Consider the following 57,671-nt stretch of genomic DNA (forward strand, 5'->3'; position numbering starts at 1 on the left):
TCTGGTAAGTTACTCTTATTTTGTGCATACCAGCTTTTTAATCTTTCTTCACGTTCTTCTTTCCGTACATGTTTATGTATTTGCAAATCACAATAATACTGGCAAAGTTCAACCAAAAATGGCTTGATCGTTTCATAGTTTGCTACATTACTCAAAACAGATTGACATGTTTGCATAAGTTCAGCCAAATAACCACCGTCATCTTGATCATCACGAAGTCTATAATAAGATTTCGGGAGCTCACCGACACTTAATGCATCCATCATTGATTCATGCAAAGCAGTAAAATCTTTCGGATCTAGCGATGTACTTCTATCACATAAATTATCCAAATAATCGCTGATTGTTTGGTATGCAACGATAAATTTTATGGCTGACTCCCTTTTTTCAAGAGCCGTTAATGCCATAATTGATCCACCTTCACAGTGAAATGTTTTATGCTCAATACTAGCTAATGCCTGTTCTTTTAATTCTTGATTCGGAATTTCTTCCGCCCGTTTTTTCCAATAAGCAAGTTCCGCATGTACTGAAGGCATAATATTTCTGTACACTTGGTTCATTAAGGAAAATGGCTGTGAAGGCAAACTCATCTGAACATCACCTCATTCTCTAGTCGATACATACCCCAACATTCGAAGTCTCATCTCCGCAAAGTTTTTAGCATAATTAAAAATAATTTCTCTTTCTGGTTCGTTAAAAATTTCATGGTAACAATCTGTCCACTCTTTATAGAGCTTTTCGGAATTGTTTAGGCGATTAAACCATATTCTAACATCAAGCTTATTTACAATTTTATCATCTCCGCCCTGCATAACCAATAACGGTACATCAGGAAAATCTGAAATATGCGTAATTGCCGCTTTCATTGCTTTTATTAATTCCCTATACCATCGTACAGATACTTTCGTTACATACAAGCTATCATTCATCGCACGCATCTTTTCATCTTCATTCCTGGTCACTAAATCAATACTTAATGAGCTGTTCACTTTTAACTCAGGTGCAATCCAGTTCAATCCTACTGATAAAGCATTAATTGGTGGTGGTGGATACTCCATGAGCCCTAAGCAAGGCGAGGATAATATAACACCATCAATATGCACATCCACACTTTGTAAAAGCCTAATTACGGTTAGCCCCCCCATACTATGTCCTAATATAAATATAGGTAAGGCATACGTATTTGCTTCTTCTAGCCATAATTTTGTTTCTTCTATATATTCGTTAAAGGAGTCAATATGTCCTCTATGTGAACGCGTCGTTAGTCCTTGACCAGGCAAATCGCCTACAATCACATGAAATCCATTTATTCTCCACATTTCAATCAACCATCCATATCGCCCTTGATGCTCCATCGCTCCATGCACAATTACGATTACTGCTTTAGCAGTTTCGATTGCTTCCCATTTCCTCATGTTACACCTCCTCAACATACTTTATTCTACCCAGTTTACATATATTGAGTGCCATTTTTAATTGGTAATGCGTATAATCACAATTATATTGCTTTTTCAGCTAAAATATAAGGATCAATCATCATAAGGAGATGAAATCGATTATGGCTATATATCCATTCAATGGAAAAACACCTAATATAGATGCTTCAGCATATATTGCGGATTATGCTACAATAACAGGAGATGTCACAATTGGTAAAAATTCAAGTGTCTGGTTTAACTGTGTGATTCGCGGTGATGTTGCATCCACAGTAATCGGTGAGAAAGTAAATATCCAAGATAATTCAGTACTGCATCAAAGCCCGAATAAGCCATTAATTATAGAAGATGGCGCTACGATCGGCCATCAAGTCATTCTACATAGTAGTATCATTAGAAAAAAAGCGCTCATTGGTATGGGTTCCATTATTTTAGATGGTGCGGAAATTGGTGAAGGAGCTTTTATTGGTGCAGGAAGTCTTGTCCCACAAGGTAAAAAAATCCCAGCCAATACACTTGCTTTTGGGCGGCCCGCCAAAGTAGTTCGGGAATTAAACGAAATGGATATAAAAGATATGGAAAGAATTGCGAGGGAATATGTAGAAAAAGCTCATTATTATAAATCTATCCAGCAAAAATAGATCTTGTTCACAGAGTATTCATCATAAGTACTGGAAATCATTGGACACCTTACCGATAATAAGATTATAGGTATTAATCTTATTGTGAAGGTGATGTGACATGAAGGCATTGCTTTTTATCCTTATAGCTTTTGTTTTAGTTTTGCTAACTGTTCTTTTTATTAAAAATAAGCAAAATTCGCTAATTTCAACATTGTTTTCTTTTACGATCCTCACTGTATTTGGATTTGCAGCTATTTTTTGGGGAATACGTGAAACAGATAACATCAAAACAATAGAAATTGCGAGAGCTTCAGCAATAAAAGGAAAAGAACCATCAATCATACAAATAGAGGAAAAGGTCTTAATTGACGCACCTGTTATTGAGCAATTTCCAGAATTGCCGCGCGGCTGTGAGGTAACATCACTTGCAATGCTACTTGAAAGTGCAGGCATAAAGACAGATAAAATGAAGCTAGCAGAAGAAGTGCGAAAAGATCCGGCTAAACGCAGTTTCAAAAATGGACAAATCCACTTTGGTAATCCAAATAAAGGTTTTGTTGGTAATATGTATACATTTAACGAACCTGGTCTAGGTGTCTATCATGAACCAATTATGGAGCTGGCGGAAAAGTATTTACCGGGGAAAATCGTAAATTTATCTAATCAATCCTTTGATGAATTGAAAATTCCACTATCAGATGCTCGCCCAGTTTGGGTCATTATCAATTCTCAGTATAAAGAACTTGATGACTCCTATTTTCAAACATGGCACACGAAAGAAGGTAAAATACGGATTACAATGAAAGAGCATTCCGTGTTAATAACCGGCTATGATAAAGACTATGTATATTTTAACGACCCATTAACAGGACTAAAAAATAAAAAAGCACCCATTAAAGATTTTGAAAAATCTTGGGTGCAAATGGGAAGCCATGCGCTTACCTATTCTCTCGATTAGGGAATCATCTACGGGCATGCCCAAGGAAACTAGTCCCTGGGATCAAAATCACCGTAGCAAAAGTCCACACTAGGATTACCATTGTTAATCCGCCCTTGCTTAAATTAGTGAGCGGCGGCTTTTTTGAATTCACTTTGAAAATCATATTGCTCTTCCACATAAACGGCATGCCAAATCATAAACACAAGCGCCGTCCAAATTTTACGACTATGATCCATTTTTCCTTGACAATGATCTTCAAGCAATTTAAGAACATATCTCTTGTTTAAAATATGGTCTGTTCCGCTATTTTTAATTATTTCTTTTACCCAATCATGCATTTCGTCCTTTAACCAGTGACGAATCGGGACTGGGAAGCCCAGCTTTTTCCTATCAAGTACATGGTCAGGAACAATTCCTTTTGCAGCTTTCCTGAGCACATTCTTGGTTGTTCCGTCCGCTATTTTTAAGCTTGTCGGAATCTTAGACGCAATATTGAACACTTCTTTATCGAGGAATGGCACTCTCAGTTCAAGGGAATGAGCCATAGTTACTCTATCGGCTTTTAATAAAATATCGCCGCGCATCCAAGTATGGATATCGATATATTGCATCCTATCAACAGGATCATAACCAATCGTGTCTGCATATAACTGCTTCGTAATATCGCGGTAGTCAATCCCTTCATTATATCGAGTTAACAACTTGCGTTTCTCCTCTTCAGAGAACATTTTTGCATTTCCAATATACCTTTCTTCCATTGGCGTGATACCACGTTCAATAAAGCTTTTTCCTCTCACACCTTCTGGAAGTGCTTTAGCGAGTCCTCTTAACAGTGATTTTCCGACTGCAGGGATCTTGTTAAATACTTCGAGTGATTGTGGTTCTCGATAAATATTATACCCCCCGAATAGTTCATCTGCACCTTCACCTGATAGAACAACCGTTACATGCTTCCTGGCTTCACGTGCAACAAAATAAAGTGGCACACATGCGGGATCTGCAAGTGGATCATCCATATACCACATAATTTTTGGTAATTCCTTCATATATTCTTCCGGAGTAATCACATAACTAATATTTTCAAGGCCTAGCTTATCAGCCGTTTCCTTGGCAACATCTATTTCACTAAACCCATTACGTTCAAAACCAACCGAAAATGTTTTAATATTCGGGTGATATTCTTTGGCAATCGACGCAATAATAGACGAGTCAATGCCACCTGAAAGAAATGAACCAACAGGAACATCACTTCGCATATGAAGATTGACTGAATCATATAAGACATCTTTTATTTCTTTAACAAACTCATCTTCTGATTTTTGAATTGGTTGAAAAGATGCTTTCCAGTAACACACTTTTTTCATCGGTTCACCAATTTTTTTTGTAAAATAATGACCTGGCTCTAACTTTTTTATCCCGATTGTCATCGTGTCAGGTTCTGGTACGAATTGATATGTCATATAGTGCTGTAAGGCATCATAATTAATATCTTGTTCTTCCGTCGCGAGTAAAATGCTTTTCTTTTCAGATGCAAATAATGTTCGTCCCGCTTCTTCTTTATAAAAGAACGGCTTAATTCCAAATTGATCACGCGCGCCAAAAAGCTCTTGTTTTTCTTTATCCCAGATCATAAAAGCAAACATGCCACGCAATTTATCAACTACTTTTTCTTTTACTTGACTGTATAAAGCAATGATTACTTCCGTGTCTGATGCTGTTTGAAATGCCGTTCCGGATTTCACAAGTTCTTCACGGAGTTCAACAAAGTTGTAAATCTCGCCATTAAATATGATCCAATATCTCTCATTTTCAAAAGCTAAAGGCTGTTGACCACTTTCAATATCAATAATACTTAAGCGTCGAAAACCGAACTGAATATGTTCATCTTCAAAATACCCTTCATCATCTGGACCTCTGTGGGTAATTAAATCATTCATTTGTTTAAATAATTCTTGATCAGGAGCTTTAATTTCCAAAGCTTGATCATGGATACAACCAATAAAACCGCACATATACATGCCACCTACTCTATTTAAATTCAAGTGTGAGTTCAAAAAGGAGGATAAAAAGGGCCGAGAAGTTCTAGGAAGTGTAGCCTTCGAGCATCACAACACTTGCACAGGATGTGCTGACTTCTGTGTTGCTCACAGGACGTGAGCGATCTTAACAGAAGTTCCTTTCCCATAAGTGAGGAGCGAAGAAGCTGACAACGAAATTCGATAGCAATTTTTACCGGACTTTTTGAACATCCTATTCAAGCGCAATGTTTAGATAATCAATGCGTCGCATACTTGTTAATACTAACACTTTTCACTTCATTTAGCAGTATTAATTGTGAATATGCTGTGGAAAAAAGTTTTCTAAAAATTTCAATAGTGACAAAAAAAACAGAGCTGCATTTTCACGCAGCTCTATTATAAATGGAATTATTTATTTTGAGCCGATACTTTGATTGCTTCTGCTTTGTCTGTTTTTTCCCAAGGTAAATCTATATCAGTACGACCGAAATGTCCATAGGCAGCTGTTTGCTTATAAATTGGTCGACGAAGGTCTAGCATCCGGATAATCCCTACTGGACGAAGATCAAAGTTTTCCCTAATGGCCTGAACAAACACATCTTCCGATACTTTTCCTGTTCCAAATGTATCAACAGAAATGGATACTGGTTGCGCCACACCGATTGCATATGCAAGTTGTACTTCACATTTATCAGCAAGGCCAGATGCAACAATATTTTTAGCTACATAACGCGCTGCATATGCTGCTGATCTATCCACTTTTGTTGGATCTTTTCCAGAAAAAGCTCCCCCACCATGGCGAGCGTAGCCCCCATAAGTATCAACGATAATTTTCCGCCCAGTCAAGCCTGCGTCTCCCTGCGGCCCACCAATGACAAAACGACCTGTTGGATTAATAAAATATTTCGTTTCGTCATCAAGTAATTCAGCAGGAACAACAGGCGTAATTACATGATCTTTTATATCTTGCTGAATTTGCTCCAAGCTAATATCAGGATGATGCTGAGTCGATAATACAATCGTATCAACTCTAACTGGCTTATCATTTTTATCATACTCAACAGTTACTTGCGTTTTTCCATCTGGACGTAAATATGATAGTATACTTTCTTTTCTAACTTGAGCCAATCTGAATGCAAGTTTATGTGCAAGCGAAATTGGTAAAGGCATTAATTCTTCCGTTTCATTACAAGCATAACCAAACATTAGCCCTTGGTCACCAGCACCAATCTCCTCTATTTCTTCTTCGGACATCGCTCTTTCACGCGCTTCAAGTGCTGTGTTTACTCCTGCTGCAATATCTGGAGATTGTTCATCAATTGATGTAAGTACAGCACAAGTTTCTGCATCAAATCCATATTTTGCACGATCATAGCCAATTTCCTTAATCGTATCGCGGACAATTTTAGGTATATCGACATACGTACTTGTTGTAATTTCTCCTGCTACAAGGACTAAGCCAGTTGTAACAGATGTTTCACAGGCAACGCGAGCATTCGCGTCCTTTGCCAATATCGAATCTAATATAGAATCAGAGATTTGGTCACAAATCTTATCCGGGTGCCCCTCTGTTACAGATTCTGACGTAAATAAACGGCGATTATGTGTCATCGGTCATCCTCCTATACACTAATATCTTTCCTATTTTAATAATACTCATTTCCTAAAATGATGTTATTCATTCAGGCAATAAATAAAAGGCAACGGTGTCTATTTATAAAAAAATAAAAACCTTTCCTATTAAATCTGTGAGGAAAGGTTTTATTACATGTGCCGAGCCTTTCACTCTTATCGTTCAAGGCTTTCGCCTTGCAACAGGTTAGCACCTTTCTTACTGGAATTGCTTCCTTTTGTAAGTAGGTTGCTGGGTTTCACAGGGCCTGCCCCTCCACCATCTCAGGATAAGAGTATCCATTCATTACAAAATCATAGCGTACTTAGTTATGGCATGTCAACAAATAAAACTTTTATTATACCGGCTTTACATTAATTAACGGAATGCAATGATACAAGTTGATATGTTATCAACGTATTCTCATTTTCCCATTCTATTTTCTGAATAATTGCTGTTGCACGATTTTCACTTTTTAACGAATACCGCACTTCCATTGGAATATCAATTGGATACAGTCTATAACCTGACTTTTCAAGCGTAAAGAGGTTTTCTTCTTGCCTTTTCTCCTTACCTTTCGTAACGATCAGTGTGTTTAACTCTAACGGCATGCCCATTGAATTCCCTCCTTAATTTTGGCCCACACGACGTGGATCACAACGGCGTTGCCACACCACGTGGCGCCCTTAGCTGTTGTTCCTTTATTGTGTCTTAGCTAACGACCCGATGTACACGATGCCACCGGCACCACACAGTACGTGGCAATCATAGGGCGGCCAGCACTATTACCTAAGTGCCTATTGTTCCTAATTATACATGACTTTCCTGTTGTTTCATCCATGTGCATAAATCGGTTACGATTTTCCGATTAATTACTGGTGGAAAATAATGTGTATAGGTATCAAAGTACCATGTATTTACCTTTTTTTCGAGCGACTGTAATCTTTTTTCGAGTCGCCAAGCATGTTCTATGGATACATTATCGTCTAACTCTCCATGAATGATAAGGACTGGAGCTTGCATTTTTTCTAGTTCATATAGAGGTGTCCTGTACTCAAATGCTTGAGCTGCAGTTTGAGGAGAACCTCCTATCACCCGCTTCATCATTCTCCTCATATCTTTACGCTCCATATATGTAAGTGCTACATCAGATACCCCGCCCCATGTAACAATCGATGCTGCATCGTTATGTTTTAATCCGGTAAATAAAGCCATCACACCACCGCGGGAAAAGCCAAATATATGAATACGATTTTCCTTTACAGCTGGATGGCTTTTTAATATTTCGTAGCCTGTGAATGCATCCTCACGATCTGCCCCTGCAAAGTCTTCATTTCCTTCTCCACCACGATTCCCACGATAATAAGGTGCAAACACAACAAATCCCTCTGAAGCAAATTGAGCAATCCTCGCTGGCCTAACCATCCCTATACTTTTAATCCCCCCTCTTAAATATAAAAATCCTTCGTATAAGCCCTGTTTCTTTGGCTTAGCTAATAGTCCTTTTACCTTAAGCCCTGAAGAAAAATATGTCACGATCCATAAATGAATCGTTGGATTCGGTGAAGGAAACGCTTGTACATCTAAGATTAATTTTTTGTTTTTCACGAAGCTCCCACCTCCATTATTGGATATTTGTTTTTATTTTATCTAGCTTCACCACTTATCGATTAGTATACTTCCCGCGTCTCATTTCAATAAGTCGAGAACGAAGGCCCACTTGACGTGGGTTACTTCGGCGTTGCCACCGGATGTGGTATTAATAGCCGATGATCCTCGCAAGGCGCTTACGCTTTTCTTTTGAGGTTATCACATATTGCTGCGCCTATCATACGATATGTTAGCCTTTAATTATCTTTTGCCATCCATGGCACACATAAGGAGGAAACCCAATATGAAGAAATGGTTCAAAACTAGCATCTTTTTACTTATTGCTGCTTGTACTGTACTCGCTATTACTGCCTGTTCAGCAAAAACTAGCTTACAAAAGGTGAGAGTCGCAGAAGTAACTCGTTCTATATTCTATGCTCCCCAATATGTTGCAGTTGAAAAAGGTTTTTTTAAAGATGAAGGCCTTAATGTCGAAATAAAAACAGCTTGGGGTGGCGATAAAACGATGACAACCTTATTATCTGATGGGGCTGATATCGCGCTTGTTGGTTCAGAAACTTCTATTTATGTGTACGCTCAAGGTTCTACAGATCCTGTCATCAATTTTGCCCAATTAACACAAACGGATGGAACATTCCTAGTTTCGCGGGAAAAAGCAGATAATTTTGACTGGGAGCAATTAAAAGATTCTACTTTTCTGGGACAGCGTAAAGGTGGAATGCCACAAATGGTTGGTGAATTTGTTTTGAAAAAACACGGCATCAACCCACATGAGGATCTAGAATTAATCCAAAATATTGATTTCGCAAATATCGCCAACGCATTCGCTTCAGGTACAGGTGACTACGTTCAGTTATTTGAACCGACTGCATCTGTCTTTGAAAAAGAAGGAAAAGGCTATATCGTCGCATCATTCGGAGAGGAATCTGGTCATGTACCATATACAACCTTTATGGCCAAAACAAGCTATCTCGATAAAAATGAAGCGACTGTGGAGAAGTTCGTTCGTGCCCTGTATAAAGCACAACAATGGGTGGAAGAAAACTCTGCAAAAGATATCGCTAAGCTTGTCCAACCTTATTTCGAAGACTCAGATGTAGAAACATTGACTGTTGTTGTGGATCGCTATAAAAGCCAAGGATCCTTTGCGAAAGATATGAAACTTACTGAAGATGGCTGGAATAATCTTCAAACAATTATGGATGAAGCCGGAGAACTACCTGTAAATGTAGATTACGAAAAATTAGTTAATACAAAAATTGTTGATAAAGTAATTAATAAAAAATAGAGTATAATGCTGGTGTCCTTGTTATCGCTGCCTCGCATCGACTAAAACCACACACATGGCAAAGTAGATGTCATGCACCGGTACTTACGAAACGAAATTGCGAATCGCCATAAGACTTTGGAACTAGACACAAATTCACTGAAACAATAATGGAAGGGAGAGCCGAAACAATGAGTTTTATACATGTAGATAATATCGGCCACCATTACTTTTCTCCATCTACGGTCACACATGCATTAGAAAATGTTTCTTTTTCCATCAACAAAGGAGAATTCATTTCACTGCTTGGTCCAAGTGGCTGTGGAAAAACAACAATGCTTTCCATATTGGCCGGTTTGATTAACCCGACAACAGGAAAGGTAACGATGGATCCATTTACTCCAGACTCCGAAATGAATGCCATCGGCTATATGCTGCAGCAGGATTATTTATTCCCGTGGAAAACGATCGAAGAAAATATTTTCCTTGGTCTGGAACTAAATGGGCAATTGACTACTAAAACAAAACAAGCAGCGTTAGCATTTCTACAGGAAGTTGGTTTGTCTGGTGTCGAGGAACAGTTTCCACGTCAGTTATCAGGAGGAATGAGACAGCGTGCAGCTTTAGCAAGAACAATGGCTGTTAATCCTAAACTTCTCCTATTAGATGAACCTTTCTCTGCGCTAGATTATCAAACAAAACTAAAATTGGAAGACCTTGTGTTTCAAACATTGAAAGAATACGGGAAGACAGCGGTACTTGTAACCCATGATATTGGAGAAGCTATTTCAATGAGCGATCGGATCCTACTTTTCTCATCAAAACCAGGTCGACTTTATAAAATATTTACAATGCCAGACGAACTACGATTACTAAAGCCTTTTGATGTTCGCAGCAAAGAGGCTTACAATCATTTATTTCAAACGATTTGGAAGGAGCTGGAGTCACTTGAATAAAAAAGTAAATCTTGGACTCCTTCACACACAATATAAGCAAAGATTAGCGATAGAGAAAAAATGGGTGTTTTTTTATCAATTACTTATTTTTATTGTATTTTTCTCTTTTTGGGAAGTTGCGAGCCGATTCCATTGGATTGATCCGCTCATTTTCAGTTCTCCATCAAAGATCGTCAACCTATTCATAGAAAAGATAGCAGATGCTTCACTTTTCACACATTTGGGTGTTACTGTTTTTGAAACGGTACTTGGATTTATTATTGGAACGGTTCTCGGTACACTACTTGCTGCAACACTCTGGTGGTCCCCTTTTCTTTCTAAAATCCTTGATCCATATCTCGTTATTTTAAATGCAATGCCTAAAATTGCCCTTGGTCCTATTTTAATTGTTGGTCTCGGTCCGGGATTTACATCGATCATTGCAATGGGTGCGATTATCTCTGTCATCATCACGACAATCGTTGTTTATACTGCTTTTCGCAATGTGGATGAAAATTACTTGAAGGTACTGCATACATTCGGAGCTACTAGAAAGCAAATGTTTAAAGAAGCCATACTACCCGCTTCCTTTCCGACAATCATCTCAACATTAAAAGTCAATGTTGGGTTATCTTGGGTTGGTGTAATCGTTGGTGAATTCCTCGTTTCCGCTAAAGGTCTAGGCTACATGATTATTTATGGATTTCAAGTATTTAACTTCACACTCGTTATGCTTTCTTTACTCCTGATTGCCATTTTTGCCACCTTAATGTACCAAGCCGTTGAATGGCTAGAAAAAAAGATAATGAAAGACGTTGATTGAAAAAATGGCTGTCCAATACGACAGCCATTTATTGCAGTATGTATTTTATAGATCCGACTTCAAAAAAATTGAGTTACCATGTCTAGCGACACCAAGACGTGGCATACCTATCCCTATGTTCTTTTGGCCATAAACCGAGAGATAGTGCAGCACAATTCTTTACTCACAGTTTGCTCAGTAAATGTAGGACTTACATTTTGTTTACAATAGACCTAATTCGATTATTTTAGCAATTGCAGCTGGAACAATTTCATCTTTCATAATGAAACTATATTCTGGACTATTTACCTTAGAAATAATATTACCTTCCACTAAAACTGGTCCCGAGGTTTCCAGATAACCTTCTTTTTTCTGTAATGCTGTCATTTCTGCAAAATAGATTGCCTTGACAAAATGGCCAAGGTGTTTATCTTCAACTAAATATTCCCCTATATACACAAGTGTTTTTATGATTCCACCTGTTTCTTCACTGACCTCCCTTCGTGCGGCTTCCTCAATTGTCTCACCTACCTCTCTCTTTCCCCCTGGAAATTCTAATCCTCTCTGAGCATGATTCGTTAATAGCCATTTTTCTCGGTATCGCGAAATAACAAATACATGACGTGCATCCATAGGGAAAGATGATCGTTTAAAGGCAAGAAATACTTTATTATTATTCACATCATAAAATTCTCTCATCTTATTATTCCTTTTATTTTTTATTTACAGCTCCTATTTATTATACATCTTACACCATATACTTTTGTATCTATTTACCTATTCAGCATGTAGATATAGTGCCTTCGACATATTTCTAGCTTTTTTCGAAACCTTTGGCTACGTAAGTCCGTACATATAGTCATAATAGATTTGCTACTAACTTTAAGAGGAGATGAAATACATAATGAACAAATTATTATCACTTTGCTTGATAACAGTTTTAACTGTATTCCTTGCAGCCTGCAGCCAAACTGCGGAGCCTATTGATAAAAAAGACAAAAATAAAATAACAAACGAACAAAAGGAACCAAAACAAACAGCGATGGAAAGTGAGCTTACACTACAGGATGTCTTTGAAAAGTCTTTAGAGGCTAATAAAGAGCTGAATAGTTTTTCTTCTAAAATGAACATGAAACAACAAATGGAAGTGGATGGAGAAAAATTTGACATTAATATGAATGCGGACATGAAGTTTATTATGGATCCTGTCACTCTATATCAAAAAATGACCACTTCTATGGACATGGGCGAAAGTAATGGCAAGCAAAATGTAGAAATGGAAGCATATTTAACAACAGACGGCTTCTACTTATTTGAACCTACTGAGGCGAAGTGGCTTAAATTACCTGTTGAAATGACAGAGCAATTATTACAGTTGCAAAATGAGCAAACAAATTGAAAACATTTGTAGATGATTTTGACTTTAAACAGAATGAATCACAATTTATTTTACATTTAAATGCAAATGGAGAGAAATTTAATTCCTTTTTCAAAGAAACCGCAATAAATTCTATGCCACCTGAGATGCAAAACCCTGAGTTATTAGAAGGTATGAACATCAAAAAGGTAGAATATGAAATTTTTATTGATAAAGAAACATTTTTTACAACAAAAATGAATATTAAGATGGAGACTGTACTTGATATGGAAGGTCAAAAAATGAATATGATGCAAAATATTTCATCCGATTTTGCAGATTTCAATAAAATAGATAGCATAAAAGTACCACAAGACGCACTTGATAATGCTGAAGAAATCGATATGGGTGAATTAGAAGGAGAATAAGGTAAGAATACGTTTAAAAACATTGCTTCAGCTATAAAGCTTGAAGCAATGTTTTTTATATTTCAATTCCGCCTGGGCGGAATTGCGTCCAGATTTTATCGAGCTCGCTCGATAAACTTCCTCTAAAAATCTGTGACATCCGCCGGAGGCTTTCACTTCATTCAGCCGGAATTTGCACTCCCACTGAATTAGGTAAATCGCATTCATTCCGCCACTTTTAGAAGTGGGGGACTTCTGCTGAATGAAGTTATAATATCAAATGTAGGATAATTGTTAGCCATTAACCTATTACAATACTGAGCGACCAGTAATTTAGGCGGCAAAAGATTAGAAAAACTCCAAGACTTCTAGACAGCATAAAAGCCGAATTCAGGCTTTTTCTTATTCTATTTTATCATTTGTTAATATTCCCATACTTTCAATATGCCCCTTTGCTTCTTCGTCACCCAACTGATAAATCATCTCATATACATGAAGTAAATTATTATCATGTATATCATTTGTTGGGTCATTATGGTACTCACGAAACGGAATATGTGCTCGCAAAAAATCCGCTGAACTATTATTAGCATTTGCATCAAAAATTGCTCTTAATTTCCTAATTTCCTCATCGGTTGCTTCTATTTTAAATTGCCAAGGAGACGCAGTTGGTATACTCATAATTTCTCCCGGACCAACAGCAATATAATAAACAGTTTTATTCAATTCAAACCCACCTTTTTAATAAATATTACATTCATATGCATATTTTGCTGCACTTTCACTTATTTTATTCTTAAGGGACTTTTGCAAATAACGGATTGATCTTAGAATTTACGGGTATAGATAAAATAAAAGTTGCTTGAAAGGTGTTAATATGGGATGATAATTTTATAATAAAAGAGGTGAAACATTATGAGGCTTGTCGACGAATTATTCGCTATGTACCGGGATAAGCTGACGGGTGACGAAGAAGACCTAGACATGATAACATTTGCTGTTTTAGAGCATTACAATCGTAAAGAACTATTAGGTTTGGTAAATGAAATGGATGACTTTGAACTTCAATATTTCATTCGTTTATATTTGCTGGAAACGCTCAAAGGGAAATTTGAACAATCAGACAGTGATAATCATTTTTCATCATCCCAGCATCTACACTAAAGCAATATACATAGAATAAAGCAGCCAGAATCTTGGCTGCTTTTTATTATGACAATTTTATTATATATGCGCTGAATTCTTAGTTATTTTCCTAAATATGCTTTTAGCATCCAATTATGCTTCTCTAAGCCTTGATGAACGGCAAGTAACATATCACCAGTCGTATCATCACCAGATTTTTCGGAAAGCTGTATACCTTCTTTTAACTCTTCAATTAAAACGGTAAAGTCATCGACAACAGATTGTACCATTTCATCTGCATTTTCTGCTCCTTTTGCTTCTTGTACACTTGCAAGTTCAAGTGAGCCTGATAATGTAGCAACTGGTTTTCCTTCAAGAGCAAGAAGCCTTTCAGCTAACTCATCAATATGCACTCCTGCCTCATTATATAGCTCTTCAAACTTTTCATGTAGTACAAAGAAATGATGCCCAGTAACATACCAATGGAAATGGTGGAACTTCGTATAGAGCACCGTCCAATTTGCCACCTGTTTATTTACAATTTCCACCAATTTTTCTTGTTCATTTACAGCCATTTTATCATTCCTCCTAAGGATATATTACCCGGTATGTCCTTAGTCTAAACAAATCTGATTCTGGGATTTTTCTCTTTTATGCTACAATAGAAATAGGCAATTCCAGTTTCATTATATTTGCTATAACTGCCCTAATACAATGGTGTAACAAGAAACTTTGGAAAGAAGCGATATAGATGATAGCAAAAATACTTACAAAATTGATTCGCTTATATCAAGTCGTTATCTCCCCGCTGATGCCCCCATCGTGCCGATTTTACCCAACCTGCTCTCATTACGGTATGGAAGCAATTCAAAAGTTTGGGGCTATTCGCGGTGGTTGGCTTACTGTCAAACGTATCGTAAAGTGCCATCCTTTCCATCCAGGCGGATTTGATCCAGTGCCAGATATTACTAAAATAAAATATAAAAAAAGCTAATTACTAGTTACTCTTTATTCAATACGGAGAAGTTTTTACTAAAGCATTGCATACTGTTTAATTTTCCAGTATAAGCTTGACTTCACTACAGATGCTATATATGTATCATCTAAAACCAATAAGGAGAGTGATACGTATGGCTGAAGATGTTTTATGTGAAGTGGAAAACTGTCACTTCTGGAAAAAAGGAAATCAATGTTCAGCTGACCGAATTTATGTTGTAAGCCGGACCGGGAAAATCGCGGAAACCGAGCATGAGACCGATTGTCAAACATTCGAAGCAAAGTGAACTCGTTTCAGCAAGCTGAAATTTCGTGGAATCCCACCTACGTTCGCTTAGAGACGGGAGTCTTAAACCTTAAAAAAAGATCGGGATAAAAAGGCAATAGGTAGTGCGTGCGCTGCCTATTGCTTTTTAGGAATATACTTTAGTAAGCGGTGGCGCATTACTTTATTTGTCCCATTGCGTGGCAAGCATTTTATTTGGATAACCCGCTTCGGTATCTTATATGCAGCTAGTTTTTTCCGGCAATAATTTTGAACATCTGCTTCCAGCAACTCATAATCAGAAACAATAAAGGCATACGGAACCTTCCCCCATTTTGGATCATCGACACCGATAACTCCAGCCTCTTTAATCTCATTCCTATCCATAAGAACCGCCTCTATTTCCGCTGGATAAATATTCTCTCCGCCTGAAATAATTAAATCGGACCTTCTATCTAATACATATAAAAAACCTTCCTGGTCTAAATAACCGATGTCACCTGTACGAAACCACCCTTCATGAAAGGATTGATCATTCGTTTCTTTTCGATTTAAATAACCGTAAGTAACATTAGGGCCTTTTACAATAATATCCCCTGGGGTTCCAGGATTGGCTTCCTTCCCAGTGTCAAGAGTAATTTTTACTTGTGCCGGAAACAAAGGTTTGCCTGCTGAACCAAGCTTTAATAAACTATCTTCCGGAGATAAGGTGACAATTTGAGATGCTGTTTCTGTCATTCCGTAGGTTTGAAATATTGGTATACCATTATTTTTGCATATTTCAAGCAGTTGTAGCCTTGCCGCACCTCCACCCAATAGCATGCAGCGAAAGTTTCGATGATACTCTGCATCATCATTTACAGCTAGCATACGAGTTAGCATTGCAGATACTACAGACATAATCGTTATTTTTCCCGATTGTAGTAATGTATTTGCTTCCTGTTCATTAAATTGCTCCATCAAATAAACTGGCATCCCATAAATAACGCTCTTCATTATTATCGAAAAACCACTAATATGGAATAAAGGAACAGCACAAAGCCATGAATCATCTGCATGTAAACCAAGATTTAAAGCAGACCCCGTTGCACTCCACCAATGATTTCCGTACGTTTGTAAAACCCCTTTTGGCTTACCCGTCGTCCCAGACGTATACATGATCGAACAAACATCATCCAGTTGAAATTCATCTTTAATGGTGAATTCCACAGCATTGCGCTGATTTATATCGTAAAGAGAATATGTTGAAATCCTTTTACATTCATCTTGAATATGATCAACTAATATTTCGTAATCCGAATGAAAAACCAACATTTTTGTAGCACTATCTTTTAATTGAAAAATTATTTCCGCACTTGTAAGTCGGTTATTCAGAAATACAATTTCCGCTCCTAATTGCTGTAAAGCATGGATAGCCCACACCGTTTCCGGATTATTCTTCATTAAGATTCCAATTCTCATTCCTGCAGTAATAGATAAAGAAGCAAACTTTCCAGCAAACAAACATACATTTGCTTGCATTTCAGCAAAAGACCATTTTTTTTCATCATAAACAAGACCAGTCCTATTTGGAGTCAAATATGCTCGCTGCATTAACCAATTTGGAATAGATTGTCCCATCAGTAAATCACCTTCTTTTTAAAAATATGAAAAGCCCGATGGTATTAGCCATCAAGCTCATATGTTTTTTTAGTAACTTTCGATTACAGGCAATTCATCTGTTAAGGGAATCTAGGGAATTGTCCAAAATCCGGTTTACGTTTTTCTTTAAATGCGTCTCTACCTTCTTTTGCCTCATCGGAAGTATAATAAAGAAGTGTTGCATCTCCAGCAAGTTGCTGTAAGCCAGCGAGGCCATCTGTATCAGCATTGAATGCTGCTTTCAAGAAGCGTAAAGCAGTAGGACTTTTCTCCAGCATTTCATCACACCATTTTATTGTTTCTTCTTCTAATTGCTCAAGGGGTACGACTGTGTTAACTAATCCCATATCAAGTGCTTCTTGCGCGTTATATTGGCGGCATAAGAACCAAATTTCTTTTGCTTTCTTATGACCGATAATACGTGCTAAATAGCCTGAACCGTACCCAGCGTCGAAACTACCTACGTTCGGTCCTGTTTGTCCGAAAACAGCGTTGTCTGCTGCAATTGTTAAATCACAAACCACATGGAGCACATGGCCTCCACCAATGGCATAGCCTGATACCATTGCCACTACAGGCTTAGGAATCACGCGAATAAGTCTTTGTAAGTCAAGAACATTCAAACGAGGGATATTGTCTTCTCCGACATAGCCACCGTGTCCTCTAACTGACTGATCTCCACCAGAACAGAAAGCAAGATCTCCAGCTCCCGCAAGTACAATAACGCCTACCTGTGAATCATCTCTCGCATAAGCAAATGCATCAATAAGTTCCATCACTGTTTTTGGACGAAACGCATTTCTCACCTCTGGTCTGTTTATCGTTATTTTCGCAATCCCATTATATGTTTCATACAGAATATCTTCATATTCTTTTACCGTTTTCCATTCAACTGCCATCTTTATTCCTCCCATATGTATATTCTGATAAAGTGAAACACCTAAGGGTTTTGTCTTCCCATTTTTTGATGAGTGAACCAATCGAGTCTAAACGCCAGTATGCTTATCTAATATTCCTCGGTTTTACTGCTCGTTAATCTCCGATAAAAACCCCTCTACTATTGTACCAAACATTTCAGGCTCTTCCACATGAATTGCATGCCCTACACCTTTTACTACAACCAATTTTGCATTTGAAAGCTTTAATTGCATCTCTTTAGCAATCTTACAAAACTTTTCATCCTGTTCACCACAAACTAACTTAATCGGCATATGTAGGTCATTTAACCTTTCCCACCAAGAAGGTTGCGAACCAGTTCCCATTCCCTTTAAACTGTTGACAAGACCATGGACAGTATTCGCTAATCTTTGCTGCCTAATATGTTCTTGTATGTCATGAGGTAGTTGTTGCTGCGAAGAAAACAAAGGTATCTTTTCCCAAAAATTAACAAACACCTCCATTCCTTCATCAATTATTCGTTTGGCTAATAATGTATCACTTTGTTTACGCTTTTCTCTCTCTTCATGCGTTTTAAGGCCTGGTGAGCTACTTTCTAGTATTAAACTTTTCACCTTTTGCGGATAAAGCATCGCAAAGCTAAGTGCTAGTCGCCCTCCCATAGAGTAGCCAAGTATATGTGCCTGATCTATTTTTAGTTCTTTCATCATGCTCTTTATATCGTGTGCCACATGCTCTATTTCATATCTATTGATATCAATTGGTGAATCTGTTTGTCCATGTCCAATAATATCAATCGAAATGATACTATACTTTCTTTTTATTTGAACAGCCAGGTTATTCCAGGTAGTTATATCCCCTGTAAAACCGTGTAACAGTATTAGCGGTGGTCCACTACCAATAACTTCGACATTGTATTTTAATTCATCGACAGTTATAATCATTTTTCATCACTTTGTAAGTATTTGTTTATTTCCTGGGAAACTTGTCCCCAAATTTGGCGATGACTGTTAGTATTCTCCGCGCGATCAGTTGGAACTTCAATCACATTCAAACCTTTATCGATCCCTGTATCTAAAATCGCCACGCGAAAAGATTCCCAATCATTTATCTTTGTATATTGACCATGATATAACTTGACCGCATGCTCAAAATTTAACCCAGTCGGTGTTCCAAATAAGACATCAAAATGCTTTGGCTCTCCCGCTTGTGGTAAATAGGAAAAAATCCCCCCACCATCATTGTTTAATAAAATAATATTTATATTTAGTTTGTATAATTTCGCTGCCAATAATCCATTCATATCATGAAAAAAAGATAAATCGCCGATTACGAGAAATAGTGGATGCGAGTATAAGGATGAACCAAGCGCTGTTGAAACGACTCCATCTATACCATTTGCGCCTCGATTAGCCATCACACGAATATTTTTATTATTTGTGTAAAAAAAAGTATCCATATCCCTAATTGGCATACTATTGCCGACAAATATTGTACTATTTTCTGGAATCCATCTAGATAGCTCCATGATAGCTTTACCTTCGTCAAGCTTTATTTCCTGATTTAACTTAACATCAATGACATTTTTTACAATCTGATTCATTTCTAGCCACTTCGAAAACCACTCTGACTTTTCTTTTTTCATAACAACATCAGAAATTCTTTTACATAAAGTTACTTCATCACAATAAATCATTTCATTTCCAATATGATACGGATCACGCCAACCACGTTCACCATCAACAACTATTTGCTTCACATCTTCATTTTTTTGTAAATATTTGGAAAGTGACTTTGAAACCGGAAGATTACCGAAACGAATAATTAGTTCCGGGCGAAGATCTGAGTGTGCTCGTTCCGACCTTAGTATCGCATCATAGCTATCAATTACTTGTGCATTTGATATAGAATCACTTCGTAATTGGGATAATGGATCAGCTATAATTGGAAATCCAAGAACTTCACTTAATTTAGTTACAGCATTGTTAAAATCGGGCTGGTCAATAGGTCCACAGACGATGAGCCCCTTCTCATATCCCAGCCATTCACCCGCAAGTTCGTGATAGACACACTCCGATAATATTAGCTCGCCTGATTGGATTTCCTTTTGATTAATAACTTCCTTTTTAGGATCAAAAGGGGATGGTTGCAGTTGTGGTAAAAGTGGCTCACGCAATGGAAAATTCAAATGCACGGGGCCTGAAGGCAATCCTTGTGCTTCTGTAACAGCACGGACTGCTGCTGTTTTTGCATAGTTTTCCATTGAACTTCCAAATTCAGGAATTGCCATTTCTGCAAACCAGCGAACATGGCTACCATATAGATGGATTTGGTCAATAGCTTGAGGTGCTCCTACATCACGTAATTCATGTGGCCTATCTGCTGTTAATACTATTAATGGCACACGTGATAAATTAGCCTCAACTATTGCCGGATAATAATTCGCTGCTGCAGTACCTGACGTGCAAAGTAGGGCTACAGGATTTCTAGAAGCTTTAGCTATTCCAAGTGCAAAAAAACCTGCTGACCGTTCATCAATATTCACGTAAATATTAATATTTGGGTGTTCCGCAAATAATAATGCCAGTGGTGTTGAACGTGAACCTGGGCTAATTACTACATCTTTTATTCCGGATTGTTCAAGACCTTCTACAAATGATGCCAAATAGCTAGTTAGTGCTTCTCGATCATTCATACCGTTTTACCTCCTGTAGCCCGTAGCATTGGACGAAATTTTATCCTTGTTTCAATTAATTCATCTTCAGGTTTAGAGTCATACACTAATCCACAACCAGCAAATAAATGAGCCTCTTCTTCTTGGAAAAGCCCAGAACGGATAGCGACAATAAACTCACCATTGTCCCGGTAATCGAACCAACCAATTGGTGCAGCATAGAACCCTCTATCCATGCCTTCTTTATTTCGAATTATTTCCATCGCATCTGTAGTTGGGACACCACCAAGTGCAGGTGTAGGGTGAAGCTCTTCAACAATATCAAGAATGGAATTTCCAGATCTCATCTTTCCAACAACGGGGGTATATAAATGCTGTATATCGGGCGTTTTCATTATTTTAGGCATACTTGGAATATTAATCTCATTACAATATGGTCTTAAAGCATCTTCTATCATCGAAACGACAAGTTGATGTTCAAAAAGATTCTTATGGTCATGTAATAGCAGTTTTTCAAGCCGCTTATCTTCTTGTGGATCAGTGCTTCTTTCAATAGAGCCAGCAAGACTTGTTGATAATACTTCACTTCCTGTCTTCTTCACTAATCTTTCAGGGGAAGCACCTAAAAAACAACTTTTTTCAGCATTAAGTGCGAAAATAAAACTATTAGGTTGCTGTGCTACTAGTTGTTGTAAAACAAATGGTATATTAGCATGCTCCGAAAACTCAAGTCGCATTTTTCGAGCCAAAACAACTTTTTGAAGACTTGTTTGTTTTAAAGCATCTACGATATCTCCAACTGTCTCCACCCATTCATTTGTACCTAACTCTTGTTTTTTTACAATTGACGCTGGCTTTGATGGATGGGCAACAGCATTTTCCAATAGCTCATCAATAAATAATTTAGATGCTTCTATCGTTGTACATGCTTCGTCCGATGTACAATAATTATTGACGGTTATATAAAATAAACCATCTACTTCCGTCAACATATATTTAGGCAAATAAAACAAAGATTGACCATATGATTCCCACACTTTATCCTTTGTACTTTTTGGATCAAAAGAAAAACCGCCAAACAGTAATGGACCAGTTCCGGATATATCAAATGGATTTTCAATCACTGCTTCTTCGCAAAGTTCATTCCATTTTTGTTCCATGTAATTAAATCTATTCATACTATTTTTTGTTTTGACAACATGTGCTGCACCAAGTCCAACAAGACAAAAGTCTTCATCCGGACTTTTCCAAAAAAAAGCTTTTCCCTTAAATAAATGCTGATTACCTTGGTAAAATAAGATAGGATCACATGTATTTATTTTTTGTGTATAACTGAATAGCTTTGTTTTGCTTTTATGGTTAACTTGCTGTAAAACTGTATCAATGTTTGATTGCAATAATATTTTAGACAAAATAATCTCTCCTAAAGCGCCAATCTTTTCATTTATATTACCTCTTTATTATATATGAAGTAGCACACTAAATGTAGCATTCATACTTAACATCTAAATTTCGTTAGTTATAGTAAGATAATGTGGAAATAGATTGACACTACCTCAATCATTACCTACAATTTAATAGGTGAGCATTTATATATTTTCACTTTATTATTATAAGGGAGCGACATCTTAATGAATCTTCAAACACAAACAGCTGTTCCTTCAGATAAAGGATGGCGGATTTGGTGGCAGTTGACCAGGCCACATACACTTACTGCCGCTTTTGTTCCAGTTCTGCTTGGTACTGCTTTAGCAATAAATGATAATGCGATTCACTTCTTACTATTTACAGCAATGTTAGTTGCTAGCCTACTCATCCAAGCTGCAACAAATATGTTCAATGAGTACTTTGATTATGCACGAGGACTCGACAATGAAAACTCGGTAGGAATCGGGGGTGCTATTGTTAGAAATGGAGTCAAGCCCAAAACCGTCTTGGGTATTGGGTTGGCATTCTTTGGATTAGCTTTACTACTCGGTATATATATATCCGCAAGCAGTAGCTGGTGGATAGCAGTGGTTGGAGCCGTCTCTATGGCTATAGGATATTTTTACACCGGGGGGCCGAGACCTATTGCTTATACTCCGTTTGGAGAATTAACATCAGGTTTTTTCATGGGAGTTGTTATTATCCAAATATCCTTTTTTATTCAGACAGGATATATTTCGAAGGAAAGTATGCTTGTATCGATCCCCGTATCGATACTAATCGGAACCATTATGTTGGCGAATAACATCCGTGACTTAGATGGAGATAAAGTAAACGGTCGAAAAACACTTGCTATTTTATTTGGAAGAAAAAACGCGATTAAATTTTTAGCAAGTTTGTTTATCTTATCTTATTCTTGGATTGTGCTTCTAATTTTTGTTACTGATGCATCCTCTTGGCTTTTAATTACTTTTATTAGTATCCCTAAAGCATATAATGCAGTTAAAGGATTTGTGGGTAAAACTGCACCGATAGAGATGATGCCTGCGATGAAAGCAACAGCGCAAACCAATACCATTTTCGGCTTTCTTATGTCTATCGGGATATTTATCAGTTACCTATAATAAATCGAGACGAACTTCAATATTTAGCTACAGAAAAAATGTTCCAGCAAACATACTGAAGTCTTTTTAAAAAGCACTTGTCCATTTTATGGCAATGCTTTTTTTTATTGAACAGCTTTTGATATGTTTAACATCATGAAAGAGTAGGAAAACAGTAAATAACAAACCCTATTTTCGACCATACTATAACGATTACTAAACAAAGGAAGTGGTGGGTGTGATAACAGACAAACAGTTAGAACAGTTAAAACAGGAGCTTATCATACAACAAGAGCAAATGAAAATAACAGAAGAACAAACAACGATAGAAGAAAATAATGTAAGAGAAAGTACCGGTGAATTATCTCTTTATGATAATCATCCCGGGGACATGGGTACTGAATTATTCGAAAGGGAAAAAGATCTTGCCCTCTCCATTCACGCGGAAAACGAATTAGATAAGGTAAATATCGCCTTACAAGCAATGGAAGAAGGAACCTATGGGAAATGTACAGAATGCGGTATGGAAATACCTTTCGAAAGACTTGAAGTCATCCCCTATACAACAAGGTGCGTCGAACATTCTGAGGAACAAATATTGCCTGGTGACCGGCCAGTGGAAGAGGAAATTCTGCGGCCTGCAATGGATAATTCCTTCGCGGGGCGGCATAAAGGAAACGTAAGAGACTACCAGGATAGTTTCCAGGAAGTTGCAAAATATGGGACATCAGAAACACCTTCGGATTTTGAAGGAGATTTTGATGATTATAATGAATTATATGATTCGGAAATCAAAGATGGTTTTACAGAGGAATATGAAGCCTTCTCCGCAACTGATATAAGCGGTAATAGCAGGGAAGTATTTCAGTCAGATGAATTAAAAGCATATGAAGATAAATTAGACGATGCGGGTACTGAAACACCTTTTGGAGACATTCCATATAAAAAAACAGATGGCTATGTAGACGACGATCAGCATTCATAAAGAAAACAGAAGTGTTCTAGCTCATTATCGCATTGTTGTGCAACAAGAATATGGGATAATACTGGGACAAAGTAGAATTGAAACACATTCATTTTCTTTTGCTTTTGCTTCTGCTTTTTGATAGAGGTACACTATGCGCTAGAGTAGGGTTTTAGACAAGTGAAACTTTTAAAAAGTTAGAGCTATATAAAATAAGCATGTAAAAAGACTATCATTCGTAGATAGTCTTTTTACATGCTTATTATGACCCCTACGGGATTCGAACCCGTGATACCGCCGTGAAAGGGCGGTGTCTTAACCGCTTGACCAAGGGGCCATGTACTAGTAAATATTATAATATGGCGGAGAAGGAGGGATTTGAACCCTCGCGCCGCTCACGCGACCTATGCCCTTAGCAGGGGCACCTCTTCAGCCTCTTGAGTACTTCCCCAAATTATAAACTCCGCAGGTAGGATTCGAACCTACGACCGATCGGTTAACAGCCGATAGCTCTACCACTGAGCTACTGCGGAATGGTGGGCCTGAGTGGACTCGAACCACCGACCTCACGCTTATCAGGCGTGTGCTCTAACCAGCTGAGCTACAGGCCCATAAAAAAGTTGGAGCGGGTGAAGGGAATCGAACCCTCATCATCAGCTTGGAAGGCTGAGGTTTTACCACTAAACTACACCCGCACAAAAATATAAGGGGCGACTAGTGGGGATCGAACCCACGATGTCGGAGCCACAATCCGATGCGTTAACCATTTCGCCATAGCCGCCATGTATTTCTACTACATTGTTTGAATAAAAATGGTGGCTCAGGACGGAATCGAACCGCCGACACAAGGATTTTCAGTCCTTTGCTCTACCGACTGAGCTACTGAGCCATATATATTTGATTTAAATGGCGGTCCCGACGGGAATCGAACCCGCGATCTCCTGCGTGACAGGCAGGCATGTTAACCGCTACACCACGGGACCAGATAATTCAAAGTTCAACCTTGAATTATTTATGATTGCGGGGGCAGGATTTGAACCTGCGACCTTCGGGTTATGAGCCCGACGAGCTACCGAACTGCTCCACCCCGCGACGATAAATACATTTAATTATGGAGGAGGAAGAGGGATTCGAACCCCCGCGAGATTTGACTCCCCTGTCGGTTTTCAAGACCGATCCCTTCAGCCAGACTTGGGTATTCCTCCGTAGTACATTATAAAAAAGTAATGGTGGACCTTGTAGGACTCGAACCTACGACCGGACGGTTATGAGCCGTCTGCTCTAACCAGCTGAGCTAAAGGTCCTCTATATGGTAGCGGCGGAGGGAGTCGAACCCACGACCTCACGGGTATGAACCGTACGCTCTAGCCAGCTGAGCTACACCGCCAATATAGGATAGTTTTACTTGTGAAAAATGGTGGAGCCTAACGGGATCGAACCGTTGACCTCCTGCGTGCAAGGCAGGCGCTCTCCCAGCTGAGCTAAGGCCCCATTGAGCTTATTTAAAATGGTCGGGAAGACAGGATTCGAACCTGCGACCCCTTGGTCCCAAACCAAGTGCTCTACCAAGCTGAGCTACTTCCCGCATAATTCCTTTGATACATTATGTAAATAATGGCGCGCCCGGCAGAAGTCGAATCCACAACCTTCTGATCCGTAGTCAGACGCTCTATCCAATTGAGCTACGGGCGCATATCAATGGTGCCGAGAACCGGAATCGAACCGGTACGGTAGTCACCTACCGCAGGATTTTAAGTCCTGTGCGTCTGCCAGTTCCGCCACCCCGGCACTACTTGGAGCGGAAGACGGGATTCGAACCCGCGACCCCCACCTTGGCAAGGTGATGTTCTACCACTGAACTACTTCCGCGTTTGAAATTGGCATTTTAGATTCTGTATTGTTTATAGGACGTAATTGTTTTTAGCAGATATTAATTAAAGTGCGGGTGAAGGGAGTCGAACCCCCACGCCTTGCGGCACTAGATCCTAAGTCTAGCGTGTCTGCCAGTTCCACCACACCCGCATAAAAATGGTGAGCCATGCAGGATTCGAACCTGCGACCCTCTGATTAAAAGTCAGATGCTCTACCAACTGAGCTAATGGCTCGTACATAATGTGCATTTTTCAAAAAAGTAACTACTGGTGCCGGCCAGAGGACTTGAACCCCCAACCTACTGATTACAAGTCAGTTGCTCTACCAATTGAGCTAGGCCGGCATTAAATAATGGTGGAGGATGACGGGTTCGAACCGCCGACCCTCTGCTTGTAAGGCAGATGCTCTCCCAGCTGAGCTAATCCTCCATTTTGAACGGATTGTCCCACTCTTTTTTTAGAGTGGTTTTAGTATCCATTTGTTAAGTACTATTGTACACTCAATAAAACTCTTTCTCACACTCAACATTAAGTTTTATTGCCTGGCAACGTCCTGCTCTTGCAGGGGGAAACCCCCAACTACCATCGGCGCTGAAGAGCTTAACTACCGTGTTCGAGATGGGAACGGGTGTGACCTCTTCGCTATCGCCACCAGACAAAATTACTCAACATTTACTATTATAACGCTTTTTATGTATTTTTCAAGAGAAATTTTCATTCTCTCAAAACCAGATAAATGAGAAGGTAAACGTGTGAAACATCTTTTGAATCTAGCTCCAGCGCCCAGCCCCTCGAGGTCGCAAGCCATCTTGCTGTGGTGGCTGAAAATCTGCCTCCTCACAATCTGTCTTGCGCTTGTCGGGGCTACCCGGGCGCTTCCGCTTTTTACTTTAGATTAAGTCCTCGATCGATTAGTATCCGTCAGCTCCATGTGTCACCACACTTCCACGCCGGACCTATCAACCTGATCATCTTTCAGGGATCTTACTAGCTTGCGCTATGGGAAATCTCATCTTGAGGGGGGCTTCATGCTTAGATGCTTTCAGCACTTATCCCTGCCGCACATAGCTACCCAGCGATGCTCCTGGCGGAACAACTGGTACACCAGCGGTGCGTCCATCCCGGTCCTCTCGTACTAAGGACAGCTCCTCTCAAATTTCCTGCGCCCACGACGGATAGGGACCGAACTGTCTCACGACGTTCTGAACCCAGCTCGCGTACCGCTTTAATGGGCGAACAGCCCAACCCTTGGGACCGACTACAGCCCCAGGATGCGATGAGCCGACATCGAGGTGCCAAACCTCCCCGTCGATGTGAACTCTTGGGGGAGATAAGCCTGTTATCCCCGGGGTAGCTTTTATCCGTTGAGCGATGGCCCTTCCATGCGGAACCACCGGATCACTAAGCCCGACTTTCGTCCCTGCTCGACTTGTAGGTCTCGCAGTCAAGCTCCCTTGTGCCTTTACACTCTGCGAATGATTTCCAACCATTCTGAGGGAACCTTTGGGCGCCTCCGTTACTCTTTAGGAGGCGACCGCCCCAGTCAAACTGCCTGCCAGACACTGTCTCCCAGCCGGATCACGGCTGCGGGTTAGAATGTCAGTACAGCAAGGGTAGTATCCCACCAGTGCCTCCACCGAAGCTAGCGCTCCGGTTTCTACGGCTCCTACCTATCCTGTACAAGCTGCACCAACATTCAATATCAGGCTGCAGTAAAGCTCCACGGGGTCTTTCCGTCCTGTCGCGGGTAACCTGCATCTTCACAGGTACTATAATTTCACCGAGTCTCTCGTTGAGACAGTGCCCAGATCGTTGCGCCTTTCGTGCGGGTCGGAACTTACCCGACAAGGAATTTCGCTACCTTAGGACCGTTATAGTTACGGCCGCCGTTTACTGGGGCTTCAATTCGCACCTTCGACCGAAGTCTAAGCGCTCCTCTTAACCTTCCAGCACCGGGCAGGCGTCAGCCCCTATACTTCGCCTTGCGGCTTCGCAGAGACCTGTGTTTTTGCTAAACAGTCGCCTGGGCCTATTCACTGCGGCTCATCTGGGCTATTCACCCAAATGAGCACCCCTTCTCCCGAAGTTACGGGGTGATTTTGCCGAGTTCCTTAACGAGAGTTCTCTCGATCACCTTAGGATTCTCTCCTCGCCTACCTGTGTCGGTTTGCGGTACGGGCACCTATTTCCTCGCTAGAGGCTTTTCTTGGCAGTGTGGAATCAGGAACTTCGGTACTAAATTTCCCTCGCCATCACAGCTCAGCCTTAGAGTGAAGGATTTACCTCCACTCCAGCCTACCTGCTTGGACGCGCATATCCAGCAGCGCGCTTACCTTATCCTCCTGCGTCCCCCCATTACTCAAACGGAAATAAGGTGGTACAGGAATATCAACCTGTTATCCATCGCCTACGCCTTTCGGCCTCGGCTTAGGCCCCGACTAACCCTGAGCGGACGAGCCTTCCTCAGGAAACCTTGGGCATTCGGTGGAAGGGATTCTCACCCTTCTTTCGCTACTCATACCGGCATTCTCACTTCTAAGCGCTCCACTAGTCCTTCCGGTCTAGCTTCACAGCCCTTAGAACGCTCTCCTACCATTGACACCAGAGGTGTCAATCCGCAGCTTCGGTGATACGTTTAGCCCCGGTACATTTTCGGCGCAGAGTCACTCGACCAGTGAGCTATTACGCACTCTTTAAATGATGGCTGCTTCTGAGCCAACATCCTGGTTGTCTAAGCAACTCCACATCCTTTTCCACTTAACGTATACTTTGGGACCTTAGCTGGCGGTCTGGGTTGTTTCCCTCTCGACTACGGATCTTATCACTCGCAGTCTGACTCCCATGGATAAGTCTTTGGCATTCGGAGTTTGTCTGAATTCGGTAACCCGTTGAGGGCCCCTAGTCCAAACAGTGCTCTACCTCCAAGACTCTAACCATGAGGCTAGCCCTAAAGCTATTTCGGAGAGAACCAGCTATCTCCAGGTTCGATTGGAATTTCACCGCTACCCACACCTCATCCCCGCACTTTTCAACGTACGTGGGTTCGGGCCTCCAGTAAGTGTTACCTTACCTTCACCCTGGACATGGGTAGATCACCTGGTTTCGGGTCTACGACCTCATACTTATTCGCCCTATTCAGACTCGCTTTCGCTGCGGCTCCGTCTCTTCAACTTAACCTTGCATGAAATCGTAACTCGCCGGTTCATTCTACAAAAGGCACGCCATCACGCATTAACGCGCTCTGACTACTTGTAGGCACATGGTTTCAGGATCTATTTCACTCCCCTTCCGGGGTGCTTTTCACCTTTCCCTCACGGTACTGGTTCACTATCGGTCACTAGGGAGTATTTAGCCTTGGGAGATGGTCCTCCCAGATTCCGACGGGATTTCTCGTGTCCCGCCGTACTCAGGATCCACTCTGGAGGGAACGAAGTTTCGATTACAGGGCTGTTACCTTCTCTGGCGGGCCTTTCCAGGCCTCTTCGTCTACCCCGTTCCTTTGTAACTCCGTATAGAGTGTCCTACAACCCCAAGAGGCAAGCCTCTTGGTTTGGGCTTTTCCCGTTTCGCTCGCCGCTACTCAGGGAATCGATGTTTCTTTCTCTTCCTCCGGGTACTTAGATGTTTCAGTTCCCCGGGTCTGCCTTCTATTTCCTATGTATTCAGAAATAGATACTACTCCATTACGAGCAGTGGGTTTCCCCATTCGGAAATCTTCGGATATAACGCTTGCTTACAGCTCCCCGAAGCATATCGGTGTTAGTCCCGTCCTTCATCGGCTCCTAGTGCCAAGGCATCCACCATGCGCCCTTTCTAACTTAATCATTTGGTCGAAAATAAGCGGCGCATTTCTTCGTCAGCTTCCCTCACTCCCATCCTCACGTATTGCATACGCTGCGGTGGTCGCTCAGTCGCTTCCTCGAACTGCTTGCTTCTTTTCACCCAATATTTAAAAAGGTCATACATACTTACGGATACAATCCATAAGGTGATGTTTCTCGGTTTATTGCTTCTCATTTTATCTGGTTTTCAAAGAACGAATAATAAGAGAGTTTAACCTCTCAAAACTGAACGAAACAAAAACGTCTGTTTATGTTGGCACCGCGGCCAACAGTTTCCTTAGAAAGGAGGTGATCCAGCCGCACCTTCCGATACGGCTACCTTGTTACGACTTCACCCCAATCATCTGTCCCACCTTCGGCGGCTGGCTCCCGTAAGGGTTACCCCACCGACTTCGGGTGTTACAAACTCTCGTGGTGTGACGGGCGGTGTGTACAAGGCCCGGGAACGTATTCACCGTGGCATGCTGATCCACGATTACTAGCGATTCCGGCTTCATGCAGGCGAGTTGCAGCCTGCAATCCGAACTGAGAATGGTTTTATGGGATTAGCTAAACCTCGCGGTCTTGCAACCCTTTGTACCATCCATTGTAGCACGTGTGTAGCCCAGGTCATAAGGGGCATGATGATTTGACGTCATCCCCACCTTCCTCCGGTTTGTCACCGGCAGTCACCTTAGAGTGCCCAACTGAATGCTGGCAACTAAGATTAAGGGTTGCGCTCGTTGCGGGACTTAACCCAACATCTCACGACACGAGCTGACGACAACCATGCACCACCTGTCACTCTGTCCCCCGAAGGGGAAATCCCTATCTCTAGGGTGGTCAGAGGATGTCAAGACCTGGTAAGGTTCTTCGCGTTGCTTCGAATTAAACCACATGCTCCACCGCTTGTGCGGGCCCCCGTCAATTCCTTTGAGTTTCAGCCTTGCGGCCGTACTCCCCAGGCGGAGTGCTTAATGCGTTAACTGCAGCACTAAAGGGCGGAAACCCTCTAACACTTAGCACTCATCGTTTACGGCGTGGACTACCAGGGTATCTAATCCTGTTTGCTCCCCACGCTTTCGCGCCTCAGCGTCAGTTACAGACCAAAGAGCCGCCTTCGCCACTGGTGTTCCTCCACATCTCTACGCATTTCACCGCTACACGTGGAATTCCGCTCTTCTCTTCTGCACTCAAGTCCCCCAGTTTCCAATGACCTTCCACGGTTGAGCCGTGGGCTTTCACATCAGACTTAAAGGACCGCCTGCGCGCGCTTTACGCCCAATAATTCCGGACAACGCTTGCCACCTACGTATTACCGCGGCTGCTGGCACGTAGTTAGCCGTGGCTTTCTGGTCAGGTACCGTCAAGGTACCGGCAGTTACTCCGATACTTGTTCTTCCCTGACAACAGAGTTTTACGATCCGAAAACCTTCATCACTCACGCGGCGTTGCTCCGTCAGACTTTCGTCCATTGCGGAAGATTCCCTACTGCTGCCTCCCGTAGGAGTCTGGGCCGTGTCTCAGTCCCAGTGTGGCCGATCACCCTCTCAGGTCGGCTACGCATCGTTGCCTTGGTGAGCCGTTATCTCACCAACTAGCTAATGCGCCGCGGGCCCATCTGTAAGTGATAGCCGAAGCCATCTTTTAACCTTCCTCCATGAGAAGAAAGAAATTATCCGGTATTAGCTCCGGTTTCCCGAAGTTATCCCAGTCTTACAGGCAGGTTGCCCACGTGTTACTCACCCGTCCGCCGCTAACTTCCGGGAGCAAGCTCCCTTCCATTCGCTCGACTTGCATGTATTAGGCACGCCGCCAGCGTTCGTCCTGAGCCAGGATCAAACTCTCGTTAAAGTGTTTGTAGCTCATTTGCTGGTCTTACATGTATTACTTTTTGACGTTTTGTTTCGTTCAGTTTTCAAAGATCAAACTTGTTCGCACTCTTTCTTAGCGACTTTTATAATTTAACATTTTTCTTCTAAGTAGTCAACTGTTTTTTTAAAACTATTTGATAACTTGGTTCGAAATATGTTTTATACGTCTTGCGGACGATTAATAATATAACATGGATAAAAAAATCCTGCAAGCCTTTTTCGCAAAAAGTTTTTTAAAATAATCAACTATTCATGTTTAACCGTCCGGCTACATACATAGTAACAAATGAATATTATTAAAGGAAGGTGTTTCACCTACATGCTAACAACTACTGCATTCATCATTACCCTAATTATGACGGTTTATTTATTTTCTTACTCATATATAGAAGCACTTCGAATATCCAATGCAGAAGAAAAGGTTTTTGGCGGAACATTTATCTTCTCTTCTAGCATGGCTTTTGTATTTTCAGGTCTCTGTTATTTATTTATTTAAATGTGTTAACTCGTTAATCTTTTGGTCAATTGTTTTAAGTCTTCTATCATTATATAAAAATAAAGATACACTAATTATTATGATTAACCCACCAATTATCTGTGTCCCTAGGATATTTTCATCCAATATATAAAAAGCTAGTAATGCTGCACCAACAGGTTCAAATAATATTGCCATTGATATAGTCGAAGTACTTAACCATTTTACGGACCAGTTAAAAAGTGTATGTCCAAATAAAGTAGGAACAATAGCAAGTAATAAAAAATATATCCAGTCAGATGATGGATAGGGAAATAATGTATCCCCCATAACTATTACATATAGGAATAAAACGATGGAACTAATTAAATAAACAAGAAAAGTGTAGACAATAAGTGATAATCTCTGCCTTACAGTTTGTCCAAATAAAAGGTAGGCAGTTATTAACGCGCATGCAATCAAAGCTAAAAAGTCACCATATAAAGCCATTCCACTTATTCTGAAGTCTCCCCAACTGATAACAACACTACCAACTACCGCTACTATTGCACAAATTACTGCTTTGGCAGAAAACTTTTCTTTAAAGAAAATAAACGTACCGATAAAAGCGAAAAGTGGTTGAAGTGTCACTAGAACTGTGGAACTTGCGACTGATGTATAATTTAAAGATTCAAACCAAAGTATAAAATGAAATGCTAAAAATATACCTGCTATAATTGTAAAAAGCCAATCCTTTTTAGTTATTGTCCGAAGTTCATATAGGTACCTCCGGGATAAAAATGGTAACATAATTAAAACACTGAAAAACATGCGATAAAAAGCGATAACTCCGGCCTCCGCAGTAGAAAGCTTTACAAATATCGCGGATGTAGAGACGGATAATACGCCAATCGTTAAAACAATATATGGATTGATCTTAGGTGTATTCATTCTCGGCTCCTTTACTATGAAATTACATATGTATGCTAAAATTATTCTAACTTTAACTTTCATTATAATCCATATTAGTTTGTAAATATTCGTAAAGGAAGTGTACACACTTGGAGATAGTAGACTACAGTCTTTTATTAAAATTGGGAGTTTCTGCTTTGCTCGGTTTAGTTATAGGACTTGAACGTGAATTGAAAAGAAAACCGTTGGGCTTAAAAACAAGTCTAGTCATTTCAATTATTAGTTGCTTATTAACAATTGTTTCTATAGAAGCAGCTTATATATTCCCGGGTAACGATGACATACGTATTCAAATGGATCCTTTGCGCCTTGCTGCTCAAATAGTTTCCGGTATTGGTTTTCTTGGCGCGGGTGTTATTCTACGAAGAGGTAATGATCATATTTCCGGTCTTACTACAGCTGCCTTAATATGGGGAGCCGCTGGGATCGGGATTGCAGTTGGCGCTGGTTTTTTTATAGAAGCAACTGCGGGTGTGGTCTTACTTATAATAAGCGTTGAATTGATTCCATTTGCCTTAGCAAAACTTGGACCCACTAAACTATTGAAAAATGATTTAATTATAAAGATTACAGTTAGTAAACCAGAAAGCTTAGAAACAGTGCTGAAAAAGTTGACGGAAGAGAAAATTATTGTCACACATACACGCATTAAAGATTTACGCGAAGAAACTGCTCACACGTTAGAGCTTAAGACGAGAGTAAGCGCCAAAAGATCAGTAACCGAAATTTATTATTCCATTTCAAAAATTGATGATGTTCAACGAATTGAGATAATTAGTTAAAAAAGAGGTTTCAAAAGGCACCAAAAGATAAATCACGATTTTTTTCGTTGGCATAGGTACGTACTTCTTGGTTCTAATTTTGCACCTTTTTGAATACGCATTAAAAAATTCTTCTTGCATTATTTTTTAATCTTACTATAATAGTGAATATAGCTCATTTTGAACTGGGGGGCTTAGCTCAGCTGGGAGAGCGTTTGGCTGGCAGCCAAAAGGTCAGCGGTTCGATCCCGCTAGTCTCCATAAACTAGAACTCTTGTATATACAAGAGTTCTTTTTTTATTTTTCATAAAACATTATTATAAACATCATCTTTTTGTCTAAAAATAAATGATTATTTGATAATTCCAAATGTCATTATCTTGCATATAATACACTGTAAGAACATCACAATCACCTGTCTAATAAATTGTTATTCCAATTTATATAGGAAGGAGGTCCTTGACTTGAAAGCATCATTAGGTTTTTGGATTGGTTGGCTAGGAATTATTTTAGCTGTTTTAGGCTTCTTCTATGCTCCGTTCTGGTTAGGCGGAAGTGCACTGGTTTTAGGACTTATCAGTCTTACTTCCCCTCAAAAAACTTTAGCCTGGAGTTCCATCACGCTCGGGGTTATAGTGCTATTAGTTACTTGGCTCCTGTAACTTGTCAGTAAACCGTATTGCGGCATGTCCGGATCCACCGCACATGCCTTTTCCAATGAATATATAAGAATTCCACCACATGAGATGGTCCCCTAAATGCAGTCTATTTCTCGGAGGATTATTGGACATAATTAATCTCTTTCAATCATCAACAACAATATAGGTAGCTTGAACAGGACCATGTACACCGACAATCAGATTCATTTCAATGTCCGCACTGTTACTAGGTCCAGATATAAAACTGACACATGATGAAACTTCTCGACCTTGTTCATTCGCTTCATGAATTTGTTTTACCGCTTGCGTTATCCGTGGGACGAGTGTACTTTTTGGTATAATCGCAATATGAACCCTTGGTAATAAACTAATTGTACGACCGTTATTTTTATCATTAAACAATGTTAATGTACCAGATTCCGCCAATGTGATATCACTAAAAGTAATTCCAATGTCCGCTCTTTCGGCAAATACCTGATTTTCTTTTTCCTTAGCCGAATCCCAAATCCATACATCAACACCATCATTTTTAAGTTCTTCATATACATCGTTTAATCCATATTCAACATTGCGATGATCGTTTGCGGCAATTACTACCCTTCCAATATGGTCTTTAATTACTTCCTTCATTATTTCACACAGCCCAACTTTATCTGTCCGTTTAAAAGTAGTATGAATTGTTTCACATTGCTTTTCTAATACATCGACTAATTGATCTGTTGAATAGCCCTCATACACATCCAACTGTGGACTCAAACTCCATTTCGGCCGCTTTACTCCTTCTGTAAGACGGGGTCTCCCGAGGCTTTTGGCTAAGTTGTCTAAAAATCTATCTCGATTTTGAATGGTCATAGTGATTTATCCCCTTTTCGATGTTCTTTAAACCAAGAGCGAAAAGATTGTTTACTTGGAGCGGGAAAATCACGCGATGACGTCCAGCCTTTTAAAGGGCCTGGTCCATTTGACACTTTTTCGTCCTTCGTCCACGGTTTTAATGCCGTACGAGCTAATTTCGCGCTTAATTTATATGCCGCAGGATTTGTCGACCACTTAACAAAACCATTCATCGCTAGTTTTTCCCCTGTTGGAGCCATATTTTCCTTTTCGACTATTATTTGTCGATGGCGAATTAATTGTTCATGGAGTGGAATTTTCACTGGACATACATCTGTACAAGCAGCACATAAGGTAGATGCATATGGCAATTCTTTATGATTTTCATATCCATCTAGCAAAGGGGTGAGTACCGCACCTATTGGTCCAGGATAAATCGAACCGTATGCATGCCCACCTATATGTCGATATACAGGACATACATTAATACATGCAGCACAACGAATACAATGCAGTGCCGATTGGAATTCCGTTCCCAATATTTTAGAGCGACCATTATCAACGATGACTAAATGATACTCTTCAGGTCCATCAATCTCATCTTCTAAACGCGTTCCTGTAATTGCGGTTATATAACTCGTTAATTTTTTACCAACAGCTGATCTTGTAAGTAAACTAACTAAAATATCAAGTTCTTCCCATGTAGGAACGATTCTCTCCATACCCATAACTGAAATTTGCGTATCTGGTAAGGAAGTTGCAAGACGAGCATTTCCTTCATTTGTTACAAGCGTGATCGCACCTGACTCCGCTACAGCAAAATTACATCCAGTAATGCCTATATCGGCAGATAAAAAGTCTTTTCGTAATTGCTCACGCGCGAATAATGCCAACTCCTCTGGAGAATTGGATTTATTATAACCTCTTTTATCAGTAAAGGTTTGTTTTATTTGATCCCTATTTAAGTGCAATGCAGGTGTTACAATATGTGAGGGTACGTCCTCATCCAGTTGTAAAATCCATTCACCTAAGTCTGTTTCAATTACTTCCGAACCAACTTCTTGCAACGCTTTGTTTAAGCCAATTTCTTCGGTAACCATCGATTTAGACTTAACAATCTTTTTTCCGTTTTTTCTCTTTACAACTTCTTTAATATATTCATTCGCATCTTCTGCTGTTTCAGCAAAAAATACATGACCGCCACGTTTAGATACTTGATCACTTAATTGCTGTAAATAATAATCAATATGTTGTAGCGTATGTGTACGAATTTCTTCACCTAATGAACGCCAGTCTTCCCAATTGCCTAATTCTTCGGCCGCATTCATTCGGCCACTTCTGAAACGACCTTGAGCTGAGGCAACTGAGTTCAGCATGAAATCATTTGCCATTCCTTCTTGCACACGGTTATCAAATGAACCATTGCCAATACGTATACTCATCTTATTCTCTCCTTCGGTTAGCGATGGTTTAATATTTCAGCTAGATGGATTACTTTTACATTTCGTCCTTCTCTCGATAATCGCCCACCTATATTCATTAAACAGGCCATATCTCCACCAACTAAATATTCCGCATTGGTTTCCACTACATGATCCACCTTTTCTTGTACCATACCACCAGATATGACAGAATTTTTAACAGAAAAAGTTCCACCAAAACCACAACAATCTTCCCCTTGTGGAAGTGTAATAAGTTCAACACCATTTACATGTTCTAGAAGTTTTACAGGTGCATCCTTCACACCTAATAGTCGAGTCATATGGCATGATGGGTGATATGTTACTCTCCCTTTAAAAGTAGAGCCGACATCGACAACTCCTAATACTTCAACAAGAAATTGTGTCAGCTCATAGGATTTAGCAGCCAAACTTTTTGCTTCTTCTTCCCATTCCGCATCACCACGAAATATATGTTCATATTCTCGCAACATCGCAACGCAGGAGCCTGATGGACCAACAACATATTGTGAATCCCGAAAAACCTTTATCATATGTTTCATTGTTTCTTTCGTATTCTTTAAGTACCCACTATTGTAAGCTGGTTGACCACAACATGTTTGTGCATCCGGAAAATCAACTTCACACCCTACTCGTTCCAAAATTTCTACTGTGTCTTTTCCAACATTAGATGAAAAAATATCACACATACACGTAATAAATAAAGAAACTTTCATCATCTTCACCTCACTTAATTTTAAAATCCATATACTTTTCCAATGATTTTTCAACATTAACTAAATGTTCTAACATATATTTTTGCGCCTTTTCTGACTGCCTACCTTTTATCGCATCATAGATCAATTGATGTTCTTTAATTAATTGTGCCGCTTTTTTTTCCGAATAGATTAATACTTCTCTAGTTTCTCGTAATACATTAACCATTATTTCTGAAACCGAACGCATTAAATGAATGAGAATTTGATTATGTGTGGCGCGAGCGATAGCCATATGAAAACGCAAATCCGCATCTTCACCAACTCCATCTATCTTCTTTAAGCTCTTCATTTCTTCGATTGCGTCCCTTAGTGGAATTAAATCCTCTATTTTGTGATGAATTGCTGCAGAACTCGCAGTACCTACCTCAAGTATTTTACGTACTTCATATAATTCCTTTATATCTTCCTTTTTCATTAATAACCCCGCGGTGACAGGTAAAGAAAAGTTTGATGCTTTGAAATTCGTAACAAATGTACCTTCTCCTTGGCGCATAACAACTAGCCCCATTGCCCGCAAACCACTAAGGGCCTCCCTAACTGCAGAACGACTTACATGAAAAATTTCTGATAGCTGCTCTACAGAATCTAATTTATCTCCTGGCTTCAATTCAGCCGTTTTTATCATGTTAATAAGTGCATCTGTTACTTCTTCATAGATTTTTTTCGTTTGAATGCGTCTATTTTCCACCCTTCATCCTCCCTTCATATATGTTCTCTATATAAATCATATCATAAGGTCATCTGATGACTTAAACGTAATTTTGTTCCTTGGCAAATGATTTTTAAATAAGTAGCCTTAAACAGGCATGGATATTTAACGAACACCTACTTCAAATATACGTTTATCCTATTTACCTTAGATTCTATTTTATTTAACTCTTCTAATATAACCACACTTAATAGTGTTATAATACACGTTGAAATTCCTGTGGGTCAAGTACTTCAGGGAAATAAAAGTGAGTTTTCAAAAAAAGTGTCTATAGAGGCTATATAATCCTATATGTTTTTTCTTATTATTAACCCAAAAAAGGATCAAGCCCGGTCAACACCGGGCCATCCCCTAATTGACTAAAATACATGCGCACTTTTATTAATAACGATCGTTTCTACGCTCTCTACATCTACACTCAAAATCTCGGTCTCGGTCTCGGTCTCTGTCCCAATCACAATGACGATCACGCTCGCCTCTGACTTCTCGACATTCACAAATCAATCTTACCCGTCTTCTTCTCCGATCTTCAAAATCATTTTCAAAACACATGTTCATCGCTCCTTATTATTTTTTAAGCCGGCCGACCTTAATAAATAATATATTGATGAGTACACTTCATTGATTGGACAATCCGTCTGGTGAAAACCAACATTTTTCACTAGTAGTCCGTGTTCAAAGAGGTCCCTAATTAGAAACAAATAATTCGAGGCGAGAAGGTTTTGAGGATCGGAGCGTATGCTTTTCATACATGAGAACTGGAAAAACCGAGCAACGAAGAAATTCGCCGTTAATCATTTGGTGACTTTTTGAAAATCCTCTAGTAACTCACAGCCGAGTTTTTTAATAAGAGTGATGGTCTATCATTTATTCATCGTATTTTTTGTCCCACTGTATAGCCCACTCGCTGAGAGTCCCAGCATTGTACCGACTAAAATCCCTTGCTTTATATCAAACTCAGTAACATAGAAAATACCAATCACGATACCGATTCCAATGGCAATAAATGGTAATACCTTATTATTTACTCCTGCCTTTTTAAATAGTTCTACCAATCCTAATATAAATGGAATCAACACCACATCATATATTTCAAACATTTGATCATCTCCTTTAATTATTTTATGACCTCCTTGTCCTCATGGTAACGGCATTGCCCCCATCCATTTACAAAAAAGTCGAATATGCTGAGGAGTAACTTGATTAGCTTTCTTCATTACAATATCCACTAATAATTATTCATATCAGCAGTAAATTTAATATTTCTTAATACACAAAAAGGACCCAGATGGGCCCTTAGAATTTACATACAACTGTGTTCATATCTCCAACTTTATAATTAACTATATTGTTTTACCTTCCTTTTAGATATTGCTTTTTTTTTAGCTAAATAGCCAGCTCCTAAAACGAGTATGGTGATTAGAATGATAATTGTATAAGTAACTACTCCAGAAGTGATACCTAAAAAGTCGACTAACTGCTCGTCTCTTAAAATCATGCCTCCTGCCGTCCAAGCAAGAATGCCCGAGCCAACATACCCGATCCAATTATATTTATTCATCGCCATTACAATAAATTTCGAACCGAAAATCATAATCGGAATGCTTATAGCGACTCCAATCGCAATCATTGTAATATGGCCATTTGCCGCTCCCGCAACAGCCACAACATTATCTAGACTCATGACTACATCTGCTAAAATGATTGTTCCAATTGCTTTCATCAAGCCAGTATGAGCCGATATGTGTGCATCTTCTTCATCACCAACAAGTACCTTATAAGCAATGAATAAAAGCAGCAATCCTCCAGCAATATCAACAAATGGAATTTTTAATAGCCAAACGATTATGACCGCAAATAGAATGCGCAGAACCACTGCTCCAGCAGTTCCCCACACGATTGCTTTGTTTTGCTGCTCTTTCGGCAAGTTACGTGTTGCCATTGCAATGACGATGGCATTGTCACCAGATAAAATAACATCGATAGCAATAATTTTTAACAATGCAATCATCGCTGCTGAAGAGACAGTAATTCCTAGTATTGAGGCTAATTCCATTCCTTTTTCCTTCTTTCTAAGACCTTTTCTACAAGGTTAAATAATATATATCAATTTATTTATTGTACCATACTCTATTATCTTGCTAATGAATTCATACTTACAGCTTTTTTGAAAAAAGTAAAAAATTAATCTCACTATAAATGTTTGTTTTTATCAGACTGTCTGTCCATTCAAACTCATTTTTTTCAATATGTTATGTATTAAGGCCGGGCAAATATAAATACATTTTGAAGGAGCGATGAATGTATGTAGTTTGAAGACGAGTCTTCCGATTTTGTAGAAGGTACCTAACGAAGACAGCGTGACTGACGACGTGAGAAGAAGACGAGATAGAGATGGTTTTTGCTGTTCTCGTTTTTGGGATATTCAGAGAGACTAGGCCAATTGAGTATTCTATTGTATAAACATTCTCCATGAAATATAACTAATTGATGTTGCTTCAGAACAAGAAAGGATTCTTTACGAAAAAGAACACTTTCTTATCTCTGTCCTTAATCAAAAATGGGCAAATTCACCAGACTGTCTGTCCAATCAATTCTAGTCATTCTTCAATATGTTATTAACAAAGGCCAATGGCTTTTAATATATATTTAAGGAGCGATAATTGTATGTGGCATGAAGATGACGATAGAGTGGAATCAGAAGATTTCGGCAAAAGACGTAAAAGAAGAAAAAGATCATTTTGTGATTGCGAGCGCGACCGAGATTGGGACTGTGAAAGTAGTGAACATGATCGGGATTGTGGTTGCGAAAGTAGCGATCGGGATCGGGATCGGGATCGTGATCGGGATCGGGATTGTGGTTGTGAAAAAGGTGAGCGGGATCACGGACGTTGCAAAGGATGTGTTTGTCACCAGCTGAAGAAGCTATCAACTGGTACTACAATCGATATTACAACTACAGGCTTAAATAATTTTGCCACTGTAACATTCCGCCGTTTTGACAGAAGAACTTGTTGCGCAACATTTACACAAGGATCTGCTGAAGTTATTGTAGATTGTCGGGAAATCAAAGCGATTCGCTTACCTTAATAAATATTTAAAGGGCTTTTCAACATTGAAAAGCCCTTTAATACTTAATAATTGCTCAAATAAATAAGTAAAAAAACTGTTTATTGTTATTTTTAAATAAAACAAAAGGAACCTTCGGAATAATTTCGAAGGTTCCATTAAAAAATTATTAATTATAATCTCTTTTCCAACTCAGCTTTTTTCTCTTCAAATCCTGGCTTACCTAATAAAGCGAACATATTTACTTTGTATGCTTCTACTCCTGGTTGATCAAATGGATTTACTCCTAGTAAGTAGCCACTCAAAGCACATGCTTTTTCAAAAAAGTAAACTAGATAACCGAATGTGTATGCATCCATTGCCGGAATCTCAACAACAAGATTCGGAACATCTCCATCTGTATGCGCCAGCAATGTCCCTTCGAAAGCTTTGTCGTTTACAAATTCAACTGTTTTTCCTTCTAGATAATTGAGGCCATCAAGATCTCCAGCTTCACTTTCAATGATTAGCTCATGGCGTGACGTTCGAACTTTGATAACTGTTTCAAATAGATCCCGACGACCTTCTTGTACATATTGTCCCATTGAATGAAGATCTGTTGAAAAGTTTGCTGATGCTGGGAATATTCCTTTTTGGTCTTTCCCTTCACTTTCCCCGAAAAGCTGTTTCCACCATTCAGAAAAATATTGCAAACCAGGCTCATAATTAATGAGCATTTCGATTGTCTTTCCTTTGTTATATAATACATTACGGATCGCTGCGTATTGATAGGCAATATTACTCTCAAGGTCTGCAGTACTGAATTCCTCACGCGCATCAGCGGCACCCTTCATCATATCTTCTATTGCAACACCACTAACTGCAATTGGAAGTAAACCAACCGCTGTAAGAACGGAATAACGTCCACCGACATCATCTGGAATGACGAATGTTTCATAGCCCTCTTCATTTGATAATGTTTTAAGCGCACCCTTTTCCTGATCCGTTGTAGCAAAGATACGTGCTTTCGCTTCTTCACTACCATACTTTTCCTCAAGTAGTTTTCGGAAAATACGGAAAGCTAGTGCTGGCTCTGTAGTTGTTCCTGATTTGGAAATAACATTAATCGAAAAATCTTTGTCATTAAGTAAATCTAATACATCAGTCATATATGTTGAACTAATATTATTTCCCACAAAAATAATTTGCGGTGCCTTACGTTGTTCCTTAGAAACTGCATTATAGAAACTGTGGTTCAACATTTCAAGTGCAGCACGTGCTCCTAAGTAAGAACCACCAATCCCAATAACGAGTAATACGTCGCTATCAGACTTAATTTTTTCTGCTGCTCTCTGAATCCGTGAAAATTCATCGCGATCATAGTCTACAGGTAGATCAATCCACCCGAGATAATCACTTCCCGCACCCGTTTGTTCGTGAAGTTGCTTGTGCGCCGTTTCCACCGCACCTTGCAAGTATGTAATTTCATGTTCTTCAAAAAATGTTAATGCTTTTGAATAATCAAATTTAATATGTCCCATCTAATAACCTCCCTGAGCGATATTTAGAGATCTTTTCATCAATCATCTAAATTGTACTTTAGCGGAAATATTGAAAATTTACAAGAAATCATGCATTTTTAATCTCAAATATAAATTGCCGACATCAAAACAAATAATGACATCGGCAATATGGACTCGTAGGATGTAAGTCATAACAGCGTTACCTCATGACGTGGCATTCTAAACGTTGTTCCTTACTGTCTAGCTGCAAACTTTACGATTCTGCCAACGATAAGTCAACATCGAATCGCTTACGCTCTTCGTGTTTCCTTTATCTCGTCAGAATCCCTAAAAGTTTGTACGTCGCTTAACAGGCACCTTCCGCTTTTCTTTACACCCAGCCTCTGAATCTTGATGCTTCGGCTACATTTCTCATGCCTACCATATATGCTGCGAGGCGCATGTTTATTCTACGACTTTCTGCTGTTTTATAAACGTTTTCGAAGGCAGTTACAAGTTTTTCTTGTAGTTTTTCATTTACTTCTTCTTCTGTCCAATAATAACCTTGGTTGTTTTGCACCCATTCGAAATAGGAAACCGTCACTCCACCAGCACTTGCTAATACATCGGGTACTAATAGTATGCCGCGATCTGTTAATATCTTCGTAGCTTCCTCTGTCGTTGGACCATTAGCCGCTTCTACTACAATCGATGCTTTTATGTTCGGTGCATTTTCAGCTGTAATTTGATTTGAAACTGCAGCTGGCACAATAATATCGCAATCAAGTTCAAATAATTCCTTATTTGTAATTGTATTTTCAAATAATGTTGTGACAGTACCGAAACTGTCACGACGATCAAGCAAATAGTCAATGTCTAGGCCATCAGGATCATGAAGTGCTCCATATGCGTCAGAGATACCTACAATTTTCGCTCCCGCATCATACAAAAATTTCGAAAGGAAGCTCCCCGCATTTCCAAATCCTTGAATAACAATTCTTGCATCTTTTAGATTAAGTCCACGTTTTTTTGCTGCCTCTTCAATACAAATGGTCACACCTTGAGCTGTTGCTTTTTCCCGTCCTTGAGATCCTCCAAGCACAATCGGCTTACCAGTAATAAAACCAGGGGAATCATTTTCTCGAAGACGACTGTACTCATCCATCATCCAAGCCATTATTTGTGAGTTCGTATATACATCGGGAGCTGGGATATCTTTAGTTGGCCCGACGAACTGGCTAATCGCCCTTACATAGCCACGACTAAGTCGTTCGACTTCTCCCATAGACATTGTCCGAGGATCACAGATAATACCGCCTTTTCCACCACCATAAGGAAGATTAACGATTCCACATTTAATACTCATCCACATGGACATCGCCTTTACCTCTTCTTCTGTTACTTCAGGGTGATAACGAACTCCCCCTTTTGTAGGACCAACAGAATCATTGTGCTGTGCACGAAAACCAGTATATACTTTTACAGAACCATCATCCATTCTTACAGGAATACGAACTGTAAGCATTCTTAACGGTTCTTTCAATAGCTCATACATCTCTTCGCCAAACCCAAGCTTGTTAAGGCCATCTTTAATAACCTCTTGTGTTGATGTGAATAAGTTTAGATTTTCTGCCATCGTTTTTCGCCTCTTTATTTTGTAATCAAATTTATTATAGCATCATGAGAATAGTTTATTAATACGTTCAAAAGCCCAATCCAATTCTTTTTTTGTAATAATAAGCGGTGGAGATAAACGAATTACTGTATCGTGCGTTTCTTTACACAAAATTCCCTCATTCATAAGTGCTTCGCAATATTTACGGGCATCTTCAAATAATTCAACTCCGATAAATAATCCTTTTCCCCTTACTTCTTTTATCGACTGATGATCTATCTCTTTTAATTTTGACATAAAATAATGTCCTAATTCAAGCGAACGCTCAGTTAACTTTTCATTTTCAATAACTTCAAGTGCAGCGATTGATACGGCACACGCAAGTGGATTGCCACCAAATGTAGAACCGTGTGAGCCAGGATTAAAGACCCCAAGTATATTTCGATTTGCAGCAACACATGATATTGGAAAAATTCCCGCACCAAGGGCTTTCCCTAAAATGTACATATCAGGTACAACATTTTCCCAATCACTAGCGAACATTTTCCCTGTTCTGCCAAGTCCCGATTGAATCTCATCGGCAAGAAATAATACATTACTTTCCTTGCACAGGTCGAATGCTGCTTTTATATACCCTTTGGGAGGGATAATTATTCCTGCTTCCCCTTGAATAGGTTCAATGATAAAAGCAGCTGTTTCAGATGTAATCGCAAGCTTTAGAGCATCTATATCCCCGTAAGCGACCGATTTGATACCTGGGAGCATAGGACCGAATCCTCGCTTATATTCCTCTTCAGAAGATAGGGATACAGCTGTCATTGTTCGACCGTGGAAATTACCTTCACAAGCAATAATTTCCGCTTTATTTTCAGCAATTCCTTTTGTCTCATAAGCCCAACGTCGAGCGGCTTTCACCGCAGTTTCTACTGCTTCTGCGCCAGTATTCATCGGTAAAACCATGTCTTTTTTTGTTATATTACTTATCTTTTCATACCATAGACCAAGCTGATCATGATGAAATGCACGCGATGTTAATGTAACACGACTAGCCTGATTCGTTAATGCCTGAATGACTTTAGGATGACAATGCCCTTGATTAACCGCAGAATAGGCACTGAGCATATCCATGTATCGATTCCCTTCAAGGTCTTTCACCCAAACACCTTTTGCTTCAGAAATCACGATAGGAAGTGGATGATAATTTTTCGCACCATACTTTTCTGTTTGGCTAATAATGTAATCTGTTTTCATTGTCATATTATAAGAACCCCCTTTGCCAATCACTTTCTTACAATGGAGAGTTTTTCTTTATATGAACAGTTTCACTTCTACTAACATCTACAGCATTTCCGAAGTCGTTTTCGCTTGCATATGCAACAATAGATAATCAGGACCACCAGCTTTTGAGTCAGTACCAGACATATTAAAACCACCAAATGGCTGATATCCGACAATCGCACCGGTACAGCCCCGATTGAAATAAAGATTTCCTACATGAAAATCTTCGCGAGCCTGCTCTATATGCTGTCGGTTATTGGTAATGACTGCGCCCGTTAACCCATATTCTGTATTATTAGCTATAGCGATTGCCTCGGTAAAATTCTTAGCTTTTGCAAATGCAACAACAGGACCGAATATTTCTTCTTTCATAAGGCGCGCTTCCACATTAAGTCCTGAAAAAATGGTTGGTTGGATAAAGTAACCTTTTGAATCGTCCCCTATTCCCCCTATCATTAATTCTCCTTCTTCCTTACCGATCTCTATATATTGCATTATTTTATTAAAAGCTTGTTGGTCATTGACAGGTCCCATATAGTTATTACTATTTGTTGGATCACCAATTGTCAATTCTGCTGTCAGTTCCACAGCCCGGTTGAGTACGGATTCGTATACATCCTCTACTATAATGGCACGTGAACACGCTGAACACTTTTGACCTGAAAATCCAAATGCTGATTTCACAATCGATTGTGCAGCTAATTCTAGATCCGCTTCTTTATCAACGATAATTGTATCTTTCCCACCCATTTCGGCAATAACACGCTTGAGCCACATTTGTCCTTCATATACTTTTGCCGCACGCTCATAAATACGGGTTCCTACTTCTCTAGAACCAGTAAAACTAATAAAACGAGTTTTGGGATGATCGACTAAATAATCTCCAATTTCGGTCCCACTACCTGGAATAAAGTTAACGACACCATTTGGCAGACCAGCTTCTTCAAGAACTTCTATAAATTTGGCAGCAATAATCGGAGTCGTTGATGCCGGTTTTAATAAAACTGTATTTCCTGTAACGAGCGTAGCTACTGTCGTTCCAGCCATTATCGCAAAAGCGAAATTCCATGGTGAAATAACAATACCTACACCTAATGGGATATAATCGTAACGGTTATATTCCCCTGTCCTACTTTCTACTTTCTTTCCACATTTTAGCTTTAAGACTTGACGACCATAATACTCAAGAAAATCAATACCTTCCGCAATATCCGCATCTGCTTCATTCCAAGGCTTCCCGGCTTCCTTAACAAGCAAAGCGGAAAATTCATGTTTTCTTCGACGGATAATAGCCGCAGCCTTAAATAGTATATCCGCCCGTATGTTAGATTCTACTTTTCTCCATATTTCAAAAGCATCGAGTGCACTGTTCATTGCCTGTTCTGCTATTTCTTTGTTCGTTTTTGATACATTTCCAATCACTTCTACTTTATTCGCTGGATTGTAAGATGTAATTTTTTCTTCTGTCGAAATACGTTCACCGTTGATGATGAGAGAATAATCTTTACCTAGATAGCTATTTACTGCTTCTAATCCTGCTTCAAAGGCCTTTTTATTGGCCCCTTTCGAAAAATCAGTAAATGGTTCATGTTTGTAAGGAATCATCTATATTCCTCCTCAACGTTCATATTTTCGTCACATAAATATTATCATACTTTACGGTTGATGGATATTAGCATGAATGATTTTTGACAAAAAAAAAGACCCTTCCCTATAATAAGGAAGTGCCTCTCTGTCTCTATATAATTACTTGTTAATTAAATCTTCGCGATCGGATTGGTCAATCCACTCTTGAAGCTTATCTTTAAGTGTATTAAACCCTTCGTTACTTGTAGCTTCAGTTTTAACAACTGGTTGACGGCGAGGTTTCTTCGTTTCTTCTTGTTTCGGCGCTTCTTCTGTTGCGCGAATAGACAAGCTAATTTTTCCTTTTGCCTCGTCAACAGACAATACTTTCACATTTACTTCGTCACCCAATTTTAAAAATTCATTAATATCTTTTACAAAACCGTGTTTGATTTCGGAAATGTGTACAAGTCCTTGCGTTTCTTCGTCAAGTGCAACAAATGCACCATATGGTTGAATACCAGTTACTTTACCTTTTAAAACATCGCCTGACTCATATTTTGTCGTCATGGAAACACTCCTAATTATAATAGTTTTTCTCCTAATTTACGCAATTGTAAATTATACCACAGATTTAAGTGACTTTAAAGATTTTTATTTTTCTATTCATAGCAACTGAACATATACATTGTGTTATTTTACTCCAAAAGGGTAAAATATATTAAAATTGGAGGAATCGCTATGTCCGTAACTTCTCGCGAAAATCACGCCTTTGTTAATGGAATTGATGTCTACTATGAGGAATATCAATCAATAGACTGCGCTCCAGTTTTTCTTTTAATACACGGATTTCTATCATCATCTTTCAGTTTCAGAAAGTTAATTCCTTTATTAGTAAAGGAATTTCACGTTATCTCGATTGATATTCCTCCTTTTGGTAAAAGTGGTAAGTCAAAGAACTATCGCTATTCCTATAAAAATATGGCAAAAACGGTGATTGACTTACTCGACCATCTGTCAATTGATAGCATGTACGCGGCCGGTCACTCAATGGGTGGACAGATTTTGATGAATATCATGCATCAAAGACCCGATTTCATCAAAAAGACAGTTCTTCTTTGCAGTTCCGCTTATATGCCAAAAGCGAATAACCCTATGATTTTCTCCAGTTATCTTCCCTTATTTGATAGATATATAAAACGTTATCTTCAAAAAACTGGTGTCGTGGGAAATTTGGAGAATGTTGTATTCGACAAAAGCATGATTAATGAGACAATGATAAATGGATATACGGAGCCTTTTAATAATGATCTTATCTTCAGTGCTTTGACAAAATTGATTAGACATCGTGAAGGTGATTTAACTGAAACAGTGTTGCGGAAGATCCATACTCCATGTCTGCTCATATGGGGAGAACAGGATAAAATAGTTCCTTTACATATTGGGAAGCGACTTGCCAATGATTTACCTCATTCAAAATTTGTTATTTTTAAAAATGCGGGACATTTAATTCCCGAGGAAATGCCTATGGATGTATATGTAGAAATCAGAAAGTTTATTTTAGGAGGAGTTAAACATGATTAACTTTGATGAATATATTAACCGAAATGAAACATTATCAGTAAAATGGGATGGTTTAGAAAAGATCTTTGGTGATTCAGATCTTTTACCTATGTGGGTAGCCGATATGGACTTCCGTCCCCCAATACAAGTTTTAGAACAAATGAAACAGCGAATCGAGCACGGCGTTTTCGGTTATACCATCATTGATGAAAGTGCTCAAAGCGCAATAACTACTTGGACAAAAAAGCGCCATAATTGGAAAATAGAGCCGGAATGGTTGCTCTTTAGCCCAGGTGTAGTCCCTTCGATCGCTATGGCCGTACAAGCGTTTACCGAAGTCGGGGATAAAGTATTAGTACAATCTCCAGTTTATACCCCCTTTTTCAATATTATCGAGAGTAATATGAGAGAAGTGGTTAATGCCGAATTAGTACAAAAGAATGGACGTTACGAGATAGATTTCATTGATTTCGAAGAAAAGTTAAAAAGTGGTGTAAAGTTATTTCTTTTATGTAGCCCACATAATCCAACAGGAAGAGTCTGGATGCAGGACGAGTTAAACAGGATGGCAGCGCTTTGCAAAAAATATGATGTTATAATCGCATCTGATGAAATTCATGCAGACATTGTAATGCCTCCTTATAAACATATACCTATTGCATCACTGAAAGAATCGTATGCAGATAAAACGTTAACCTTTATGGCACCTAGTAAAACTTTTAATTTAGCCGGTCTACAAGCCTCTTTCATGGTAGTCCCAAATCAAGAAATGAGAGATAAGATCGCAGAGATTCAAGCGAAAAATGGATTCTTCTCATTAAATACTTTTGGAATTATTGCTATGGAAGCAGCGTATGCACACGGAGAGCAATGGATCGATGAACTGCTAACCTATATTGGGACAAATATTGATTTAATAAAAGGCACAATCAAAGAAAATCTACCCAAACTGACTGTAATCGAACCGGAAGGAACATATCTTGTTTGGATTGATTGCCGAAAAACAGGGTTAAGCGATGAAGATTTACGAAAAGTCTTATTAGAAATAGGGAAACTAGCAGTAAATTTTGGAGAAGCTTACGGACCCGGTGGTGAAGGATTTATTCGCATAAATGCTGCCTGCCGAAAAGAAACAGTCGAAGAAGGACTAAAAAGACTTCAGTTAGCACTAGGTTAAAAATTAAAGTTATGAAAAAGGCTGACGATTAGTCGGCCTTTTTCATAACTTGATGGGTCCTACGCAATTATTGTGGAAGTGTTGATCAAATCCGTTGCCTTCTTCTTGCTTCTAAAGATGTTGACGATCAATGGATCTCTTTAGTATTCAGGTGGAACAAAAGGTAGATTCTATTATTAACAACGTCCCAAGAACCCACGGAAGGTGATAAGATATAAGAATAATTCAAGAGGCTAAGAGCATGTGTCAGAGAATAAAGTTCTGAAACCACGGAAATTCAAAAATACTTTACTTGACGCTTGTCAGGAGCCTCCTCTTATCTTATTTACTTGGTTTACGATCTTTAGATATTTCACCACATGCTATTCTGTTGCCTGCATTTCCAGCAGGTTGTGACATTCCGTCATCCGGGTTTTCATGAATGACAATTGATGTACCATCTTTTGTATATAAGGAGTTTTTCTTTTCTACATCAAAAGTAACTTCATTAGCCATGATTTTCAACTTTGCATTTCCATCTTCATCAGCGGTTATATTAGGCAAGTCTCCAGCATGGACACCTTTCGGATTGAGAAGTCCGTGTTCTTTTTTATCTGGATTAAAATGATCGCCAGCAGAAAGGTAATCTGGTGCCTTGCACGATCCTTTAGTATGAATAATGATCGCATGTTCCCCAGGCGGTAATCCTTTTAAATCTAAAGATAATTCTACACCTTTCGCCTGCTCTTGCATTTTAATTTTCCCTATTGAATCTCCATCAGAATTTTTCATATCGATATCCATCTTCTTCGGAGGTGGATTTGTACAGGCAGCCAGAAAAAGAACCATGATTAAAAGGTAATATTTTTTCAACTATATCCCTCCATATGAGCAATGATTTCTTCATTGTTGCCAGAGATATAATGAATTATCCTCTTATGTACAATAAAAGCGCAAGCGCGTCGCGTGGTGGAACACCGGCTAAGTCCGCTATAACGTCGATGTAACCTACATCGTTTTTTGGAGTCCTCATTATCTACTTATGCAGACCGAAGAGAGATGCATATTAATCGATAGAATTTGGAGCTGGACATGAAAAAAACACCCTTCTACAGGTGCTCTTGTTGGCGTTCACGGGTTATTTTCTCTTCTAGCTCTTTCGTTTTCAACTCTTGTTTTTTGGAGATCCTTTTTATCAGGATAAATGTTGCGACTGTAATAACTCCAAAAATAGCCATTGTAATTGCTGCAGGAATATATTCTGATTTATCTTCAGGGAAGTATAGAAACGGCATATACATGACAAATGAATTGAATATTGATTGCAAGGAAAACATCCTTTCTTTCCTTCTTTAATTAACTAGATTATACCAAGATTTTAAGATGTGCAACAACGACAATTATGTGACATAGTACAAATTTATATTCCAATACTACAAAAGTTAATAGTAAAAACCAGAAAAGCCACCTTAAAAAAGGCGGCTTTTCAATTGATTATTCTTTAATGATATCGATACTTTCGATTACAACATCTTCTACAGGCTTATCTGCTCCGCCTTTTTTTACTTTTGCAATATTATTTACTACATCCATGCCTTCAACAACTTGTCCGAAAACAGTATGTTTGAAATCAAGATGCGGCGTTCCGCCTTTTTCCATATATGCTGCAATGATTTCTTTTGGAAAACCTGCTTTTTCCATTGATTTTTCCATACGGGGGTCCACTTGGCTATTTTGAACGATGAAAAATTGACTGCCATTCGTACCTGGACCAGCGTTTGCCATTGATAAGGCACCATTTATGTTGAATAACTGGCGTGAGAACTCATCTTCAAAAGATTCACCATAAATACTTTCTCCGCCAGCACCTGTCCCTGTTGGATCTCCACCTTGAATCATGAAGTCTTCAATAACACGATGAAAGATAATCCCATTATAGTATCCATCTTTTGCGTGAGTAACAAAGTTTTCAACTGTTTTTGGAGCCTGTTCAGGGAATAACTTTATTTTAATAGATCCCATATTTGTATTCATTTGTACTAACTTTTCATTATCGGCTACCTCGTTCGATAATTGTGGATAAGATACTTGCTCTGTCATGTCAACATCTCCTTCTTTTTCATTGGCTTCTGTTTTTTCTTCTGTACTTTTTGGATCTGGCATCTCCTGTATATTATTTGTTCCACATGCTGCTAATATGAAAACAAACAATAACATAAAAATCCCAATAAGGTGTTTTTTCATAACCTGCCCTCCAGAATTTACTTTACAGGATTTCTTCAAAAAAATCATCCTTCTTTCATTTTCTTCTCTTTTATTAGATAATTGAAACAAGATTACTTATTGAGAACAGATCGATAGAACAGTGAAAAGTCAATATAAGGGCAAAACAATAGCTTCTGATACCTCATTTGCTGTTGTTCGGATTATATTATCCATTGTTTTTGAAACGGTAGTATTCTAGTTAGATTGGATAAAAAATGGAGAAAAAGGGGAGATCAACGATGGAAATCGGTCAAATTGTTAAAGTATTTAATAAAACCGGGACATACATTGGAGAAATTACCGGAATTCGTGAAGATTCATATACAGTTCGTATGCTAGCTGTATTAACACATCCTAGACAAGGTGATTTACATAATCCAAATCAAATAGATGTTCCTTTCTTCCATGAGAGAAAAGCGCTAGCATTTCGTGAGCAAGCAAATATACCAATGAATATGGTTCATCCTTTTGAAGAAAGTATACCTGATTATCGTAGTTCTTTACTTGTAGCGGTTCGTAAACTAGCTGAAAAATTGGAAGCAAAACCGGAAGATCCTTTTAACATAAAAAGCCTTAAGGCGTTAAGTGAAGTCATTAAGGAGTATGAACTGATGTATTCCATGGAAATTAATATTTAAAAGGTCCATTTTTAATAATTGGACCTTTTTATGTTTATTAGCACCGCGAACATTTACTAACTTAAGCTGTATAGTTGATATTAATTTCCATTAATTTATACTTATATTTAGGTTTACGAAATAAAACTAACATAAGAAGGTGTTTTACATTACGATCGAGAAACGTAATTTTCTCATCATGTGGGCTTGCAATTTTCTTGTGGCAGCAAGTGCAACGATGGTTCTTCCATTTATTTCATTATACATTAATACACTTGGGGACTTTAGTAGCGATTATGTCCAACGATGGGCTGGCTTTGTTTTCGGTATTACTTTTCTAATCGCTTTTCTCGTCTCACCACTTTGGGGACGAGTTGGCGATAAATATGGGTTTAAACCAATTTTGATTATTACGAGTGCTGGAATAGCGACCAGTATCTTTTTCATGGGTTTAGTTGATAGTGTCATTGGTCTTTTCTTATTAAGAATGCTAATGGGTGTGGTAACTGGATTTATCCCGATGTCCATTGCTTTTATCTCTAAACAAACACCCCGACAAGAGGCAGGAAAAACGTTAGGGACACTTCAAATGGGAAATGTGGCTGGGAGCCTCTTTGGTCCATTGATCGGCGGTATGATGGCCGATGCATTTGGCTTTCAATATACATTTATCATTACAGCTGTTTCAATCATGCTAGCTACCCTCTTCGTTCTGTTTGGGATCGTTGAACAGAAACAAAAAACAAATGCTTCTGCACGAAAGCCTTATACTAGACGAGAGGTTATTCAACTTATTTTAAATCGAAGAATGCTGATTATGATGATGGTAATCGCCTTGATTATCCAAGTTGGCAATTTCAGCATCCAGCCACTTCTGGCCCTTTATGTGAGTGAACTGACTCGTAGTGGGAGCATTGCTTTCTTATCCGGATTAGCATTTTCCGCAACAGGGTTTGGAAATTTGTTATTAACGAGACATTGGGGAAAACTAGGCGATGATATCGGTTATGAAAAAGTGCTAATGGTTTTGTTAGTATTAGCAGCTATCTTAATTATTCCTCAAGCACTCGTAACAAATTTACCGCAGCTTGTTATCCTTAGATTTTTATACGGCATGGCAATCGGTGGCATGCTTCCTTGTGTTACGGCATTTATTAGACTTGAAGCACCTCTTGAAATGCAAGGTGAGGTGCTCGGGTATAATCAAAGTTTTCGTTTTTTAGGCAATGTTGTAGGACCTATCATTGGAGGGATTGTGGCCGCTCAGGCAGGAATTTCTTCGGTATTTTATGTTACCGGTGCTTTATTTTTAATTGCTTTTGGTTTACTTTGGAAAGCTTTAAAAAAGAGTAATGAAAATGCGACAATAAATATATAGACTTTTTACGACAGCCAATTATATTGCTGTCGTTTTTAGTAGCATGTAAAGTTTTAGTTAGATTGAGCAGATTGCCACCTTTCGTTATTATCTGCATGTATAAACTGGGTAAAATAAAACAGTTGAGAGAAGTTATTAAGTGTCTTTGTAAAACATATAGTACGACCAAGAGATGTTACAAATATTTCTTACCTCAATTGCCTAAGAGGAAATTGTTTTCCGCATATTACTAACATGAACGTAAAAACTCCATTTTTCCCATACAGTTGAAATAATATTAAAAAGCATGTAGAGAGCGTGGCATTTATTTTCATGCTACATAGTTGAAGCTTTAATCGTCTTTTTCGCATATCTCTTTTAATTTATTATTCCATATTGGATAATATCAACTTTAAAATACGTTTCTATCGGTATTTCTGGATACGTTTTATCCCAGTCAATTGACTTCCATTTTTGGTTGTGAAATGCTTTGACCTTGTCACCTATACCTAAAGCATCACAATTTGCATCTTGCATTTCAGTTAGCGTTGTTTGAGCCAATTCTTGTAACTCAACCTGTATTTTTTTATTAAGCCTCTCCACCTCCTTTTTCCGATATAAACGATCTGCTGGATATTCCTTAACTCCTAGTTTTAAATCTAGGTGGATTTCCGCTCTTATCTCCCCATTAACGACCTTAACTTTCAATTTCCTTTTATTATGGAGAACATCTATATTTATATAATTTTTCTCATTCGGTTTTCTATCATCATTAACCTTTAGATTTAAAGATAACTTTTTCGTTATTTGGTCATGCAGTATTAAGAACATGCTTGATTCTTTCATTCCTAATGACCCTGAATACTTATCTTCATTAAACATAGCAAGGCCATCCACATGAGCACGATTTTCCTCCGTTATCAAACTTAAATAAGGCATCATTATATCTTTTCCTTCTGATAAAATAATAGGACATATATCTTGAACATTATGATTTTTAATCAATCCCGCTTGCTCAGCACTTTGTAGTAATTCAGAATAATATACACTTGTAAGTGGGCCGTCTTCCGTTTGAAGGGAAAGTGCGTCTTTAGCATTCCCTTTAATGATTGCTACATGAGCATTTAAAGGACCTCTCAGATCTCGATATACTGAGTCTAATACAGGAAAAACTCCCCCTTCCGCCAACTCCTCACCTAAAAGGATAACATTACTTTTTGAGGAATCAAATTTCTCTGCAATTCTCTGGTCCATATGTACTTTTGCATCCCTTGCTGTATCTCCAATGGTCGAAACAACGATGCTTTTTTGCGGAAAGGTATCTTTTTGTTCACTTTTTCTTGGATATACAACGGTGTTCATTATCTTTTCTTCAGGTAATTTATCATATCCGGTACTTAAAATTAAACTGTGATCTCTTAATAAGCGTTGATCCCAACAGCCAGTTAGCACCGTCAATAGTAAAATGAACCAGATATATTGAATTCGATAGGCCATGATCTATCAACTCCGTTCTTTCTTTTTAAAAATAATGGAGAAAAAAAGAAGAAAACTTGGTATGATCAAAATAAAAATAATACCTAACTGAGAAACCACTTTAGCAAATGCATCAACCGCAAATTTACCTATAATATTTACTGCAATCAATAAACAGATTGCTGCTGCTACATATATATATTTCTTTATATCCTGAGCATTCATTACAAAAGCAAATCCGGAAGAAGCTGCGTATAGATCAATCATAAAGGTAGTTGCGACTAAAACAATCCACAGTGATGTAAATAATAAATCCGGCCGTTCTATAATTTTGAAAGAAAATGACTTGATTAAATAGAGTATCGGCTCAGATGTAAGTGTCAATTCTTTTTGACTAAAAAAAAGTACGCTGATAAGGACCAAAAAGGCATAAAAAAGTGTAACAAATACGTTCGCAAGGGATGCGGTTTTTAATAATCCCCCTCGAGTTGATTGTACAAATGGGTAGATAATCATCAAAATTTCAAAACCTTGAAAAGAAAAAAGCGCCGGTTTTATTCCCTGTAAAATAGAAGAAGCTCCACTGCTTCCGATAGGAAGAATGTAGGTAAAATTGGCATCTTTTAACGCATAGGCCGATAATGCTAAGAACACTATTAATACTAGTGATGCTAACACGAAAAAGCGCGCCATAACACGAAGATCTTCTTTTACAATGTAAACGCCTGTTAAAACCATAAGAATTAGAACGATCGATGTAGGAGTTAGAGGCAATATCCAAATTTGAATAATATACCCATACGAAGCAATTGTTGCGCTACCAAGTAAGATAAAATAAACACTATATAGAAAAACAGTGAATTTCCCTATAAATTTGCCTAATAAAATTTGAAGTATCTCGAATAAATTACGAGTAGGAAAACGATTCATCAACACACACATCATCACGATAACCCCTTGTACAATCAAACCCGCTAATAAAACAGATATCCAACTATCTCCTTGCGCTTTTCTAGAGACAGTGTAAGGTAAAGAAATAATGCCTACTCCAATTTGGAATTGAATTATCACAAAAATAAATTGGAATTTAGTTATTTCCTTTTTATTCTTCATTCTTTTTCCATCCTCTTGTCGGCTTTTGTTTAAGTGATTTTTGTGGCTTCAGATCTCTAGGTCGTCGATTTAGCTTCCAATTAGGAAAACGAATGAATGTGTCTTTTAAATCTTTAACATGCAATGGGGCAAGGGGTGCTAAATATGGAGTTCCAAATGACTCTAATTTACATAAATGAATGACAATAAACATAAGTGCAAAAACAACCCCTACAAAACCTAGTGTTGCTGCAGCAATCATCAAAGGAAATGTCAATATGCGGACGGAATTACTCATTTCATATGATGGTATTGTAAAAGACGCAATTGCCATAACAGCGATAATAATAACCATAAAGTTAGAAATTAACCCAGCATTTACTACAGCTTCTCCAATAATTAACCCTCCAACAATACCGATTGTTTGTCCAATAGACGTTGGAAGCCTTATTCCTGCTTCTCTTATTAATTCAATCGTTAAGGCCATGATTAATGCCTCGAAAAACGGTGGAAATGGGACATTCTCTATAGATGCTTTTACGATCGGAATTACACCACTCGGAATAATTTCAAAATGAAAACCAACAACGGCAATATATAATGCTGGTAAGGTCATAGCGCCAAAAAAACTCAAAAATCTTATGAGGCGGAAAAAGGATCCCGCATATATTCTGCTATTATAATCATCGGGTGATTGAAAGAAAGCAAAAAGCGTGACAGGAAATATAGATACATCTGCACTTCCTTCTGTTATTAATGCAACCCTTCCTTCCATAAGGTGAGCTTCTACACGATCAGGCCTCTCTGTATACAAAATTTGTTGAAATGGGGAAAATGGGCTATCTTCTATAAATTCCTCAAC

51 protein-coding genes, 22 tRNA genes, 3 rRNA genes, 1 pseudogene and 1 riboswitch (2 of these 78 only partly in view) are annotated in these 57,671 nt (G+C 38.8%); of the genes and pseudogenes, 20 read left to right on the forward strand and 57 right to left on the reverse strand.

The window, feature by feature from the left end; translation table 11 throughout:
- Positions 1-590 carry the 5' portion of a tetraprenyl-beta-curcumene synthase family protein gene (locus tag MHB53_RS09425; protein WP_340917538.1) on the reverse strand. The gene continues 511 nt to the left of window position 1, outside the view, so only the first 590 of its 1,101 coding nucleotides appear in the window; the start codon lies at positions 588-590; the stop codon falls past the left edge of the window.
- A 12-nt stretch (positions 591-602) separates the two neighbouring features.
- Complete coding sequence (locus MHB53_RS09430) at positions 603-1,415, reverse strand: alpha/beta hydrolase (RefSeq protein ID WP_340917540.1); 813 nt, start codon at positions 1,413-1,415, stop codon at positions 603-605.
- Positions 1,416-1,558: 143 nt separating this feature from the next.
- Here MHB53_RS09430 and MHB53_RS09435 point away from each other — a divergent pair, with 143 nt between their 5' ends.
- Together MHB53_RS09435 and MHB53_RS09440 are read left to right on the forward strand one after the other, a co-directional pair.
- Positions 1,559-2,077: a gamma carbonic anhydrase gene (locus MHB53_RS09435; protein ID WP_340917542.1), complete on the forward strand. Its 519-nt coding sequence runs from the start codon at positions 1,559-1,561 to the stop codon at positions 2,075-2,077.
- A 100-nt stretch (positions 2,078-2,177) separates the two neighbouring features.
- On the forward strand, positions 2,178-3,017 hold the full coding sequence (locus tag MHB53_RS09440; RefSeq protein ID WP_340917545.1) for a C39 family peptidase: 840 nt from the start codon (positions 2,178-2,180) through the stop codon (positions 3,015-3,017).
- 104 nt (positions 3,018-3,121) lie between these two features.
- Here MHB53_RS09440 and asnB read toward each other — a convergent pair whose 3' ends face one another.
- From asnB to MHB53_RS09460, 4 genes are all read right to left on the reverse strand, one after another.
- Positions 3,122-5,011 carry an asparagine synthase (glutamine-hydrolyzing) gene (gene asnB / locus MHB53_RS09445; RefSeq protein ID WP_340917547.1) on the reverse strand — a complete coding sequence of 630 codons (1,890 nt, stop codon included), beginning with the start codon at positions 5,009-5,011 and terminating at the stop codon, positions 3,122-3,124.
- Positions 5,012-5,425: 414 nt separating this feature from the next.
- Complete coding sequence (metK, locus tag MHB53_RS09450) at positions 5,426-6,628, reverse strand: methionine adenosyltransferase (RefSeq protein WP_340917549.1); 1,203 nt, start codon at positions 6,626-6,628, stop codon at positions 5,426-5,428.
- Positions 6,629-6,802: 174 nt separating this feature from the next.
- Positions 6,803-6,925, reverse strand: a riboswitch (SAM riboswitch).
- A 78-nt stretch (positions 6,926-7,003) separates the two neighbouring features.
- Positions 7,004-7,246, reverse strand: a complete 243-nt coding sequence (locus MHB53_RS09455) for a DUF2584 domain-containing protein (RefSeq protein WP_340917551.1) — start codon at positions 7,244-7,246, stop codon at positions 7,004-7,006.
- 193 nt (positions 7,247-7,439) lie between these two features.
- The gene (locus tag MHB53_RS09460) at positions 7,440-8,237 is read right to left on the reverse strand and encodes an alpha/beta hydrolase family protein (protein WP_340917553.1); all 798 of its coding nucleotides are present in this window, start codon (positions 8,235-8,237) and stop codon (positions 7,440-7,442) included.
- A 286-nt stretch (positions 8,238-8,523) separates the two neighbouring features.
- On the opposite strand from MHB53_RS09460, the gene MHB53_RS09465 reads away from it, so the two are divergent.
- The 3 genes from MHB53_RS09465 to MHB53_RS09475 all read left to right on the forward strand — a co-directional run bounded on the left by MHB53_RS09465 (position 8,524) and on the right by MHB53_RS09475 (position 11,265).
- Positions 8,524-9,528 (forward strand): ABC transporter substrate-binding protein, encoded by a 1,005-nt coding sequence (locus tag MHB53_RS09465; protein ID WP_340917555.1) that lies wholly within the window; start codon positions 8,524-8,526, stop codon positions 9,526-9,528.
- Between the two features lie 170 nt (positions 9,529-9,698).
- The gene (locus tag MHB53_RS09470) at positions 9,699-10,463 is read left to right on the forward strand and encodes an ABC transporter ATP-binding protein (RefSeq protein ID WP_340917557.1); all 765 of its coding nucleotides are present in this window, start codon (positions 9,699-9,701) and stop codon (positions 10,461-10,463) included.
- Entirely contained in the window at positions 10,456-11,265 is an 810-nt protein-coding gene (locus MHB53_RS09475; protein WP_340917559.1) for an ABC transporter permease, read from the forward strand. Before MHB53_RS09470 ends, MHB53_RS09475 begins: the two co-directional genes overlap by 8 nt.
- A 201-nt stretch (positions 11,266-11,466) precedes the next feature.
- On the opposite strand, the gene ytkD is transcribed toward MHB53_RS09475, so the two are convergent.
- Positions 11,467-11,943: an RNA deprotection pyrophosphohydrolase gene (gene ytkD / locus MHB53_RS09480; protein WP_340917561.1), complete on the reverse strand. Its 477-nt coding sequence runs from the start codon at positions 11,941-11,943 to the stop codon at positions 11,467-11,469.
- 343 nt (positions 11,944-12,286) lie between these two features.
- On the opposite strand from ytkD, the pseudogene MHB53_RS09485 reads away from it, so the two are divergent.
- Positions 12,287-13,029: pseudogene (locus MHB53_RS09485) on the forward strand (DUF6612 family protein).
- Between the two features lie 381 nt (positions 13,030-13,410).
- Here the strand turns inward: MHB53_RS09485 and MHB53_RS09490 are convergent.
- Complete coding sequence (locus tag MHB53_RS09490; protein WP_445661414.1) at positions 13,411-13,734, reverse strand: hydrolase; 324 nt, start codon at positions 13,732-13,734, stop codon at positions 13,411-13,413.
- A 189-nt stretch (positions 13,735-13,923) separates the two neighbouring features.
- Between MHB53_RS09490 and MHB53_RS09495 the strand changes: the two genes are divergently transcribed.
- The gene (locus MHB53_RS09495) at positions 13,924-14,172 is read left to right on the forward strand and encodes a DUF6154 family protein (RefSeq protein WP_340917563.1); all 249 of its coding nucleotides are present in this window, start codon (positions 13,924-13,926) and stop codon (positions 14,170-14,172) included.
- An 83-nt stretch (positions 14,173-14,255) separates the two neighbouring features.
- Here MHB53_RS09495 and MHB53_RS09500 read toward each other — a convergent pair whose 3' ends face one another.
- Positions 14,256-14,708: a Dps family protein gene (locus tag MHB53_RS09500; RefSeq protein ID WP_340917565.1), complete on the reverse strand. Its 453-nt coding sequence runs from the start codon at positions 14,706-14,708 to the stop codon at positions 14,256-14,258.
- 176 nt (positions 14,709-14,884) lie between these two features.
- Here MHB53_RS09500 and yidD point away from each other — a divergent pair, with 176 nt between their 5' ends.
- Positions 14,885-15,127 (forward strand): membrane protein insertion efficiency factor YidD, encoded by a 243-nt coding sequence (gene yidD, locus MHB53_RS09505; RefSeq protein WP_340917566.1) that lies wholly within the window; start codon positions 14,885-14,887, stop codon positions 15,125-15,127.
- Between the two features lie 136 nt (positions 15,128-15,263).
- Complete coding sequence (locus MHB53_RS09510) at positions 15,264-15,416, forward strand: DUF1540 domain-containing protein (protein ID WP_340917569.1); 153 nt, start codon at positions 15,264-15,266, stop codon at positions 15,414-15,416.
- A gap of 116 nt (positions 15,417-15,532) precedes the next feature.
- On the opposite strand, the gene MHB53_RS09515 is transcribed toward MHB53_RS09510, so the two are convergent.
- From MHB53_RS09515 to MHB53_RS09535, 5 genes are all read right to left on the reverse strand, one after another.
- Positions 15,533-17,014 carry an o-succinylbenzoate--CoA ligase gene (locus MHB53_RS09515; RefSeq protein ID WP_340917571.1) on the reverse strand — a complete coding sequence of 494 codons (1,482 nt, stop codon included), beginning with the start codon at positions 17,012-17,014 and terminating at the stop codon, positions 15,533-15,535.
- 101 nt (positions 17,015-17,115) lie between these two features.
- Entirely contained in the window at positions 17,116-17,934 is an 819-nt protein-coding gene (gene menB / locus MHB53_RS09520) for a 1,4-dihydroxy-2-naphthoyl-CoA synthase (protein WP_340917573.1), read from the reverse strand.
- A gap of 123 nt (positions 17,935-18,057) precedes the next feature.
- The gene (gene menH / locus MHB53_RS09525) at positions 18,058-18,876 is read right to left on the reverse strand and encodes a 2-succinyl-6-hydroxy-2,4-cyclohexadiene-1-carboxylate synthase (RefSeq protein WP_340917575.1); all 819 of its coding nucleotides are present in this window, start codon (positions 18,874-18,876) and stop codon (positions 18,058-18,060) included.
- Complete coding sequence (menD, locus tag MHB53_RS09530; RefSeq protein WP_340917577.1) at positions 18,873-20,627, reverse strand: 2-succinyl-5-enolpyruvyl-6-hydroxy-3-cyclohexene-1-carboxylic-acid synthase; 1,755 nt, start codon at positions 20,625-20,627, stop codon at positions 18,873-18,875. Before menD ends, menH begins: the two co-directional genes overlap by 4 nt.
- Positions 20,624-22,018, reverse strand: coding sequence for an isochorismate synthase (locus MHB53_RS09535; protein WP_340917580.1), 1,395 nt, complete (start codon positions 22,016-22,018; stop codon positions 20,624-20,626). Before MHB53_RS09535 ends, menD begins: the two co-directional genes overlap by 4 nt.
- Before the next feature lie 219 nt (positions 22,019-22,237).
- On the opposite strand from MHB53_RS09535, the gene MHB53_RS09540 reads away from it, so the two are divergent.
- A complete protein-coding gene (locus MHB53_RS09540; protein WP_340917582.1) occupies positions 22,238-23,158 on the forward strand; it encodes a 1,4-dihydroxy-2-naphthoate polyprenyltransferase in 921 nt (306 codons plus the stop codon).
- A gap of 217 nt (positions 23,159-23,375) precedes the next feature.
- The gene (locus tag MHB53_RS09545) at positions 23,376-24,122 is read left to right on the forward strand and encodes a TraR/DksA C4-type zinc finger protein (protein WP_340917585.1); all 747 of its coding nucleotides are present in this window, start codon (positions 23,376-23,378) and stop codon (positions 24,120-24,122) included.
- A gap of 244 nt (positions 24,123-24,366) precedes the next feature.
- Here MHB53_RS09545 and MHB53_RS09550 read toward each other — a convergent pair.
- The 24 genes from MHB53_RS09550 to MHB53_RS09665 all read right to left on the reverse strand — a co-directional run bounded on the left by MHB53_RS09550 (position 24,367) and on the right by MHB53_RS09665 (position 31,647).
- A tRNA-Glu gene (locus MHB53_RS09550) sits at positions 24,367-24,438 on the reverse strand.
- Between the two features lie 23 nt (positions 24,439-24,461).
- Positions 24,462-24,552: transfer RNA gene (locus MHB53_RS09555), tRNA-Ser, on the reverse strand.
- A gap of 10 nt (positions 24,553-24,562) precedes the next feature.
- Positions 24,563-24,634: transfer RNA gene (locus MHB53_RS09560), tRNA-Asn, on the reverse strand.
- Between the two features lies 1 nt (position 24,635).
- A tRNA-Ile gene (locus MHB53_RS09565) sits at positions 24,636-24,712 on the reverse strand.
- Positions 24,713-24,722: 10 nt separating this feature from the next.
- Positions 24,723-24,796: transfer RNA gene (locus MHB53_RS09570), tRNA-Gly, on the reverse strand.
- Between the two features lie 14 nt (positions 24,797-24,810).
- A tRNA-His gene (locus MHB53_RS09575) sits at positions 24,811-24,882 on the reverse strand.
- 32 nt (positions 24,883-24,914) lie between these two features.
- Positions 24,915-24,990: transfer RNA gene (locus MHB53_RS09580), tRNA-Phe, on the reverse strand.
- An 18-nt stretch (positions 24,991-25,008) separates the two neighbouring features.
- Positions 25,009-25,084, reverse strand: a tRNA-Asp gene (locus MHB53_RS09585).
- 35 nt (positions 25,085-25,119) lie between these two features.
- Positions 25,120-25,193, reverse strand: a tRNA-Met gene (locus MHB53_RS09590).
- Between the two features lie 20 nt (positions 25,194-25,213).
- Positions 25,214-25,306: transfer RNA gene (locus MHB53_RS09595), tRNA-Ser, on the reverse strand.
- 22 nt (positions 25,307-25,328) lie between these two features.
- Positions 25,329-25,405 (reverse strand) — tRNA-Ile (locus MHB53_RS09600).
- Between the two features lie 6 nt (positions 25,406-25,411).
- Positions 25,412-25,488 (reverse strand) — tRNA-Met (locus MHB53_RS09605).
- A 28-nt stretch (positions 25,489-25,516) separates the two neighbouring features.
- A tRNA-Ala gene (locus tag MHB53_RS09610) sits at positions 25,517-25,592 on the reverse strand.
- A gap of 17 nt (positions 25,593-25,609) precedes the next feature.
- Positions 25,610-25,686: transfer RNA gene (locus MHB53_RS09615), tRNA-Pro, on the reverse strand.
- 30 nt (positions 25,687-25,716) lie between these two features.
- Positions 25,717-25,793 (reverse strand) — tRNA-Arg (locus MHB53_RS09620).
- A 7-nt stretch (positions 25,794-25,800) separates the two neighbouring features.
- Positions 25,801-25,889 (reverse strand) — tRNA-Leu (locus MHB53_RS09625).
- 6 nt (positions 25,890-25,895) lie between these two features.
- Positions 25,896-25,970: transfer RNA gene (locus MHB53_RS09630), tRNA-Gly, on the reverse strand.
- 71 nt (positions 25,971-26,041) lie between these two features.
- Positions 26,042-26,123 (reverse strand) — tRNA-Leu (locus tag MHB53_RS09635).
- 7 nt (positions 26,124-26,130) lie between these two features.
- Positions 26,131-26,206, reverse strand: a tRNA-Lys gene (locus MHB53_RS09640).
- A gap of 34 nt (positions 26,207-26,240) precedes the next feature.
- Positions 26,241-26,316, reverse strand: a tRNA-Thr gene (locus MHB53_RS09645).
- A gap of 9 nt (positions 26,317-26,325) precedes the next feature.
- Positions 26,326-26,401, reverse strand: a tRNA-Val gene (locus MHB53_RS09650).
- Between the two features lie 111 nt (positions 26,402-26,512).
- Positions 26,513-26,628 (reverse strand): 5S ribosomal RNA (gene rrf, locus MHB53_RS09655).
- Positions 26,629-26,863: 235 nt separating this feature from the next.
- Positions 26,864-29,796, reverse strand: a 23S ribosomal RNA gene (locus tag MHB53_RS09660).
- A 299-nt stretch (positions 29,797-30,095) separates the two neighbouring features.
- A 16S ribosomal RNA gene (locus MHB53_RS09665) occupies positions 30,096-31,647 on the reverse strand.
- The 16S, 23S and 5S rRNA genes sit together here with 21 tRNA genes alongside, the layout of an rRNA operon.
- A gap of 339 nt (positions 31,648-31,986) precedes the next feature.
- Between MHB53_RS09665 and MHB53_RS09670 the strand changes: the two genes are divergently transcribed.
- Entirely contained in the window at positions 31,987-32,163 is a 177-nt protein-coding gene (locus MHB53_RS09670; RefSeq protein WP_340917587.1) for a hypothetical protein, read from the forward strand.
- Here the strand turns inward: MHB53_RS09670 and MHB53_RS09675 are convergent.
- Positions 32,152-33,072 carry a DMT family transporter gene (locus MHB53_RS09675; protein ID WP_340917589.1) on the reverse strand — a complete coding sequence of 307 codons (921 nt, stop codon included), beginning with the start codon at positions 33,070-33,072 and terminating at the stop codon, positions 32,152-32,154. The two genes, MHB53_RS09670 and MHB53_RS09675, sit on opposite strands and share 12 nt — an antisense overlap.
- Positions 33,073-33,182: 110 nt before the next feature.
- Between MHB53_RS09675 and MHB53_RS09680 the strand changes: the two genes are divergently transcribed.
- The 3 genes from MHB53_RS09680 (at position 33,183) to MHB53_RS09690 (ending at position 34,516) form a co-directional block, all read left to right on the forward strand.
- Positions 33,183-33,875: an MgtC/SapB family protein gene (locus MHB53_RS09680; RefSeq protein WP_340917591.1), complete on the forward strand. Its 693-nt coding sequence runs from the start codon at positions 33,183-33,185 to the stop codon at positions 33,873-33,875.
- 167 nt (positions 33,876-34,042) lie between these two features.
- A tRNA-Ala gene (locus MHB53_RS09685) sits at positions 34,043-34,115 on the forward strand.
- A 203-nt stretch (positions 34,116-34,318) separates the two neighbouring features.
- Positions 34,319-34,516 (forward strand): hypothetical protein, encoded by a 198-nt coding sequence (locus tag MHB53_RS09690; protein ID WP_340917593.1) that lies wholly within the window; start codon positions 34,319-34,321, stop codon positions 34,514-34,516.
- Positions 34,517-34,657: 141 nt separating this feature from the next.
- On the opposite strand, the gene MHB53_RS09695 is transcribed toward MHB53_RS09690, so the two are convergent.
- From MHB53_RS09695 to MHB53_RS09725, 7 genes are all read right to left on the reverse strand, one after another.
- Complete coding sequence (locus MHB53_RS09695; protein ID WP_340917596.1) at positions 34,658-35,365, reverse strand: LutC/YkgG family protein; 708 nt, start codon at positions 35,363-35,365, stop codon at positions 34,658-34,660.
- Complete coding sequence (locus MHB53_RS09700; RefSeq protein WP_340917598.1) at positions 35,362-36,789, reverse strand: LutB/LldF family L-lactate oxidation iron-sulfur protein; 1,428 nt, start codon at positions 36,787-36,789, stop codon at positions 35,362-35,364. The genes MHB53_RS09695 and MHB53_RS09700 overlap by 4 nt, the downstream gene beginning before the upstream one ends.
- 17 nt (positions 36,790-36,806) lie before the next feature.
- Positions 36,807-37,523, reverse strand: a complete 717-nt coding sequence (locus MHB53_RS09705; RefSeq protein ID WP_340924580.1) for a (Fe-S)-binding protein — start codon at positions 37,521-37,523, stop codon at positions 36,807-36,809.
- Positions 37,524-37,533: 10 nt separating this feature from the next.
- Complete coding sequence (locus MHB53_RS09710) at positions 37,534-38,253, reverse strand: FadR/GntR family transcriptional regulator (protein WP_340917601.1); 720 nt, start codon at positions 38,251-38,253, stop codon at positions 37,534-37,536.
- 402 nt (positions 38,254-38,655) lie between these two features.
- Positions 38,656-38,826, reverse strand: coding sequence for a hypothetical protein (locus MHB53_RS09715; protein WP_340917604.1), 171 nt, complete (start codon positions 38,824-38,826; stop codon positions 38,656-38,658).
- A 311-nt stretch (positions 38,827-39,137) separates the two neighbouring features.
- Positions 39,138-39,374: a hypothetical protein gene (locus tag MHB53_RS09720; RefSeq protein ID WP_340917607.1), complete on the reverse strand. Its 237-nt coding sequence runs from the start codon at positions 39,372-39,374 to the stop codon at positions 39,138-39,140.
- 239 nt (positions 39,375-39,613) lie between these two features.
- A complete protein-coding gene (locus MHB53_RS09725) occupies positions 39,614-40,330 on the reverse strand; it encodes a TerC family protein (RefSeq protein WP_340917608.1) in 717 nt (238 codons plus the stop codon).
- A 611-nt stretch (positions 40,331-40,941) separates the two neighbouring features.
- Here MHB53_RS09725 and MHB53_RS09730 point away from each other — a divergent pair.
- Positions 40,942-41,364: a hypothetical protein gene (locus MHB53_RS09730; protein ID WP_340917611.1), complete on the forward strand. Its 423-nt coding sequence runs from the start codon at positions 40,942-40,944 to the stop codon at positions 41,362-41,364.
- Between the two features lie 152 nt (positions 41,365-41,516).
- On the opposite strand, the gene MHB53_RS09735 is transcribed toward MHB53_RS09730, so the two are convergent.
- From MHB53_RS09735 to yugI, 5 genes are all read right to left on the reverse strand, one after another.
- The gene (locus MHB53_RS09735) at positions 41,517-42,863 is read right to left on the reverse strand and encodes a glucose-6-phosphate isomerase (RefSeq protein WP_340917612.1); all 1,347 of its coding nucleotides are present in this window, start codon (positions 42,861-42,863) and stop codon (positions 41,517-41,519) included.
- A gap of 352 nt (positions 42,864-43,215) precedes the next feature.
- Entirely contained in the window at positions 43,216-44,460 is a 1,245-nt protein-coding gene (locus MHB53_RS09740; RefSeq protein WP_340917617.1) for a Glu/Leu/Phe/Val family dehydrogenase, read from the reverse strand.
- A gap of 42 nt (positions 44,461-44,502) precedes the next feature.
- Positions 44,503-45,696, reverse strand: coding sequence for an ornithine--oxo-acid transaminase (locus tag MHB53_RS09745; RefSeq protein ID WP_340917620.1), 1,194 nt, complete (start codon positions 45,694-45,696; stop codon positions 44,503-44,505).
- 81 nt (positions 45,697-45,777) lie between these two features.
- On the reverse strand, positions 45,778-47,322 hold the full coding sequence (gene pruA, locus MHB53_RS09750) for an L-glutamate gamma-semialdehyde dehydrogenase (RefSeq protein WP_340917621.1): 1,545 nt from the start codon (positions 47,320-47,322) through the stop codon (positions 45,778-45,780).
- A 141-nt stretch (positions 47,323-47,463) separates the two neighbouring features.
- Positions 47,464-47,853, reverse strand: a complete 390-nt coding sequence (yugI, locus tag MHB53_RS09755; protein WP_340917623.1) for a S1 domain-containing post-transcriptional regulator GSP13 — start codon at positions 47,851-47,853, stop codon at positions 47,464-47,466.
- Positions 47,854-48,024: 171 nt separating this feature from the next.
- Between yugI and MHB53_RS09760 the strand changes: the two genes are divergently transcribed.
- Positions 48,025-48,867, forward strand: coding sequence for an alpha/beta fold hydrolase (locus MHB53_RS09760; RefSeq protein WP_340917625.1), 843 nt, complete (start codon positions 48,025-48,027; stop codon positions 48,865-48,867).
- Positions 48,860-50,023, forward strand: coding sequence for a MalY/PatB family protein (locus tag MHB53_RS09765; RefSeq protein ID WP_340917627.1), 1,164 nt, complete (start codon positions 48,860-48,862; stop codon positions 50,021-50,023). Before MHB53_RS09760 ends, MHB53_RS09765 begins: the two co-directional genes overlap by 8 nt.
- A 321-nt stretch (positions 50,024-50,344) precedes the next feature.
- Here the strand turns inward: MHB53_RS09765 and MHB53_RS09770 are convergent, their stop codons facing one another.
- The 3 genes from MHB53_RS09770 to MHB53_RS09780 form a co-directional block, all read right to left on the reverse strand.
- Positions 50,345-50,875 carry a superoxide dismutase family protein gene (locus MHB53_RS09770; RefSeq protein ID WP_445661415.1) on the reverse strand — a complete coding sequence of 177 codons (531 nt, stop codon included), beginning with the start codon at positions 50,873-50,875 and terminating at the stop codon, positions 50,345-50,347.
- Between the two features lie 236 nt (positions 50,876-51,111).
- Positions 51,112-51,303, reverse strand: a complete 192-nt coding sequence (locus tag MHB53_RS09775; protein WP_340924585.1) for a hypothetical protein — start codon at positions 51,301-51,303, stop codon at positions 51,112-51,114.
- Positions 51,304-51,496: 193 nt separating this feature from the next.
- Positions 51,497-52,246, reverse strand: coding sequence for a peptidylprolyl isomerase (locus MHB53_RS09780; protein ID WP_340917629.1), 750 nt, complete (start codon positions 52,244-52,246; stop codon positions 51,497-51,499).
- Positions 52,247-52,506: 260 nt separating this feature from the next.
- Here MHB53_RS09780 and MHB53_RS09785 point away from each other — a divergent pair, with 260 nt between their 5' ends.
- Both MHB53_RS09785 and MHB53_RS09790 read left to right on the forward strand, forming a co-directional pair.
- Positions 52,507-52,905 carry a kinase-associated lipoprotein B gene (locus MHB53_RS09785; RefSeq protein ID WP_340917631.1) on the forward strand — a complete coding sequence of 133 codons (399 nt, stop codon included), beginning with the start codon at positions 52,507-52,509 and terminating at the stop codon, positions 52,903-52,905.
- A gap of 148 nt (positions 52,906-53,053) precedes the next feature.
- Positions 53,054-54,262: an MFS transporter gene (locus tag MHB53_RS09790; protein ID WP_340924587.1), complete on the forward strand. Its 1,209-nt coding sequence runs from the start codon at positions 53,054-53,056 to the stop codon at positions 54,260-54,262.
- A 357-nt stretch (positions 54,263-54,619) separates the two neighbouring features.
- Here MHB53_RS09790 and MHB53_RS09795 read toward each other — a convergent pair whose 3' ends face one another.
- The 3 genes in view from MHB53_RS09795 to MHB53_RS09805 are tightly spaced (at most 6 nt apart) and all read right to left on the reverse strand, a layout consistent with a single transcriptional unit that may run on beyond the window.
- Positions 54,620-55,738, reverse strand: a complete 1,119-nt coding sequence (locus tag MHB53_RS09795) for a Ger(x)C family spore germination protein (RefSeq protein WP_340917633.1) — start codon at positions 55,736-55,738, stop codon at positions 54,620-54,622.
- A 6-nt stretch (positions 55,739-55,744) separates the two neighbouring features.
- Complete coding sequence (locus tag MHB53_RS09800) at positions 55,745-56,830, reverse strand: GerAB/ArcD/ProY family transporter (protein ID WP_340917635.1); 1,086 nt, start codon at positions 56,828-56,830, stop codon at positions 55,745-55,747.
- On the reverse strand, positions 56,820-57,671 hold the 3' portion of the coding sequence (locus tag MHB53_RS09805) for a spore germination protein (protein WP_340917638.1). Its footprint extends 693 nt past the window's final position; 852 of the gene's 1,545 nt are visible here — the last part of the coding sequence; its start codon lies beyond the right edge, outside the window; the stop codon is at positions 56,820-56,822. Before MHB53_RS09805 ends, MHB53_RS09800 begins: the two co-directional genes overlap by 11 nt.

Origin of the sequence: Bacillus sp. FSL K6-3431, from assembly GCF_038002605.1 — a bacterium.
GTDB lineage: Bacteria > Bacillota > Bacilli > Bacillales > Bacillaceae_C > Lederbergia.

What these genes read in the sequence shown, in the direction of transcription:
- MHB53_RS09540 (WP_340917582.1), top strand. Translation starts at nt 22,238, where the DNA reads ATGAATCTTCAAACACAAACAGCTGTTCCTTCAGATAAAGGATGGCGG.
- menH (WP_340917575.1), bottom strand. Translation starts at nt 18,876, where the DNA reads ATGATTATAACTGTCGATGAATTAAAATACAATGTCGAAGTTATTGGT.
- MHB53_RS09795 (WP_340917633.1), bottom strand. Translation starts at nt 55,738, where the DNA reads ATGGCCTATCGAATTCAATATATCTGGTTCATTTTACTATTGACGGTG.
- MHB53_RS09720 (WP_340917607.1), bottom strand. Translation starts at nt 39,374, where the DNA reads ATGTTTGAAATATATGATGTGGTGTTGATTCCATTTATATTAGGATTG.
- MHB53_RS09705 (WP_340924580.1), bottom strand. Translation starts at nt 37,523, where the DNA reads ATGAAAGTTTCTTTATTTATTACGTGTATGTGTGATATTTTTTCATCT.
- MHB53_RS09735 (WP_340917612.1), bottom strand. Translation starts at nt 42,863, where the DNA reads ATGGGACATATTAAATTTGATTATTCAAAAGCATTAACATTTTTTGAA.
- MHB53_RS09440 (WP_340917545.1), top strand. Translation starts at nt 2,178, where the DNA reads ATGAAGGCATTGCTTTTTATCCTTATAGCTTTTGTTTTAGTTTTGCTA.
- MHB53_RS09470 (WP_340917557.1), top strand. Translation starts at nt 9,699, where the DNA reads ATGAGTTTTATACATGTAGATAATATCGGCCACCATTACTTTTCTCCA.
- MHB53_RS09455 (WP_340917551.1), bottom strand. Translation starts at nt 7,246, where the DNA reads ATGGGCATGCCGTTAGAGTTAAACACACTGATCGTTACGAAAGGTAAG.
- yugI (WP_340917623.1), bottom strand. Translation starts at nt 47,853, where the DNA reads ATGACGACAAAATATGAGTCAGGCGATGTTTTAAAAGGTAAAGTAACT.
- MHB53_RS09495 (WP_340917563.1), top strand. Translation starts at nt 13,924, where the DNA reads ATGAGGCTTGTCGACGAATTATTCGCTATGTACCGGGATAAGCTGACG.
- MHB53_RS09760 (WP_340917625.1), top strand. Translation starts at nt 48,025, where the DNA reads ATGTCCGTAACTTCTCGCGAAAATCACGCCTTTGTTAATGGAATTGAT.
- pruA (WP_340917621.1), bottom strand. Translation starts at nt 47,322, where the DNA reads ATGATTCCTTACAAACATGAACCATTTACTGATTTTTCGAAAGGGGCC.
- MHB53_RS09510 (WP_340917569.1), top strand. Translation starts at nt 15,264, where the DNA reads ATGGCTGAAGATGTTTTATGTGAAGTGGAAAACTGTCACTTCTGGAAA.
- MHB53_RS09465 (WP_340917555.1), top strand. Translation starts at nt 8,524, where the DNA reads ATGAAGAAATGGTTCAAAACTAGCATCTTTTTACTTATTGCTGCTTGT.
- MHB53_RS09715 (WP_340917604.1), bottom strand. Translation starts at nt 38,826, where the DNA reads ATGTGTTTTGAAAATGATTTTGAAGATCGGAGAAGAAGACGGGTAAGA.
- MHB53_RS09515 (WP_340917571.1), bottom strand. Translation starts at nt 17,014, where the DNA reads ATGGGACAATCTATTCCAAATTGGTTAATGCAGCGAGCATATTTGACT.
- MHB53_RS09780 (WP_340917629.1), bottom strand. Translation starts at nt 52,246, where the DNA reads ATGAAAAAACACCTTATTGGGATTTTTATGTTATTGTTTGTTTTCATA.
- MHB53_RS09800 (WP_340917635.1), bottom strand. Translation starts at nt 56,830, where the DNA reads ATGAAGAATAAAAAGGAAATAACTAAATTCCAATTTATTTTTGTGATA.
- metK (WP_340917549.1), bottom strand. Translation starts at nt 6,628, where the DNA reads ATGACACATAATCGCCGTTTATTTACGTCAGAATCTGTAACAGAGGGG.
- MHB53_RS09430 (WP_340917540.1), bottom strand. Translation starts at nt 1,415, where the DNA reads ATGAGGAAATGGGAAGCAATCGAAACTGCTAAAGCAGTAATCGTAATT.
- yidD (WP_340917566.1), top strand. Translation starts at nt 14,885, where the DNA reads ATGATAGCAAAAATACTTACAAAATTGATTCGCTTATATCAAGTCGTT.
- ytkD (WP_340917561.1), bottom strand. Translation starts at nt 11,943, where the DNA reads ATGAGAGAATTTTATGATGTGAATAATAATAAAGTATTTCTTGCCTTT.
- MHB53_RS09730 (WP_340917611.1), top strand. Translation starts at nt 40,942, where the DNA reads ATGTGGCATGAAGATGACGATAGAGTGGAATCAGAAGATTTCGGCAAA.
- MHB53_RS09775 (WP_340924585.1), bottom strand. Translation starts at nt 51,303, where the DNA reads ATGTATATGCCGTTTCTATACTTCCCTGAAGATAAATCAGAATATATT.
- MHB53_RS09695 (WP_340917596.1), bottom strand. Translation starts at nt 35,365, where the DNA reads ATGACCATTCAAAATCGAGATAGATTTTTAGACAACTTAGCCAAAAGC.
- menB (WP_340917573.1), bottom strand. Translation starts at nt 17,934, where the DNA reads ATGGCAGTTGAATGGAAAACGGTAAAAGAATATGAAGATATTCTGTAT.
- MHB53_RS09725 (WP_340917608.1), bottom strand. Translation starts at nt 40,330, where the DNA reads ATGGAATTAGCCTCAATACTAGGAATTACTGTCTCTTCAGCAGCGATG.
- MHB53_RS09500 (WP_340917565.1), bottom strand. Translation starts at nt 14,708, where the DNA reads ATGGCTGTAAATGAACAAGAAAAATTGGTGGAAATTGTAAATAAACAG.
- menD (WP_340917577.1), bottom strand. Translation starts at nt 20,627, where the DNA reads ATGAATGATCGAGAAGCACTAACTAGCTATTTGGCATCATTTGTAGAA.
- MHB53_RS09785 (WP_340917631.1), top strand. Translation starts at nt 52,507, where the DNA reads ATGGAAATCGGTCAAATTGTTAAAGTATTTAATAAAACCGGGACATAC.
- MHB53_RS09675 (WP_340917589.1), bottom strand. Translation starts at nt 33,072, where the DNA reads ATGAATACACCTAAGATCAATCCATATATTGTTTTAACGATTGGCGTA.
- MHB53_RS09435 (WP_340917542.1), top strand. Translation starts at nt 1,559, where the DNA reads ATGGCTATATATCCATTCAATGGAAAAACACCTAATATAGATGCTTCA.
- MHB53_RS09740 (WP_340917617.1), bottom strand. Translation starts at nt 44,460, where the DNA reads ATGGCAGAAAATCTAAACTTATTCACATCAACACAAGAGGTTATTAAA.
- MHB53_RS09700 (WP_340917598.1), bottom strand. Translation starts at nt 36,789, where the DNA reads ATGAGTATACGTATTGGCAATGGTTCATTTGATAACCGTGTGCAAGAA.
- MHB53_RS09765 (WP_340917627.1), top strand. Translation starts at nt 48,860, where the DNA reads ATGATTAACTTTGATGAATATATTAACCGAAATGAAACATTATCAGTA.
- MHB53_RS09745 (WP_340917620.1), bottom strand. Translation starts at nt 45,696, where the DNA reads ATGACAATGAAAACAGATTACATTATTAGCCAAACAGAAAAGTATGGT.
- asnB (WP_340917547.1), bottom strand. Translation starts at nt 5,011, where the DNA reads ATGTGCGGTTTTATTGGTTGTATCCATGATCAAGCTTTGGAAATTAAA.
- MHB53_RS09670 (WP_340917587.1), top strand. Translation starts at nt 31,987, where the DNA reads ATGCTAACAACTACTGCATTCATCATTACCCTAATTATGACGGTTTAT.